At 69.7% G+C, this 56,198-nt stretch carries 56 protein-coding genes (1 of these 56 cut by a window edge); 16 read left to right on the top strand and 40 right to left on the bottom strand.

Annotation, left to right across the window (positions count from 1 at the left end):
- From lepB (ACZ5WE_RS27315) to proS, 11 genes are all read right to left on the bottom strand, one after another.
- A protein-coding gene (gene lepB, locus ACZ5WE_RS27315; RefSeq protein WP_467692923.1) for a signal peptidase I crosses the window boundary here: on the bottom strand, positions 1-494 show its 5' portion. The gene continues 274 nt to the left of window position 1, outside the view; 494 of the gene's 768 nt are visible here — the first part of the coding sequence; it begins with the start codon at positions 492-494; the stop codon falls past the left edge of the window.
- Positions 495-575: 81 nt separating this feature from the next.
- Positions 576-1,547, bottom strand: a complete 972-nt coding sequence (lepB, locus tag ACZ5WE_RS27310) for a signal peptidase I (protein WP_467692925.1) — start codon at positions 1,545-1,547, stop codon at positions 576-578.
- Positions 1,432-2,517 (bottom strand): signal peptidase I, encoded by a 1,086-nt coding sequence (lepB, locus tag ACZ5WE_RS27305; protein ID WP_467692927.1) that lies wholly within the window; start codon positions 2,515-2,517, stop codon positions 1,432-1,434. The genes lepB (ACZ5WE_RS27310) and lepB (ACZ5WE_RS27305) overlap by 116 nt, the downstream gene beginning before the upstream one ends.
- A complete protein-coding gene (gene lepB, locus ACZ5WE_RS27300) occupies positions 2,510-3,229 on the bottom strand; it encodes a signal peptidase I (RefSeq protein ID WP_467692929.1) in 720 nt (239 codons plus the stop codon). The genes lepB (ACZ5WE_RS27305) and lepB (ACZ5WE_RS27300) overlap by 8 nt, the downstream gene beginning before the upstream one ends.
- Before the next feature lie 45 nt (positions 3,230-3,274).
- Positions 3,275-3,625, bottom strand: coding sequence for a 50S ribosomal protein L19 (rplS, locus tag ACZ5WE_RS27295; RefSeq protein ID WP_160507458.1), 351 nt, complete (start codon positions 3,623-3,625; stop codon positions 3,275-3,277).
- Positions 3,626-3,757: 132 nt separating this feature from the next.
- Positions 3,758-4,579 carry a tRNA (guanosine(37)-N1)-methyltransferase TrmD gene (gene trmD, locus ACZ5WE_RS27290; protein WP_467692931.1) on the bottom strand — a complete coding sequence of 274 codons (822 nt, stop codon included), beginning with the start codon at positions 4,577-4,579 and terminating at the stop codon, positions 3,758-3,760.
- Positions 4,579-5,181: a ribosome maturation factor RimM gene (gene rimM / locus ACZ5WE_RS27285; protein WP_467692933.1), complete on the bottom strand. Its 603-nt coding sequence runs from the start codon at positions 5,179-5,181 to the stop codon at positions 4,579-4,581. The genes trmD and rimM overlap by 1 nt, the downstream gene beginning before the upstream one ends.
- A 114-nt stretch (positions 5,182-5,295) precedes the next feature.
- Positions 5,296-5,535 (bottom strand): RNA-binding protein, encoded by a 240-nt coding sequence (locus ACZ5WE_RS27280; protein WP_030361979.1) that lies wholly within the window; start codon positions 5,533-5,535, stop codon positions 5,296-5,298.
- A 2-nt stretch (positions 5,536-5,537) separates the two neighbouring features.
- Positions 5,538-5,975, bottom strand: coding sequence for a 30S ribosomal protein S16 (gene rpsP, locus ACZ5WE_RS27275; protein WP_363212531.1), 438 nt, complete (start codon positions 5,973-5,975; stop codon positions 5,538-5,540).
- A 208-nt stretch (positions 5,976-6,183) separates the two neighbouring features.
- Positions 6,184-6,780, bottom strand: coding sequence for a hypothetical protein (locus tag ACZ5WE_RS27270; protein WP_467692935.1), 597 nt, complete (start codon positions 6,778-6,780; stop codon positions 6,184-6,186).
- A 264-nt stretch (positions 6,781-7,044) separates the two neighbouring features.
- Positions 7,045-8,460: a proline--tRNA ligase gene (proS, locus tag ACZ5WE_RS27265; protein ID WP_467692937.1), complete on the bottom strand. Its 1,416-nt coding sequence runs from the start codon at positions 8,458-8,460 to the stop codon at positions 7,045-7,047.
- A gap of 227 nt (positions 8,461-8,687) precedes the next feature.
- On the opposite strand from proS, the gene ACZ5WE_RS27260 reads away from it, so the two are divergent.
- The gene (locus ACZ5WE_RS27260; RefSeq protein WP_467692939.1) at positions 8,688-9,551 is read left to right on the top strand and encodes a methyltransferase domain-containing protein; all 864 of its coding nucleotides are present in this window, start codon (positions 8,688-8,690) and stop codon (positions 9,549-9,551) included.
- 6 nt (positions 9,552-9,557) lie between these two features.
- Here ACZ5WE_RS27260 and ACZ5WE_RS27255 read toward each other — a convergent pair whose 3' ends face one another.
- Positions 9,558-10,490 carry a LysR family transcriptional regulator gene (locus ACZ5WE_RS27255; RefSeq protein ID WP_467692941.1) on the bottom strand — a complete coding sequence of 311 codons (933 nt, stop codon included), beginning with the start codon at positions 10,488-10,490 and terminating at the stop codon, positions 9,558-9,560.
- Between the two features lie 70 nt (positions 10,491-10,560).
- On the opposite strand from ACZ5WE_RS27255, the gene ACZ5WE_RS27250 reads away from it, so the two are divergent.
- The gene (locus ACZ5WE_RS27250; protein ID WP_467692943.1) at positions 10,561-11,187 is read left to right on the top strand and encodes a maleylpyruvate isomerase family mycothiol-dependent enzyme; all 627 of its coding nucleotides are present in this window, start codon (positions 10,561-10,563) and stop codon (positions 11,185-11,187) included.
- Here the strand turns inward: ACZ5WE_RS27250 and ftsH are convergent.
- The 6 genes from ftsH to nsdA all read right to left on the bottom strand — a co-directional run bounded on the left by ftsH (position 11,184) and on the right by nsdA (position 21,106).
- A complete protein-coding gene (ftsH, locus tag ACZ5WE_RS27245) occupies positions 11,184-13,121 on the bottom strand; it encodes an ATP-dependent zinc metalloprotease FtsH (RefSeq protein WP_467692945.1) in 1,938 nt (645 codons plus the stop codon). The two genes, ACZ5WE_RS27250 and ftsH, sit on opposite strands and share 4 nt — an antisense overlap.
- A gap of 106 nt (positions 13,122-13,227) precedes the next feature.
- Positions 13,228-14,781 carry a signal recognition particle protein gene (gene ffh / locus ACZ5WE_RS27240; protein WP_467692947.1) on the bottom strand — a complete coding sequence of 518 codons (1,554 nt, stop codon included), beginning with the start codon at positions 14,779-14,781 and terminating at the stop codon, positions 13,228-13,230.
- Positions 14,782-15,084: 303 nt separating this feature from the next.
- Positions 15,085-17,541: a [protein-PII] uridylyltransferase gene (locus ACZ5WE_RS27235; RefSeq protein ID WP_467692949.1), complete on the bottom strand. Its 2,457-nt coding sequence runs from the start codon at positions 17,539-17,541 to the stop codon at positions 15,085-15,087.
- Positions 17,542-17,625: 84 nt separating this feature from the next.
- A complete protein-coding gene (locus ACZ5WE_RS27230; protein ID WP_150493276.1) occupies positions 17,626-17,964 on the bottom strand; it encodes a P-II family nitrogen regulator in 339 nt (112 codons plus the stop codon).
- On the bottom strand, positions 17,961-19,325 hold the full coding sequence (locus tag ACZ5WE_RS27225) for an ammonium transporter (protein WP_467692951.1): 1,365 nt from the start codon (positions 19,323-19,325) through the stop codon (positions 17,961-17,963). The genes ACZ5WE_RS27230 and ACZ5WE_RS27225 overlap by 4 nt, the downstream gene beginning before the upstream one ends.
- A 305-nt stretch (positions 19,326-19,630) precedes the next feature.
- Positions 19,631-21,106, bottom strand: a complete 1,476-nt coding sequence (gene nsdA / locus ACZ5WE_RS27220; protein WP_467692953.1) for a transcriptional repressor NsdA — start codon at positions 21,104-21,106, stop codon at positions 19,631-19,633.
- A 421-nt stretch (positions 21,107-21,527) separates the two neighbouring features.
- Here nsdA and ACZ5WE_RS27215 point away from each other — a divergent pair, with 421 nt between their 5' ends.
- Complete coding sequence (locus tag ACZ5WE_RS27215) at positions 21,528-22,190, top strand: bifunctional DNA primase/polymerase (protein ID WP_467692955.1); 663 nt, start codon at positions 21,528-21,530, stop codon at positions 22,188-22,190.
- A gap of 163 nt (positions 22,191-22,353) precedes the next feature.
- On the opposite strand, the gene ftsY is transcribed toward ACZ5WE_RS27215, so the two are convergent.
- Entirely contained in the window at positions 22,354-23,562 is a 1,209-nt protein-coding gene (gene ftsY, locus ACZ5WE_RS27210) for a signal recognition particle-docking protein FtsY (protein WP_467692957.1), read from the bottom strand.
- A gap of 200 nt (positions 23,563-23,762) precedes the next feature.
- Between ftsY and ACZ5WE_RS27205 the strand changes: the two genes are divergently transcribed.
- The 4 genes from ACZ5WE_RS27205 (at position 23,763) to ACZ5WE_RS27190 (ending at position 26,755) form a co-directional block, all read left to right on the top strand.
- Positions 23,763-24,956, top strand: coding sequence for a tyrosine-type recombinase/integrase (locus ACZ5WE_RS27205; RefSeq protein WP_467692959.1), 1,194 nt, complete (start codon positions 23,763-23,765; stop codon positions 24,954-24,956).
- Positions 24,953-25,288 carry a helix-turn-helix domain-containing protein gene (locus ACZ5WE_RS27200; protein WP_467692961.1) on the top strand — a complete coding sequence of 112 codons (336 nt, stop codon included), beginning with the start codon at positions 24,953-24,955 and terminating at the stop codon, positions 25,286-25,288. The genes ACZ5WE_RS27205 and ACZ5WE_RS27200 overlap by 4 nt, the downstream gene beginning before the upstream one ends.
- A gap of 233 nt (positions 25,289-25,521) precedes the next feature.
- Positions 25,522-25,950, top strand: coding sequence for a hypothetical protein (locus ACZ5WE_RS27195; RefSeq protein ID WP_467692963.1), 429 nt, complete (start codon positions 25,522-25,524; stop codon positions 25,948-25,950).
- A 130-nt stretch (positions 25,951-26,080) separates the two neighbouring features.
- A complete protein-coding gene (locus ACZ5WE_RS27190; RefSeq protein ID WP_467692965.1) occupies positions 26,081-26,755 on the top strand; it encodes a hypothetical protein in 675 nt (224 codons plus the stop codon).
- Between the two features lie 38 nt (positions 26,756-26,793).
- On the opposite strand, the gene ACZ5WE_RS27185 is transcribed toward ACZ5WE_RS27190, so the two are convergent.
- Positions 26,794-27,576: a phosphotransferase enzyme family protein gene (locus ACZ5WE_RS27185; RefSeq protein WP_467692967.1), complete on the bottom strand. Its 783-nt coding sequence runs from the start codon at positions 27,574-27,576 to the stop codon at positions 26,794-26,796.
- 311 nt (positions 27,577-27,887) lie between these two features.
- On the opposite strand from ACZ5WE_RS27185, the gene ACZ5WE_RS27180 reads away from it, so the two are divergent.
- Both ACZ5WE_RS27180 and ACZ5WE_RS27175 read left to right on the top strand, forming a co-directional pair.
- Positions 27,888-29,333 carry a purine-cytosine permease family protein gene (locus ACZ5WE_RS27180; protein ID WP_467692969.1) on the top strand — a complete coding sequence of 482 codons (1,446 nt, stop codon included), beginning with the start codon at positions 27,888-27,890 and terminating at the stop codon, positions 29,331-29,333.
- Positions 29,334-29,441: 108 nt separating this feature from the next.
- The gene (locus tag ACZ5WE_RS27175) at positions 29,442-30,422 is read left to right on the top strand and encodes an LLM class flavin-dependent oxidoreductase (RefSeq protein ID WP_467692971.1); all 981 of its coding nucleotides are present in this window, start codon (positions 29,442-29,444) and stop codon (positions 30,420-30,422) included.
- Between the two features lie 44 nt (positions 30,423-30,466).
- Here the strand turns inward: ACZ5WE_RS27175 and ACZ5WE_RS27170 are convergent, their stop codons facing one another.
- From ACZ5WE_RS27170 to ACZ5WE_RS27155, 4 genes are all read right to left on the bottom strand, one after another.
- Positions 30,467-31,918, bottom strand: coding sequence for a sugar porter family MFS transporter (locus ACZ5WE_RS27170; protein WP_469157302.1), 1,452 nt, complete (start codon positions 31,916-31,918; stop codon positions 30,467-30,469).
- Positions 31,919-32,132: 214 nt separating this feature from the next.
- Positions 32,133-35,699: a chromosome segregation protein SMC gene (gene smc, locus ACZ5WE_RS27165; protein WP_467692975.1), complete on the bottom strand. Its 3,567-nt coding sequence runs from the start codon at positions 35,697-35,699 to the stop codon at positions 32,133-32,135.
- 303 nt (positions 35,700-36,002) lie between these two features.
- Positions 36,003-36,206, bottom strand: a complete 204-nt coding sequence (locus ACZ5WE_RS27160) for a hypothetical protein (protein ID WP_393406156.1) — start codon at positions 36,204-36,206, stop codon at positions 36,003-36,005.
- A gap of 383 nt (positions 36,207-36,589) precedes the next feature.
- Positions 36,590-36,871, bottom strand: a complete 282-nt coding sequence (locus ACZ5WE_RS27155; protein ID WP_467692977.1) for an acylphosphatase — start codon at positions 36,869-36,871, stop codon at positions 36,590-36,592.
- A 132-nt stretch (positions 36,872-37,003) separates the two neighbouring features.
- On the opposite strand from ACZ5WE_RS27155, the gene ACZ5WE_RS27150 reads away from it, so the two are divergent.
- Together ACZ5WE_RS27150 and ACZ5WE_RS27145 are read left to right on the top strand one after the other, a co-directional pair.
- On the top strand, positions 37,004-37,945 hold the full coding sequence (locus tag ACZ5WE_RS27150) for a CAP domain-containing protein (protein WP_467692979.1): 942 nt from the start codon (positions 37,004-37,006) through the stop codon (positions 37,943-37,945).
- A gap of 64 nt (positions 37,946-38,009) precedes the next feature.
- Entirely contained in the window at positions 38,010-38,432 is a 423-nt protein-coding gene (locus ACZ5WE_RS27145) for a winged helix-turn-helix transcriptional regulator (RefSeq protein WP_467692981.1), read from the top strand.
- Here the strand turns inward: ACZ5WE_RS27145 and mutM are convergent.
- The 9 genes from mutM to ACZ5WE_RS27100 form a co-directional block, all read right to left on the bottom strand.
- Positions 38,384-39,247: a bifunctional DNA-formamidopyrimidine glycosylase/DNA-(apurinic or apyrimidinic site) lyase gene (mutM, locus tag ACZ5WE_RS27140; RefSeq protein ID WP_467692982.1), complete on the bottom strand. Its 864-nt coding sequence runs from the start codon at positions 39,245-39,247 to the stop codon at positions 38,384-38,386. The genes ACZ5WE_RS27145 and mutM overlap by 49 nt on opposite strands.
- 112 nt (positions 39,248-39,359) lie before the next feature.
- Positions 39,360-40,214, bottom strand: coding sequence for a ribonuclease III (rnc, locus tag ACZ5WE_RS27135; RefSeq protein WP_467692984.1), 855 nt, complete (start codon positions 40,212-40,214; stop codon positions 39,360-39,362).
- Between the two features lie 7 nt (positions 40,215-40,221).
- Complete coding sequence (gene rpmF, locus ACZ5WE_RS27130) at positions 40,222-40,395, bottom strand: 50S ribosomal protein L32 (protein ID WP_003951102.1); 174 nt, start codon at positions 40,393-40,395, stop codon at positions 40,222-40,224.
- A 2-nt stretch (positions 40,396-40,397) separates the two neighbouring features.
- On the bottom strand, positions 40,398-41,042 hold the full coding sequence (locus tag ACZ5WE_RS27125) for a YceD family protein (RefSeq protein ID WP_467693217.1): 645 nt from the start codon (positions 41,040-41,042) through the stop codon (positions 40,398-40,400).
- 170 nt (positions 41,043-41,212) lie between these two features.
- Positions 41,213-42,283 (bottom strand): cell division initiation protein, encoded by a 1,071-nt coding sequence (locus tag ACZ5WE_RS27120; protein WP_467692986.1) that lies wholly within the window; start codon positions 42,281-42,283, stop codon positions 41,213-41,215.
- Positions 42,284-42,393: 110 nt separating this feature from the next.
- Positions 42,394-42,873 (bottom strand): pantetheine-phosphate adenylyltransferase, encoded by a 480-nt coding sequence (gene coaD / locus ACZ5WE_RS27115; RefSeq protein WP_453691623.1) that lies wholly within the window; start codon positions 42,871-42,873, stop codon positions 42,394-42,396.
- 26 nt (positions 42,874-42,899) lie between these two features.
- On the bottom strand, positions 42,900-43,493 hold the full coding sequence (gene rsmD / locus ACZ5WE_RS27110) for a 16S rRNA (guanine(966)-N(2))-methyltransferase RsmD (RefSeq protein WP_467692988.1): 594 nt from the start codon (positions 43,491-43,493) through the stop codon (positions 42,900-42,902).
- A gap of 108 nt (positions 43,494-43,601) precedes the next feature.
- Complete coding sequence (recG, locus tag ACZ5WE_RS27105) at positions 43,602-45,803, bottom strand: ATP-dependent DNA helicase RecG (protein ID WP_467692990.1); 2,202 nt, start codon at positions 45,801-45,803, stop codon at positions 43,602-43,604.
- An 84-nt stretch (positions 45,804-45,887) separates the two neighbouring features.
- Positions 45,888-47,591, bottom strand: a complete 1,704-nt coding sequence (locus tag ACZ5WE_RS27100) for a DAK2 domain-containing protein (protein WP_467692992.1) — start codon at positions 47,589-47,591, stop codon at positions 45,888-45,890.
- Between the two features lie 218 nt (positions 47,592-47,809).
- Between ACZ5WE_RS27100 and rpmB the strand changes: the two genes are divergently transcribed.
- Positions 47,810-47,995 (top strand): 50S ribosomal protein L28, encoded by a 186-nt coding sequence (gene rpmB, locus ACZ5WE_RS27095; protein WP_160507429.1) that lies wholly within the window; start codon positions 47,810-47,812, stop codon positions 47,993-47,995.
- 137 nt (positions 47,996-48,132) lie between these two features.
- On the opposite strand, the gene thiD is transcribed toward rpmB, so the two are convergent.
- Positions 48,133-48,930 carry a bifunctional hydroxymethylpyrimidine kinase/phosphomethylpyrimidine kinase gene (gene thiD, locus ACZ5WE_RS27090; RefSeq protein WP_467692994.1) on the bottom strand — a complete coding sequence of 266 codons (798 nt, stop codon included), beginning with the start codon at positions 48,928-48,930 and terminating at the stop codon, positions 48,133-48,135.
- A complete protein-coding gene (locus ACZ5WE_RS27085; RefSeq protein ID WP_467692996.1) occupies positions 48,927-49,895 on the bottom strand; it encodes a thiamine-phosphate kinase in 969 nt (322 codons plus the stop codon). Before ACZ5WE_RS27085 ends, thiD begins: the two co-directional genes overlap by 4 nt.
- Before the next feature lie 209 nt (positions 49,896-50,104).
- Here ACZ5WE_RS27085 and ACZ5WE_RS27080 point away from each other — a divergent pair, with 209 nt between their 5' ends.
- The gene (locus tag ACZ5WE_RS27080; protein ID WP_361720591.1) at positions 50,105-50,338 is read left to right on the top strand and encodes an Lrp/AsnC ligand binding domain-containing protein; all 234 of its coding nucleotides are present in this window, start codon (positions 50,105-50,107) and stop codon (positions 50,336-50,338) included.
- Between the two features lie 20 nt (positions 50,339-50,358).
- Positions 50,359-50,847, top strand: coding sequence for a DUF3515 domain-containing protein (locus ACZ5WE_RS27075; protein ID WP_467692998.1), 489 nt, complete (start codon positions 50,359-50,361; stop codon positions 50,845-50,847).
- A 12-nt stretch (positions 50,848-50,859) separates the two neighbouring features.
- On the opposite strand, the gene ACZ5WE_RS27070 is transcribed toward ACZ5WE_RS27075, so the two are convergent.
- Genes ACZ5WE_RS27070 through ACZ5WE_RS27060 form a run of 3 tightly spaced genes read right to left on the bottom strand, consistent with a single transcriptional unit; the run spans position 50,860 to position 53,881 of the window.
- Positions 50,860-52,035: a D-alanine--D-alanine ligase family protein gene (locus ACZ5WE_RS27070; RefSeq protein WP_467693000.1), complete on the bottom strand. Its 1,176-nt coding sequence runs from the start codon at positions 52,033-52,035 to the stop codon at positions 50,860-50,862.
- A gap of 47 nt (positions 52,036-52,082) precedes the next feature.
- Complete coding sequence (locus ACZ5WE_RS27065; protein WP_467693002.1) at positions 52,083-53,093, bottom strand: NAD(P)H-dependent glycerol-3-phosphate dehydrogenase; 1,011 nt, start codon at positions 53,091-53,093, stop codon at positions 52,083-52,085.
- A complete protein-coding gene (locus ACZ5WE_RS27060) occupies positions 53,090-53,881 on the bottom strand; it encodes a lysophospholipid acyltransferase family protein (RefSeq protein ID WP_467693004.1) in 792 nt (263 codons plus the stop codon). Before ACZ5WE_RS27060 ends, ACZ5WE_RS27065 begins: the two co-directional genes overlap by 4 nt.
- Before the next feature lie 159 nt (positions 53,882-54,040).
- On the opposite strand from ACZ5WE_RS27060, the gene cofC reads away from it, so the two are divergent.
- Positions 54,041-54,676, top strand: a complete 636-nt coding sequence (gene cofC / locus ACZ5WE_RS27055; protein WP_467693006.1) for a 2-phospho-L-lactate guanylyltransferase — start codon at positions 54,041-54,043, stop codon at positions 54,674-54,676.
- Between the two features lie 13 nt (positions 54,677-54,689).
- Positions 54,690-54,893 (top strand): hypothetical protein, encoded by a 204-nt coding sequence (locus tag ACZ5WE_RS27050; protein ID WP_190084725.1) that lies wholly within the window; start codon positions 54,690-54,692, stop codon positions 54,891-54,893.
- 100 nt (positions 54,894-54,993) lie between these two features.
- On the opposite strand, the gene ACZ5WE_RS27045 is transcribed toward ACZ5WE_RS27050, so the two are convergent.
- Complete coding sequence (locus tag ACZ5WE_RS27045) at positions 54,994-55,674, bottom strand: HU family DNA-binding protein (RefSeq protein ID WP_399396159.1); 681 nt, start codon at positions 55,672-55,674, stop codon at positions 54,994-54,996.
- A 173-nt stretch (positions 55,675-55,847) separates the two neighbouring features.
- On the bottom strand, positions 55,848-56,084 hold the full coding sequence (locus ACZ5WE_RS27040) for an SCO5555 family protein (protein ID WP_467693008.1): 237 nt from the start codon (positions 56,082-56,084) through the stop codon (positions 55,848-55,850).
- Positions 56,085-56,198 lie beyond the last annotated feature (114 nt).

Below are 56,198 nucleotides of genomic sequence, written 5' to 3'. Positions count from 1 at the left end.
CCGTGGTTGGAGTCGCCCAGGTGCACGCTGGAGTCCAGGGACCCACTGCGCTCGTCACCGAGCAGGAAGAGATTCCCCTCGGGGACCGTGGTGGCCGGGATTCCGGTGGCCGCGGCACCCTCGCCCGCCAGAAGATACGGTTCTGCGACGGGCTTGCCGTTGACCATCAGCTTGCCGTCCGTGCAGCAGGAGATCCGGTCGCCGCCGACGCCGACCACGCGCTTGACCATCGGCAGGTCGCCCCAGCTGGCCTGCCGGAAGACGACGACGTCACCACGGCGCACCTCGCCACCGTCCATCCGCTCGGCCAGGACCCGGTCGCCCGCGCCGATCGTCGGCGTCATCGACCCGGTGGGAACGGTGTACGGCTGGTACACGACGGCGCCCCAGACGAAGCCCCCCAGGAAGAGCACACAGCCAAGGGCCACGGCCAGTCCCGACAGCACGCTGCCGAGCCGTCCGCGGCCCTCGTCCGTACGTTGTGTCCTGCTCATCCCAGTTGCTCCCCCATATCGGAGACGACCCCGCGCCGCTACGAACAGGAGCGCGGAAGATCGGCGATCTGGGACGGCACCCTACCCGGCGGTACCTCCACCAGAAACCCTCGCGGCCTGCGCATCGGCCACCGTGAGCCGACGCCTGCGCCAGAGCACGACCGGCACCGCACCCGCGAGCCCGAGGGCCGCGGGCGCCGCGCTCATCGCGACGTTGATGCCCTGCTGGTCGAAGGTGTCCGGCTTGGGCAGCGTCGCCCAGCGGGTGGGCGGCCAGGCGATCACGATGGCGCGGCCCACGACGTTGTCCACGGGGACGGCGCCGCCGCCGGGCTGGTTCTGGTGGTAGCGGGAGTCCAGCGAGTTCTGCCGGTGGTCACCCATGACCCAGATTTTGCCCGGGGGAACAGTCTCCTTGAACTGGCCGCCCTGGTCGTCGACGCTGCACGGGGTATTGCCCTCGAAGACGTACGGCTCGTTCAGCGCCTTGCCGTTGACCTTCACCGGTCCCGTGCCCTTGCACTCCACCGTGTCGCCACCGACCGCGATGACCCGCTTGATCAGGTCCTTCTCGTCGGCGGACGGCATCAGGCCGACCCAGCCGAGGACCCGCTGGATCGCGTTCGGGTCGGGCGTCGGCTCACCGTCCAGCCAGTGACCGGGGTCCCTGAAGACGACGACCTCGCCGCGCTCGGGCTCCGAGCCGAACCACGGCGTCAGCTTGTCGACCAGGACACGGTCGCCCTTCTGGAGCGTGTTCTGCATCGAGTCCGAGGGAATCGAGAACGCCTGCACCAGGAAAGTCTTGATCACCAGCGCCAGGATCAGCGCGATGCCGATGAGGAGCGGCAGCTCCTTCCAGAAGGCTCGGGGCTTCTTCGCCCCCTTGGCCGGCTTCCCGTCCGTCTCACTGGGCGCGGGCTTGGCGCCCGCGGCGTCACTGCCGGGGTTCACGCCGTCCCCCGTGGCCTCGGCCTCCGGCTCGTCTGATCGCCCTGGCTGCTCCTCGGGCCCACCGTGTCCGGACCGTGCGCCGACCGCCACATCCCCCACATCCACTCCTCAGTCCGTGCCGCTGCCCGCTCCTGATGCGATGCAGGCCCACCACTCCCATAACGAGCGGGAGTTCCGCAGGGGTCGGGAGTCCGGTCAATCCGTATCGATCGCCGTGTGCCACCCTATGCGACGGTCCGAGGGCCGTGTCCGACCCCGCACGCGCGTCGGGCACCGACGCGTACGTCTCGGGCTCCTCCAGCTTGCGCCAGTGGTCGAAGGGCCAGGCGATGACGAGCGCACGCCCGACCACGCTCTCCTCGGAGACGGTGCCGCTGAACTTCTCGGTGCGGTGGAAGCGGGAGTCGGCCGAGTCGGAGCGGTGGTCGCCCATGACGAAGAGGCGCCCTTCGGGGACCTTCACCTCGAACGCGAACGACGAGGGCTCATCACCCGGGTTGATGTACGGCTCGGTGAGGGGGACTCCGTTGACCGTGAGCTTCTTGTTCTTGTCACAGCACTTCACGGTGTCGCCGCCGACGCCGACCACGCGCTTGATCAGATCGCGTTCATTGTCGGAGGGCAGGAGTCCGATGAAGGAGAGGCCCTCCTTGACCTGCTTGACGACTACGGGGTCGTCCTTCTTCTTGGTCTGTTCGTCCTCGAGCCAGTTGCCCGGGTCCTCGAAAACGACGACGTCGCCGCGCTCGGGCTTGGCGCCGAACCACGGGGTGAGCTTGTCGACAAGGACGCGGTCGCCGATCTTGATCGTCTGCTCCATCGAGCCCGAGGGGATCACGAAGGCCTGCACCAGGAAGGTCTTCAGGACCAGGGCTATCAGCAGCGCGACGCCTATGAGGAGGGGTATCTCCTTGATCGCCGAGCGCCGCCTGCGCCGCTTGACCTTCCGCGCGAGCTTGCGCCGCTCGGCCCTTCCGGGCAGTACGGGACCGGTGGTGGGCCGGGAGCCGGTGGGCAGCCGGGTGTCGGAGCGGTGACTGGCGGCGCGTGTCCGTCCGCGGTTACCCATGCGCGCCGCCTGGTGCCGGCACGCGCGCGTAGCTGTCGGGCCGCTCCAGGGAGGTCCAGTGCCCGATGGGCCAGGCGATCCAGTCGGCTCTGCCGATCACGGATTCGACGGGGATCATGCCGCCGCCGGGCTGCCCGAGGTGGTCGCGGGAGTCACGGGAGTCGCTGCGGTGGTCGCCGAGGAGGAACAGGCTGCCTTCGGGGACGACCGCGACGAAGCGTGCCTTCGAGGGAGCGTCCCCCGGGTACAGATACGGCTCGTCGACGGGCTCGCCGTTCACCTTGATCCTCCCCCGCTCGTCGCAGCAGACCACTCGGTCTCCCCCTACCCCTGCGACCCGCTTGATGTAGTCGGCATCTCCGAAGTAGCCGCTGCCGTCGAAGACGACCGCGTCACCTCGCTGCGGCTCGGAACCGAAACGGTACGCCAACTTGTTGACGAGTACGCGGTCTCCGACCCGGAACGCGGGCTCCATGGAGCCGCTCGGGATCTGGAACGGCTGCATCACGAAGGTGCTGACGAGCAGCAGGGACACCATGCAGATGAGCAGCGTCAGGGTGGCTCTGCCACCGGGCACCCAGGACACGAACGACACAAAAGCGGAGCGCGACCGGTCCTCCGCCCCCGCGGACTCTCCCTCGCGCTCGGCGCTCGGGGAATCGGTGGGTGGGGAGGAGCGGTCGCGCTCCGTGTGCTGTGCTTCGGTGTCCATCGGGGCCAGATGCTATCCGGCTCCGCTGTGGACCCGTGCGCGAGCTCAGTTGTCGCGCTTCTCCTTGATCTTCGCGGCCTTGCCGCGCAGCTCACGGAGGTAGTACAGCTTCGCGCGGCGCACGGCGCCGCGGGAGACGAGCTCGATCTTCTCGACGATCGGCGTGTGCACCGGGAAGGTGCGCTCGACGCCGACGGAGAAGGAGACCTTGCGGACCGTGAAGGTCTCGCGCACGCCGGCACCCTGGCGGCGGATGACTACGCCCTTGAACTGCTGCACACGGGAGCGGTTGCCCTCGATGACGCGCACGTGGACGTTGACGGTGTCACCCGGGCGGAAGGCCGGGATGTCGGTGCGCAGCGAAGCGCTGTCGACGGAGTCGAGCAGGTTAGCCATGATCGTCTGCTTTCTTCACTGATGCCACAGGTCATCAGCGGGAGATTCGTGATGAGGATTCGATAGCTGTTCGCGTCGGGCGGGCGTCGTTCCCCCTGTGGCAGGGGCGCACGCTGGACGTACAGCAGCGGCCTATTGTTCCACGGCCTCGGGGTCTCGCCCAAATCGGCCGTCGGGACCCGGACGCCACCCCAGGATCGAGAGCATCTCGCGGTCCCTCTTGTCGAAGGCGGCGGGGTCGCAACGCTCGATCAGGTCGGGCCTGTTGCGGACCGTGCGCCGCAGCGCCTCGTCCCTGCGCCAGCGCGCGATCTTGCCGTGGTGGCCGCTGATCAGCACGTCCGGGATGCCGTGACCGCGCCACTCGGGTGGCTTGGTGTAGACGGGACCTTCGAGGAGGTTCGCCATGGCGCCGGGCGCGAAGGAGTCGTCGCGGTGGGACTCGGCGTTGCCGAGGACTCCGGGCAGGAGCCGGGCCACGGCCTCGGTGACGACCAGGACAGCCGCCTCGCCGCCCGCGAGGACGTAGTCGCCGATCGACACTTCGTAGACCGGCATCCGGGTCGCGTACTCGTCCATGACGCGGCGGTCGATGCCCTCGTAACGCGCGGGTGTGAAGACCAGCCAGGGCCGCTCGGAGAGCTCGACGGCGAGCTCCTGGGTGAAGGGCCGCCCGCTGGGCGTGGGGACGACCAGGACGGGCCCGTGGGCCCCGGCCTCGAACCCATCGGCGAGCACGTCGTCGAGTGCGGCGCCCCAGGGGTCGGTCTTCATGACCATGCCGGGGCCGCCGCCGTAGGGGGTGTCGTCGACCGTGTTGTGCCGGTCGTACGTCCACTCCCTGAGGTCGTGCACGTTCACGTCGAGCTGTCCACGCGCGCGTGCCTTGCCGACGAGGGAGACGTTCAGGGGTTCCAGGTACTCGGGGAAGATCGTGACGACGTCGAGCCGCATCAGGCGTCGTCCCCCGATGGCCTCTCGTCCGAAGGCTCCTCGTCGTCCCTGGCCGAGGCGCTGTGTCCATCAGCGACTTCGTCGCGGGCCGCGCGGTCGTCGATCAGGCCGGGCGGCGGGTCGATGATCGCCCGCTGCTCCTCCAGGTCGATCTCGGTGACGATCGCCTCCACGAAGGGGATCATCACCTCGCTGCCGTCGGGCCGCTCCACGATGAACAGGTCCTGCGACGGCAGGTGCGAGATCTCGGTGATCCGGCCGACCTCGATGCCGTCCTTGGTGACGATGTCGAGGTCCATCAGCTGGTGGTCGTAGTACTCGTCCTCTTCCTCAGGAAGCTCCTGAGGGTCGATCTCCGCGATCAGGAGCGTGTTGCGCAGCGCCTCGGCGCCCGTGCGGTCGCGTACGCCCTCGAAGCGCAGCAGCAGACGGCCGCTGTGCACACGGCCGGTCTCGATGGTCAGCGGCCCCGTGGAGGCGGGGTCGGTGGCGAGGACGGCGCCGGGTCCGAGCCGCAGCTCCGGCTCGTCGGTACGCACCTCGACGGTGACCTCACCCTTGATGCCATGGGCGCGGCCGATCCGCGCGACTACCAGCTGCACTGCTCTCTCTCCTGTCGTGTGCCTACGGAAGGGGGCCCGTAAGCGCCTACAGACGACTACGGGCCGAGGAAGGCCCAGAAGCCCTCCCCGGCCCGTGCCGGTGCTACCTGTGGTTCAGTGAACCTGGTCCACGTCGACGAGGTCGACGCGGACACCGCGGCCGCCGATGGCGCCCACGACGGTCCGCAGAGCGCGCGCGGTCCGGCCGTTGCGGCCGATCACCTTGCCGAGGTCGTCCGGGTGGACCCGGACCTCGAGCACACGCCCCCGGCGCAGGTTGCGCGAGGCGACCTGCACGTCGTCGGGGTTGTCGACAATGCCCTTCACGAGGTGCTCGAGAGCCTCCTCGAGCATGCTCAGGCCTCGGTCGACTCGGTGGACTCGGCCTTGGCCTCGTCCGCCTTCTTGTCAGCCTTCTTGGCCTTCTGGGTGATGGCCTCACCCTTCGCCTCGTCGCCCTCGAGGCCCTTGGTGAAGGCCTCGAACGCGGCGCGCTTGTCCTTGGGCTCGGCGACGAGCAGCGGCGCGGGGGCCGGAAGGCCCTTGTGCGCCTGCCAGTCACCGGTGAGCTTCAGGATCGCCATGACCGGCTCGGTCGGCTGAGCGCCGACGGAGAGCCAGTACTGCGCGCGCTCCGAGTCGACCTCGATGCGCGAGGGGTTCTGCACCGGGTGGTACAGACCGATCTCCTCGATGGCCCGCCCATCACGGCGGGTACGGGAGTCGGCGACGACGATGCGGTAGTGAGGCGAACGGATCTTGCCCAGACGCTTCAGCTTGATCTTGACTGCCACTGGAGTGGTGTCTCCTGGTCTTGACGTGGTTGGGCACAACGAGATGCCACGTGGGGTTGCGGTACTCGGGGTGCCCGATGGACGCGTCAGCCGGAGGCGAGAGGGTTCCTATGCGGCTGTCGAGTACAGCTAGCCATTGTGCCATACGTCGCCGGGGCGTCCGTAACCAGTGCCGGCGCCCCGGCCCACGCAGCTCCAGCTCAGCCCGTCAGCCCGTCACGGCACCGACCGCTTCCGGGATGCGGAAGGGCTTGCCGCAGCCGCCGCAGACGATGGGCGCCTGGGCGAGCACCGAGGGGACCACGCGGACGTTGCGTCCGCAGTCGCAGACCGCCTTGACGCGGACGCCGCCCCCGGAGGAGCCGTGCCGGGCGGCGGGGCCCCGGAAGCTGCGTGCCGTGTCGGCGGCGGTCGCCGCGGTGTGCGCCTTGAGGGCGCGCTGGAGGCGCTCGATCGTCGGGCGGTAGCGCTTGCGTGCCTCGGGGTTGAGCGTGACCAGCGAGAAGCCGCTGCTGGGGTGCGGCTCCTCGGGGTGGTCGAGGCCCAGCTCCTCGGCGATCGCGAGGAATCTGCGGTTGTGATAGCGGCCCGCGCGTGAGGTGTCGCGTACGCCGCGTGACGCGGCGATGCCATGGACTGCCTCATGAAGCAGTCGCTCGAAGGAGAGTTCGGCGCCGCAGGCGGACGACGACTCTCCGATCAGGGATTCGGGCGCGGCAAGATCGGGCAGCTCGGGGTGGTGCCGCTGAATATCGGCCCACGCCTGTGCCAGCTCTGCGGCGAGAACAGGTGGTGTCGTGCTCACGTCGTGAACAACGAGCCGGGATGCCCAGGGGTTCCATTCCGGGGCATCCCAAATAATTTGCACGTACCCGTCAGTTGCCATTGATGCGTCCGGACGAGGGCGGGTGCGCTGATCTGCGCAGAAGCCTCGCGTCTCGTGCCAAGCCGGTACGTAGCGGCGCGTACGCCCCGGCGCGTAGAACAACCGCTCACACCACCGGGGCTCGTGTTGCCCGGCCTGGCGTACGGGCCGAGAACCTGCGCGCGGGTACCGGAGGCGCGCTCGTCAGTAAGCGCGAGCCACCACAGCGACGTTACCCGGGGTCTCATCGGCGTCCGGCACCGCCCCGTCCTCCGTGACCAGACACCGTACGGATACGGAGTGCTCGGCGAGGTCCGCCTCGCCCTCCGGGCCGAGCGTGGCCCAGGGGATGCGTGCCCAGCCGCCGTCCGCCGTGGCCTCCACGGCCTGGTCGACGGTGGTGACGTCCGAGGTGCGGGACTCCCTGCGCTCGCGGGCCTGGTCGAGGAGCAGCTTCTGGTCCTCTTCGAGGACGGCGGGCAGCAGCGCTGCCAGGGAGTCGAACGCGACCGGCTCCTTGCCTCCTCTGATGCGGCGGGCCAGCATCGCGGTGCCGTTCTCCAGGTCGCGCGGCCCGACCTCGACGCGGACCGGCACTCCCTTGAGCTCCCAGTCGACGGCGCGGCGACCGAAGGGGGTGTCCGTGCGGTCGTCGACCTGGACGCGCACGCCCGCGGCCCGGAGGCGGTCCCCGATCTCGCGGACCTTGGCGAGCACCGCGTCGTCGCCCTTGATCGCGAGGACGACGGCCTGGATCGGCGCGAGGCGCGGCGGGACCCGCAGGCCGCTGTCGTCGCCGTGCATCATCACCAGGGCGCCGATCATCCGCGTCGTGCTGCCCCAGGAGGTCTGCCAGACGAGCTCCTGCTTGCCTTCCTTGGAGAGGTACTGGGTGTGGAAGGCCTTGGCGAAGTTCTGGCCGAGTTCGTGGCTCGTGCCGAGTTGGAGGGCCTTGCCGTCGCCCATCATGCCTTCGAGGGTGAGGGTGTTGATGGCGCCCGCGAAGCGCTCCCGGGCGGTCTTGCGGCCCAGTACGAAGTCCATCGCGAGGACGTCCCGCATGAAGGCCCCGTAGACGTCCTGGTGGACGCGGGAGGCGAAGTCGCGTGCTTCCTCGTACGTCGCGTGGGCCGTGTGGCCCTCCTGCCAGAGGAACTCCGACGTCCGCAGGAAGAGGCGGGGCCGCAGCTCCCAACGGACCACGTTCGCCCACTGGTTGATCAGGAGCGGTAGGTCGCGGTAGCTCTGCACCCACTTGGAGAAGTACTCGTTGATGATCGTCTCGGAGGTGGGGCGGATGACGGCCGGCTCTTCGAGCTCCTTGCCCCCGCCGTGCGTGACGACGGCCAGTTCGGGGGCGAAGCCTTCGACGTGCTCGGCCTCCCTGGTCAGGTACGACTGCGGGATGAGGAGGGGGAAGTACGCGTTCTGGGTACCCGTCTCCTTGATGCGGGCGTCCATGTCCTGCTGCATGCGTTCCCACAGGCCGTAGCCGTACGGCCGGATCACCATGGTGCCGCGCACCGGGCCGTTGTCGGCCAGCTCGGCCTTGTTGATCAGGTCCTGGTACCAGCGCGGGAAGTCTTCCGCCCGGGGCGTGAGAACGGGTGCCTTAGCCATGGCGCGCATGGTACGGCGGGCCGCCGGAGAGCGTGAATTGAATTCCTCGCGGGTTCCTCCAGGGGGCGCACAACGGTGGCACGCAAGCATTGCCCCACAACCTCTGGACGCCGCGACGGATGCGGAGTTCTCTGGCATACGGGGGGAGTGCGAGCGCACTGCACGGGGGCGGACGAACCGTTTGAATACGACACTCCAGCAACTCTCGGCGGATTGGGGCGCTTTCGATGACACCAACACTCGCGCAGCCGCACCTCCCCCGCGCGGGCACGACCCCGCGCGGTGTGGACCGGTGCGCACGCGCGCGTGACTGGGCGGAGATCCAGGAACGGATGCTGGTCCCGCTCTATGAAGCGGTGTACGAACGACTCGACGTGGACAGCGGAACACGGCTTCTCGGTCTTGGCTGCGGCTCCGGGCTCGCCCTCCTGATGGCGGCGTCCCGGGGCGCGTCGGTCACCGGCGTCGACCCCTCGGCACCCGAACGGCTGGCGCTGGCGCGCGAGCGCCTGTTGCCCGACGCGGGCTCGGACGCACGGCCGCGCGGTGACACCCGGCTCGTGGAGGGCGGCCCCGACGAAGTCTCGGGGCCGGACGTGCCCGCCTTCGACATGGTGACCGCGTTCCAGCCGATCGGCTGTGTGGCGGGCGACTCCGAAGGCCTGTCCGGCCTCCTGGAGTCCACCGTCAGGCTGACCGGGCGCGGCACCCCCGTGGTCCTCGCCGGTTGGGGTCCTCCGGAGCGGTGCGCGACCTCTTCTGTACTGAAGGTGGCGACCAAGCTCGCCGAACCGCTCCGCAGTACGGGCAGTTGGCGCCCCGCGCTCCGTGACGACCTGGAGGAGGTCGCCCAGCGGGCGGGCCTCAAGCCGGACGGCTCGGGACGCGTCGCATGCCCCTTCGGGTACGCGGACACGGACAGCGCGGTCCGCGGTCTGCTCTCCACGGGGCTGTTCGACGCGGCGGTGGGCGCGACGGATCAGGTCCAGGTCGACAAGGAGCTGACGGAGGCCCTGCACCCGCACAAGCGGCGGGACGGGACCGTGTGGATGCCGAACGTGTTCCGGTACTTGATCGCGCGCACGCGGTAGCCCGGGCTAGCTTCGGCCCAGGGCTGTCCGCAGCCGGTCGAGGAGCACCCTCGCCGCCGGGCTCGCGGGCCCGTCCGTGCGCCAGGTCAGGGCGATCCTGCCTCTGGCAGGGGGATCGGTGATCTCCAGTGTCCGCAGCCCGTAGGCGGCCGCCGTACGGGGTTCGAGCGCTGGCAGGACGGCCACGCCGAGACCGCGGACGACGAGTTGCACGAGGACCTGCGGTGCCGCTGCCTCGAAGGCGATGCGGGGCCGGATGCCCGCCTGCGCGCAGGCACGGTCGAGCACGCCGCGTACGCCGGTGCCGCGCGGCAGGCTGATCAGCGGGCGGTCGCGGAGTTCGGCCAGCGGAATCGTCGTACGCCCCTGGGGTGAGAGAGCCGTAGGCCCCTGGGGCATGAGAAGGGCGTCGCCCGGGAGCACGACGGCCACCAGGGGCTCGTCGATGACCGTCTGGAGGGAGACTCCCGGCGGGGGCTCCTCGTCCATCAGGCCGAGGAGGGCGATGTCGAGTTCGCCGCCGCGCACGGCGGCCAGCATCCGGTCCGAGCTGTCCTCGGTGAGGGCGATCTCGACTCCGGGGTGGTCGTCGTGGAAGTCGGCGAGGACGGAGACCACGTCGAACTCGTGAGTGGCGGCGCCGGAGACCAGACCGAGCGCGATCTGACCACGGAGCAGTCCGGTGAACTCGTCCACGGTCTGCCCCACACCCTCGACTGCGGCGAGCGCGGCCCGCGCGAACGGCAGGACGGCCTCGCCCACCTCCGTCAGCGTCACCGAACGCCCCGAGCGGTCCAGGAGCTGCTGTCCGAGCTCCTTCTCCAGCTGCCGGACCTGGGCGCTCACGCCCGGCTGGGCGAGGTGCAGGCGGGCCGCGGCGCGGGTGAAGTTGGCCTCCTCCGCGACGGCGACGAAGTACTGAAGCTGCCGGAGTTCCATAACCAGGCATGCTAGCCGCGAGAAGATCCAGCTCTTGGACTTATCGCGAGGTCCTCGACACGCTTGCGGAGTGGACACAAGAACCGCGATCGCCGCCGAACGACATGACCTCGCCGCCCTCCTCGACGATCTGTCGCCCGCTCAGTGGGAGACGCCAACTCTGTGCGCGGGGTGGCGGGTTCGGGAGGTGGCGGCTCATATGTCGCTGGGCTTCCGGTACTCCCTCCCCAAGACGCTGGCCGAACTCGTCAAGGCCCGGGGGAGTCTTCACCGGATGACCGACCGGTGCGCCCGCAAGGACGCCGCCGCCCACTCCACGGGGCAGCTCGCCGCGTTCCTCAGGGACAACGCCGGCCACCCCTGGCAGCCGCCCATGGCCGGCATCGAGGGAGCGTTGGGCCACGACGTGGTGCACGGCCTGGACATCTCGGTGGCCCTGGGGCTCGAACGCAGGGTTCCCCTGGACCGCGTCAGCATCCTTCTTAAGAAGGTCACGCCCAAGAGCACCAAGTTCTTCGGAGCGGACGTCGCCGGCGTCGAACTGCGCGCCGACGACCTCGACTGGAGTTACGGCACGGGCACCCCGCTGACCGGCGCCGCGCAGGACCTTCTCCTCGTCCTGTACGGCAGGAAGCTCCCCCCGGGCCGCCTCCGAGGGGAGCCGCGGGGCCGCTTCCTCACCGAACCGGCCGGCTAGTCGACGTCCTTGGTGAGCCGCGTGATGCCGACGACCCGGTACGCCGCCTCCTCCTCCAGGGTCTCGTTCTCCAGGAGCGCCGCCGCCAGGGCGTCCAACTGGCCCCGGTGGTCCCTCAGCTGACGGCAGGCGCTCTCGTAGCACTCGTCGACGATCCGGCGCATCTCGTGGTCGATCACGTCGAGGGTGCCGGGGGCGGCCGAGAGCCCGTAGGCCTGCTGGGCGTCGTTCGGCAGCGCGGAGAGCCGGCCCACGCGCTCGCTCATGCCCCAGCGGCCGACCATGCCGCGGGCGATGTTGGTGACCTGTTCGAGGTCGCTCTCCGCGCCCGTGGTGATGACTTCGAAGACCACGTGCTCGGCCGCCATGCCGCCGAGGGCGCCGACGATCCGGCCGCGCAGATACTCCTCCGTGTACGCGTACTTGTCGGAGTCCGGCGTCGACAGTGTGACGCCGAGCGCGCGCCCCCGGGGCACGATGGTGATCTTCCGGACCGGGTCGGCGCCGGGCTGCAGCATGCCGAGGAGGGCGTGTCCGCTCTCGTGGTACGCCGTGCGCCGCCGCTCCTCGTCGGGCATCACCAGCGGCCGCTCGGCACCGAGCTGGACCTTCTCGAGCGCCTCGGAGAGATCGGACTGCGTCACTTCCTTCTGCCCCCGCTTGACGGCAAGGAGAGCGGCTTCGTTGGCGAGGTTGGCGAGTTCGGCGCCGGTCATCCCCGGTGTCGTACGGGCGACTTGGGCGAGGTCGATGTCGCTCGCCATCGGGATCTCACGGGTGTGGATCTTGAGGATGGCCTCGCGTCCGCCCCGGTCGGGCGGGCTGACGGTGACGACCCGGTCGAAGCGTCCGGGGCGGGTCAGGGCGGGGTCGAGGATGTCGGCGCGGTTGGTGGCCGCGAGGACAATGACGCCTTCGGAGCCCGAGAAACCATCCATCTCGGTGAGAATCTGGTTCAGGGTCTGCTCACGTTCGTCGTGCCCGCCCATCCCGCCGCCGCCACGCGCCCGCCCGATGGTGTCGATCTCGTCGATGAAGATGATGGACGGCGCGACTTTCCTGGCCTCGGCGAAGAGTTCACGTACGCGCGACGCTCCGACGCCCACGATCATCTCGATGAACTCCGAGGCGGACGCCGAGAAGAAGGGCACCCCGGCCTCGCCGGCGACGGCCCGTGCGAGCAGCGTCTTGCCGGTGCCGGGCAGGCCGGCGAGCAGCACGCCCCCCGGCATCTTGGCGCCCATGTCGCGGTAGGCGGCGGGGTTCTTCAGGAAGTCGACGACATCACTGAGCTCGCCCTCGACCTCGTCGATGCCCGCCACGTCCTCGAAGGTGGTGCGCTTGTCGCCGGGTTCGATCTCCACCGGCTTCGGCGGCGCCTTGCGGCCCAGCATGCCGCCCGCGCCGCCGCCCATGCCCGAGCTCATCCGCCGGGCGATGAAGATCCACAGGAAGACCAGGAGCAGCATCGGGGCGAGCGAGATGAGCAGATTGGAGAGGAAGCTGCGCTCCTGGACGACGGGCTCCGCGGTGACGGTGACGTCGTGCTTGGTGAGGTCGTCCCAGAGCTTGTCGTCCGCGAAGGCGGGCCGCTGGGTGGTGAACTTGGTGTACTTCCCCTTCTCGTCGCCCGGCTTCTCCTGCTCCTTCTTGAGCTGTCCCTGGATCGCGTCGCCCTTGGAGTAGATCTTCGTGACGTTCCCGGAGTCGACCTGCTTGCTGAACTCCGTGTACGAGATCGTCGGCTCGTCGCCCTCGTTGAGGAAGGAGAGGACGAGGTTGGCGATGAGATAGACGATGAGCGCGGTGAGGATGAGGCGACCCCATCCGCCCGGCATCTTCTTCTTCGGCGACGGCTTGGGCTCGGGCGGGGGAGCGCCCTCGGAGCGCCATGGCTGGTCGGGCGCCCGGCGCGGCGGCACAGGGTTGCTCATATCCGGACGTTACGACACAAACATGGGCAGGGCACCTGCGCCGAAAACGCCTGGGGCGCCCCTCTCGGCAGAGGGGCGCCCCAGGCGGCGTACGTAAAACAGGGCCTCAGCCCATGAACTTCTTGAACTCGTCCGGCAGCTCGAAGTCCTGCGCCTGCTGCCCCGCGGGGAGACCGAAGGCGCCGCCTTCCTGCGACGCCTGCTCGCGGCGGGCGGCGGCCTCCTGCTCCTCCTGCTTGCGCTTCATCGGGTTGCCCGACTTCCGCTTGCCCTTGGCCTGCTTCTGCTTCTTCTTCTGCTTGCCGGGGCCACCGCCCATGCCGGGCATCCCGGGCATACCCGGCATGCCGCCGCCCTGGGCCATCCGCGACATCATCTTGCGGGCCTCGAAGAAGCGCTCGACCAGGTTCTTGACGGCGCTGACCTCGACACCGGAACCCTTGGCGATACGAGAGCGACGCGAGCCGTTGATGATGGTCGGCTCGTGGCGCTCGCCCGGCGTCATCGACTTGATGATGGCGGCGGTGCGGTCGACGTCCCGCTCGTCCAGGTTGTTGATCTGGTCCTTGATCTGCCCCATGCCGGGCATCATCCCGAGCAGCTTGCTGATGCTGCCCATCTTGCGAACCTGCTCCATCTGGGCCAGGAAGTCGTCGAGCGTGAAGTCCTTGCCCTTGCTGCTCGCCAGCTTGGAGGCCATCTGCTCGGCCTCTTGCTGGGAGAAGGTCTGCTCGGCCTTCTCGATCAGCGTGAGCATGTCGCCCATGCCGAGGATGCGGGACGCCATGCGGTCCGGGTGGAACGCGTCGAAGTCGTCCAGCTTCTCGCCGTTCGAGGCGAACATGATCTGGCGGCCTGTGACCTGCGCGATCGAAAGCGCGGCACCACCGCGGGCGTCACCGTCGAGCTTCGACAGGACCACGCCGTCGAAGCCGACGCCGTCGCGGAAGGACTCCGCCGTGTTGACGGCGTCCTGACCGATCATGGCGTCGACGACGAAGAGGACCTCGTCCGGGCTGACGGCGTCGCGGATGTCCGCGGCCTGCTGCATCAGCTCCTGGTCGATGCCGAGGCGGCCCGCGGTGTCGACGATGACGACGTCGTACTGCTTGGTCTTGGCGAACTCGATCGAGTCCTTGGCGACCTTGACCGGGTCGCCGACGCCGTTGCCCGGCTCGGGGGCGTAGACACCGACGCCCGCGCGCTCGGCGACGACGGACAGCTGGTTCACGGCGTTGGGGCGCTGCAGGTCGCACGCCACCAGGAGCGGCGAGTGGCCCTGCCCCTTCAGCCAGAGTCCGAGCTTTCCGGCGAGGGTGGTCTTACCGGCACCCTGCAGACCGGCGAGCATGATGACGCTCGGCGGGTTCTTGGCGAACCGCAGGCGTCGCGTCTCGCCGCCGAGGATGCCGATGAGCTCCTCGTTGACGATCTTGATGACCTGCTGGGCGGGGTTCAGGGCCTGGGAGACCTCGGCCCCGGTCGCGCGCTCCTTGATCTGCTTGATGAAGGCCCGGACGACGGGAAGGGCGACGTCCGCCTCGAGCAGCGCGATGCGGATCTCGCGCGCCGTGGCGTCGATGTCCGCCTCGGACAGGCGGCCCTTGCCCCGGAGGTTCTTGAATGTCGCTGCGAGGCGGTCGGAGAGAGTGTCGAACACGGCGGTCGCGAATCCTCGGGTCGAAGGGGCCCCGCTCGCGCGGAGCCGAGCGTGGGGCGGGCGGATGGGTCGCCCTCCAGGGTATCCGCACCGTCACGGCGCTGTGCCCTGCCGGGTGGGCGGGGGTTGTCGGGGCGGCCTCGGGCCCGCCGAGGTCTGCCGGCGCACTGGGCGTACGACTGGCTCACCGGCGCCCCGAAGCGGGGTTCCGGCCTGCGCCCGGGTCGACGTCCGGCTCACCAGCACCCAGCAGCTTCGGGCTGTACCCACCCGTCCCGCCTTGCGGAACGCCTGCCCACAGCGCTACCCCCGCAACCCCTCCTCCACGGCCCTGGCGACCCCCGCGGCGCGCTCCCCCGACAGCGGCCCGGCGTCCGACTCCGACCCCGTCACGTAGAACGCGTCCACCGCGTTCGCCCCCAGCGTCGACACGTGTGCGCTGCGCACCTCCACCCCCGCCGACTCCAGCGCCCTGCCGATCCGGTGCAGCAGGCCCGGAGCGTCCTGGGCCCGCACCTCGATCACCGTCGCGAGGCGCGAACCCGCCGAAGCCACGGTCACCCGGGGCGGCGGCGCGACAGCCCCCCGCCGCCGGGGGTACGCGGCATCCCGCTCCGCCAGCCGCGCCGCGATGTCCAGTGAGCCGTCCAGGGCCCGCACCAGGTCAGCCCGCAGCCGCGCCGCCTGCGGCAGAGAGCCGTACTCCGCGGCGACCCGCCAGTTCAGAAGCAGGACCGAGTCCTCGATTCCGGACGGCAGAGCGACCCCCCGCAGCTCCGCCGTCCGCACCGCGAGCCGGTGCACGGCGAGCACCCCCGCGACGGCGGAGAGCACGCCGGGCTGGTCCGGCACCGCGATGACCAGTTCCACGCCCAGTGGCTCGGGATTCCCGGCAGCGTCTTCGGCTCCCTCCGTCTGCGCCCGCAGCGCGAGGACCGGCCCACCCGTACGGAACGCCTCCACCGCCAACCGCTCCTGCTCGGCGGTCGGAGCGACGTCCTCCACCGCCTCGGGCTCCTCCCCCGACAGCACCGCCCCCACCCGCTTCACCAGGTCGGCGACGAGCGAACCCCGCCAGGCGGACCAGGCCGCCGGGCCGGTGGCCAGCGCGTCCGCCTCCGTCAGCGCGTGCAACAGCGCCAGCGTCCCCTGCGATCCCACCGCGTCCGCGACGGCCCGCACCGTGGCCGGGTCGTCGAGGTCCCGCCGCGTGGCCGTCTCGATCAGCAGCAGGTGATGCCGTACCAGGGTCGCGAGGACCGCCACGTCCGCCCGGTCGAATCCGATCCGGGCTGCGACGTCCCTGGCGATGATCTCCCCGGCCTCGGAGTGATCTCCCGGCCAGCCCTTCCCGATGTCGTGCAGCAGTCCGGCCACCAGGAGCAGGTCGGGCCGTCCCACGCGCCGGGTCAGCTCCGAGGCCCGCACCGCCGTCTCCACCAGATGCCGGTCGACGGTCCAGGTGTGCACGGCGTTTCGCTGCGGCCGGCACCGTACCCGCTCCCAGTCCGGCAGCAGCCGGGTGATCATCCCCTCGGCCTCCAGCGCCTCCCACACCTCTACCGTGGGCCGCCCGGCTCCCAGGAGCGTCACCAGCTGCTCCCTGGCCTCCGCGGGCCAGGGTGTGGGCAGGGGCCGCACCGCAGCGGCCATCCTGCGGACCGCGTGCAGCGACAGAGGCAGCCCCGACTGGGCCGCGGCAGCGGCGGCCCGCAGCGGCAGCACGGGATCCCGCTCGGGCCGTGCCGCCCGGGCAAGGACGACCTCCCCGTCCTGCTCCACGACTCCCTCGGCCAGCGGCGACCGCTCGGCCGCCGCCCCCTTGCCGCCGCCCAGCATGGCCCGCAGCCGGGGCCGCACGGACCGGGACCGCAGCACCCTGCCCACCTCGCGCCACGTCACGTCGCTCGCGTACGAGACGGTGCGCGCGGCCTCGTACACCTGGCGGAGCAGCGTGTCGGCATCCAACAGGCCCAGTTCCGCAGCGACTTGGTCCTGCTCCTGCAACGCGAGTCGGTCCGTGGCCCTCCCCGTCGTCAGATGCAGCGCGTCCCGCACGTCGAGGAGCCGCCGCCGGGCATCGGAGAGCCCTTCGCGAGGCGCGTCCGCCAGCCAGGAGGCTGCGACGGCCCGCAGAGCGGTCGCGTCCCTCAGACCGCCCCGGGCCTCCTTCAGGTCCGGCTCCAGGAGATAGCTCAACTCCCCCTGCCGCTCGGCCCGTTCCTCGCACAGCTCGCGCAGCTCGGGCAGCCGCTTCGGCGCGAGGTTGCGCCAGTCGGCGAGCACCGTCGTACGCAGCCCCGCGGTCAGACCGAGATCCCCCACGACGTGCCGCGCGTCGAGCAGCCCCAGCTGCACCTTGAGGTCCTCGCCCGCCGTCTTGCGCGCCTCCGCGGGCGTCCGCACGGAGTGGTCGAGCGCGAGGCCGAGATCCCAGATGGGGTACCAGATACGGTCCGCGAGGGCCGCCACCTCGCCGGCGTCCGCGCTGCCGTCGTGCAGCAACACCAGATCGAGGTCGCTGCGCGGCGAGAGCTCCCCCCGGCCGTACCCGCCCACGGCCACCAGTGCGGCCCCCCGTGGCGCACCCGCGGCCGTGAAAAGGCCGGTCAGCCAGTCGTCAGTGAGGTCGGCGAGCGCCGAACGGCGCGGCGGCCCGGACCGCGCCTCCCCTTGCAGGAGGCGCAGCCGGGCCGCCGCATAGCCGCTGGGTCCGGAGTCTTCCGATTCCGATTCAGTCGTCACGTCCACACTCGTCACCCAGCAGCTCCTGTCGTCCCGCTCAGTTCCGCTCAGTTCAGCTCAGTTCTGTCAGCTCAGCCTGCCCAGCCCTGCCGACCGGGCTCACAGCGCATCCGGCCCGCGTTCGCCGGTCCGCACCCGCACCGCCGTGTCGACCGGGACGCTCCAGACCTTGCCGTCCCCGATCTTGCCGGTGCGGGCGGCCTTCACCACGACATCCACGAGCTGTTCGGCGTCGTCGTCCTCGACCAGGACCTCGATCCGGATCTTCGGCACGAGGTCGACGGTGTACTCCGCGCCGCGATAGACCTCGGTGTGGCCGCGCTGGCGGCCGTAGCCGCTGGCCTCGGTGACGGTCAGGCCCTGCACGCCGAAGGCCTGGAGGGCCTCCTTGATCTCGTCGAGCCGGTGCGGCTTGACGACCGCGGTGATGAGCTTCATGCGTCCACCCTCTTGTTCTTCTCGTTCGCAGCCTTGCCGGCCTCCTGGACCGGGCCGGGCACAGCGGCGGTACGGGGCGCCGCGCCACCGCCCGCGCCACTGAAGTCGTACGCGGTCTCGGCGTGCTGCACCTGGTCGATGCCCGCGACCTCCTCGTCCTCGCCGACCCGCATCCCGATGGTCTTGTCGACCAGGAAGGCGAGGATCGCGGAGGCGATCATGGAGTACGCGAGGACGGCGCCGACACCGGCGGCCTGCTTGCCCAGCTGTTCCAGCCCGCCGCCGTAGAAGAGGCCCTTGGCGTCGGACTGCACGCCACCGGTGGCGAAGAAGCCGACGAGCAGCGAGCCCGCGACACCGCCGACGAGGTGGACACCGACGACGTCGAGGGAGTCGTCGTAGCCGAACTTGAACTTCAGTCCGACGGCCATGGCGCACAGCAGACCGGCGATGGCACCGATGGCGATCGCGCCGAGCGGCGAGCAGGAGCCGCCGGACGGGGTGATCGCGACGAGACCGGCGACGGCGCCCGACGCGGCACCGAGCGTGGTGAACGCGCCGTGCCGGATCTTCTCGTAGGCGAGCCAGGCCAGCATGGCCGCGGCGGTGGCGACCTGCGTGTTCAGGAACATCATCGCGCCGACGCCGTCGTCGTTGCCCAGCCACGATCCGGCGTTGAAGCCGAACCAGCCGAACCACAGGAGCGCTGCGCCGAGCATGACGAGCGGCAGGCTGTGCGGCCGCATCGGGTCCTTCTTGAAGCCGACGCGCTTGCCGATGACCAGGATCACGCCGAGCGCGGCGGCGCCCGCGTTGATGTGCACGGCCGTACCACCGGCGAAGTCGATCACGCCCAGCTCGAAGGCCCAGCCGCCCGTGCCCCACACCCAGTGCGCGACCGGGAAGTAGACGACCGTGGCCCAGAGCGCGACGAACAGCGCCCAGGCGGTGAACTTCACGCGGTCGGCGAGCGCACCGCTGATCAGCGCGGGCGTGATGATCGCGAACATCAGCTGGAACACCGCGAAGACATAGACCGGGATGGTGTAGCCGTCCCACAGCTCGGTGAGCCCGATGCCGCTCAGTCCTACGTAGTCGGAGGACCAGCCGAAGAGGCTGCCGTGGTCGGTGCCGAACGCGATGGAGAAGCCGTACAGCACCCAGAGGATGGTGACGATCCCCAGACTGATGAAGCTCATCATCAGCATGTTCAGCGTGCTCTTGACGCGGACCATGCCTCCGTAGAAGAAGGCGAGTCCCGGCGTCATGAGCATCACCAGGGCGGAACAGATGAGCATGAACCCTGTGTTGGCGGCAGACAACTGCGGGGCGTCTGCGGCGATCGTGATGCCTGGGGGCATCGGCGTCTCCTCGTCGTCGTATGCGGCCCGTGCGGGCGGGGCTTGAGGGGGTGGGCCGACCGTTATGTGCCATGAGATTGGCCCAGCGCCGTTTCAGGGGGTGCCCCTCGATGTTTCGCCGCAGTGACGAACAGGTCGTGCGTGTTACGCGTCCATGAACTGCCGGGTCGGGCGGGGCGCGCTTTCCTACCCTGCGCACACGGCGCAGACCGGCCGCGGCGGCCATCCGGTTGACCTGGCGTGGGGGAGCCGAGTCGGGCGGTTCGGGATGGGCCGGCCGCGGCCGGAGTTCTGGTGGGGCGCCGTCAGACCGCCTCCGCGGTCTCCGGCATGTCGACGGCGAGCTGGTCGGTGAGCTGCACGACCTCGGCGATGTCACCGAAGTCCCGTACCGCGGTGTCCACGGTCTTGCGCAGGCGGGTGTTGACCCGCTCGGAGCGGACCTTCTTGGCGATGGTGAGGGCCTGGCCCGCGAGGACCGTGCTCTGCTCGGGCTCGCGCCGGAGCAGGTGGACCGTGGCCATCCCGATGAGGTTCAGTGCGTACGAACGCTGGTGCTCGGAGTCCTTGCCGAAGAGGTCGACGGCGCGCTCCATGACGGGCTCGGCGAGCGAGGCGTACGTGGGGCTGCGGCCCGCCACATAGGCCAGGTCGCGGAACGAGTGGGCGTTCTCGCCGTTCAGCTCGGCCTCGGAGAAGAAGCGGATCCAGTCGGGCTCGGGCTCGTCGAACTCGTCGGCGTCGGCGAAGGTGTCCTCGGCCATGCGCACGGCCCGCTTGCACTTGCCGGGCTGGCCCATGCTGGCGTAGGCACGGGCCTCCATCGCATACAGCATGGCCTGGGTGCGCGGGCTCGCGCAGTCCCGGCTTCCGTACTGCGCGAGGTGGATGAGTTCGAGGGCGTCGTCGGGCCGCCCGAGGTGGATCATCTGGCGGCTCATGCTGGAGAGGATGTACGAACCCAGCGGCTTCTCGCCGGCTTCCTTCGCGGCGTGCAGGGCGAGCACGAAGTACTTCTGGGCGGTGGGTTGCAGGCCTACGTCGTAGCTCATCCAGCCGGCCAGCTCGGCCAGCTCGCCCGCGACCTTGAAGAGGCGCTTGGACGTGGCCTCCGGCTGGGGCTCCTGCAACAGGTCCGTCACCTCGTGCAGTTGGCCGACGACCGCCTTGCGCCGCAGCCCGCCACCGCACTGCGCGTCCCACTGCCGGAACATCACGGTCGTGGACTCCAGGAGGTCGAGCTCCGGTTTGGAGAGCCGGCCGGGCCTGCGGGACGGGGTGGGCGGCTCCGGGTCGCCGACCGGGGTCGTCGGCCCCGGGACCAGCCAGCGCTGCATGGGCTCGATGAGGGAGGGCCCCGCGGAGAGCGCGAGCGAGGTGCCGAGGAAGCCGCGCCGGGCCAGCATCAGGTCGCTGCGCGAGAACTCACTGATGAGCGCGACGGTCTGGGGCCCGGTCCAGGGCAGGTCGACGCCCGAGACGGAGGGCGACTGGTGCGCGGCACGCAGCCCGAGGTCCTCGACCGCGACGACACAGCCGAACCGCTCGGAGAACAGCTCGGAGAGGATGCGCGGGATGGGCTCGCGGGGGTTCTCGCCGTCCAGCCAGCGCCGCACGCGGGAGGTGTCGGTGGAGATGTGGTGCGCACCCAACTGCCGTGCTCTGCGGTTCACTTGGCGGGCCAGCTCGCCCTTCGACCAGCCACTGCGCACGAACCAGGAATTGAGCAGTTCGTTGGGGCGCTTCTCAGCGTTCGCACCACTTCCGCCATTGCCGCCCACTGGAACGCCCCCATCCCTCAAGCCACTTGCACGCGGTCTCACGCCAAGCCCTACCAGAATGCCGCGCATTGCGGCTCTCCGTCCGGAGAACGTCACCCATCGAACAGGAAACCGACTTGCCTCCGGCATACCCACGAGTGCACAACACTCAGGGGCCGTGCACTGAAAGTAATCCTACGATCACCCCTCCGGCGAGGGCGATCGCGGAAACGCCACCATTCGCCACCCCTTCGAATGAACTCCCGGCCCGCTACAAGCGATTGACTTGACAGTGGACGACCGAAGGTGGGCGGAAGGGAGCACTTGGGGGCGCGCATGACAGCGCACACACCCCTGCGGCCATCGAGCGCCACACAGAAGCACAGGGTCACGATCCGATTCCGTCACGTAACCACACTGCGCTCGACCCGTTGGAGGGGGCATGGGCTTCACGATCGGCGGCATCCGGGGGACCGACAAGCCTCGCACCGGTTCACGGCGGCGTGGCCGCGCGTCGGACGGCACCGCGGTGGCGGAGTACACCGGCCTGTGGGGGTGGGCCGCGGTCCCCGGCGCCCGCGCCCTGGACGGCCGCTGCTCCTGCGGCGCGGCCGACTGCGCGGCCCCCGGCGCCCACCCCCTGGAGTTCGCTCCCGAGGTCCCCGCAGGTGCGACGCTCGACGAAGTGACCGAGGCCTGGGCGCAGTTCCCGGGCGCCGCCGTACTGCTGCCCGTGGGGCGTGCCTTCGACGTCATCGAGGTGGCGGAGGCGGCCGGACGCAGGGCACTGGTCCGCCTGGAGCGCATGGGCCTGCCGCTCGGCCCGGTGGCCGCCACCCCGGAGGGCCGCGCGCACTTCTTCGTCGCCCCCGGCGCCGCCGCGGAACTCCCCCAGCTGCTCTACCGCATGGGCTGGGACGACGCCGGCATCGACCTGCACGGCCTGGGTCCGGGCACGCACATCACGGCCCCGCCCTCCGACCGCGCGGGCCTCGGCCCGGTCCGCTGGCTCCGCCCGCCGGACCTGGACTCGGCGACGCATCCGCCGCAGGCAAGGCTCGTCCTCGGGACATTGGCGTACGTGGCGCATCGCTCGCCCGCCTAGCCACGCGACCCGCACACGGAAATGCCCCACCCCGGCTGCACCCCGGGGTGGGGCATTTCTTTCGTACGTGCGGCTCCGCAGCGCCCCGTAACGGGCGCGGGGAGCTGCGCGACCGGCCACAACGCGCCCGCGGGTGAAGTCCGAACGACCCACCGCCGAAGCGCTAGTCGCCGATGAGCGCGTCCACGAAGGCCTCGGGCTCGAACGGCGCCAGATCGTCCGCACCCTCGCCGAGCCCGACCAGCTTCACCGGCACGCCCAGCTCGCGCTGGACCGCGACGACGATGCCGCCCTTGGCCGTGCCGTCCAACTTCGTCAGGACGATGCCGGTGATGTCCACGACCTCGGCGAAGACCCGCGCCTGCACCAGGCCGTTCTGCCCGGTCGTGGCGTCCAGGACGAGCAGCACCTCGTCCAGCGGCGCGTGCTTCTCGACGACGCGCTTGACCTTGCCGAGCTCGTCCATCAGGCCGGTCTTGGTGTGCAGGCGCCCCGCGGTGTCGATCAGGACGACGTCGGCGCCCTCCGCGATGCCTTCCTTGACCGCGTCGAAGGCGATCGAGGCGGGGTCGCCGCCCTCGGGGCCGCGGACCGTGCGCGCCCCGACGCGCTCGCCCCAGGTCTGCAGCTGGTCGGCGGCGGCGGCGCGGAACGTGTCGGCGGCGCCGAGCACCACGGAGCGGCCGTCGGCGACGAGGACGCGGGCGAGCTTGCCGGTGGTGGTGGTCTTGCCGGTGCCGTTCACGCCGACGACCATCACGATGCCGGGCGTCTCCAGGCCCGACTCGGTCTTGACCGTGCGGTCGAAGTCCGGGCCGACCAGGGTGATGAGTTCCTCGCGCAGCAGGTTGCGCAGGTCGTCGGGGGTACGGGTGCCGAGCACGCGGACGCGTTCGCGCAGCCGCTCGACCAGCTCCTGGGTGGGGGCGACACCGACGTCGGCGGTGAGGAGCGTGTCCTCGATCTCCTCCCACGTGTCCTCGTCCAGGTGCTCGCGGGAGAGGAGCGTGAGCAGCCCCTTGCCGAGTGCGTTCTGCGAGCGCGAGAGCCGCGAGCGCAGACGGACCAGGCGACCTGCCGTGGGCTCCGGGGTCTCGACCTCCGGGGCGGCCGGCTCCTCGATGACGACGGGGGCCGACGCCGTCGGCTCGGCGAGCGGGAGTTCCACCTCCTCGATCGTGCGGCGCGGTTCGTCGCGCGGCGTCTCGGCCTCGTCGCCGACATGCGGCTCGGCCGGAGGGGCGGTGATGGTGGGCGTGGACGACGGAGCCTGCGGCGGCAGCTGCTTCTTCTTGCGGCTGCCGATCACGAGCCCGCCGAGCGCGCCGATCACGACCACGGCGATGACTACAGCAAGGATGACGATTTCCATAACTCACCCAGTATCAGCCATGAAAGGTGAGGAATCGCAGAAGGTGCGAACCCGTGACGGTGCGCGTATGAGCCATCACGACCCGGCTGAGTCCGCCTGGCATATCCGCCTCTGAGCTGCGCATCTTGTTCAACCAGAGGTGTTTGTGCACGTCAGCGCAGACCCACAGCTGCCCCTTCAGCCTCACTCCACCCAATGTGGTGGCCGTGCGTGTCCTTGCCCTGACCAGCCTCGTTCGCAGAACATGCGAATTCTTCGCGAGCTATGCGAGGCGGCCCATGGTGCCCATTGACGGATCGGCTCGCCTGCATCTGGCGGCCGGTGTACCCCTGCTGCACCCGGAAGATCAGGTCTTCCAGGCGATGCTGGACGGCTGGCGTAACCAGCAGCTGGCCCGCAATCTCAGCTTCGGCACGGTCGAGCAGCGGGAAGCCCTCATCCGGCGTTTCCGGTCTTTCACCGGTGCCGACCCGTGGCTTTGGACGGCCGCGCACGTAGACGAGTTCACCACCGAGGCTCGAGGGGTCCGGCGGAACAGCCGCTCGACGGTGCTCGGCTACCAGACCGGGATCAGGCTCTTCATGGGCTATCTCACCGATCCTGCTTATGGCTGGTCAACCGAGTGCGAGACAAGGTTCGGCACGCATCCCGTGCAGATCTGCCACGAGTGGAACACGGCCCGACACACCCAGGAATCCCAGGCCGGGCCCGGCAAGCGAGCCCTCACCCACAACGAACTGCAGGCTCTGTTCGACCACGCCGACGAGCGAGCAGTGGCCGCGCAATCCTCCGGCCGCAAGGGGTGGCTCACCGCCTTCCGCGATGCAACATTGCTGAAGGTCGCATACGGCTGGGGCTTGCGCCGCAACGAGGTCCGGCATCTCGAACTGTGCGATCTGGGCAGCAATCCCAAGGCGCCCGAGTTCGGCAGCTACGGCATCGTCCATGTCCGCTTCGGGAAAGCCATGCGCGGTTCACCGCCCAAACGGCGGGCCGTGCTGACGGTCCCGTTGTTCGACTGGGCGACGGACGCCCTCGGGCAGTGGGTCGAGGAGGTCCGCCCGTTGCTCGCAGAGGCCGACTCCCCCGCGCTCTGGCCCTCGGAACGGGGGAGGTTCCTGAGTCTCTCCTCCGTGACGTCCCTGTTCACGCGCTGCCGGCATGAACTGGGGCTAGCGGAAGGGCTGGACTTCCACTCGTTGCGGAGGTCGTACGTTTCCCATCTCATCGAGGCTGGCTACGACTCTCTGTTCGTACAGCAGCAGGTCGGCCACGAACACGCGTCGACCACCACGATCTACACGCATGTTTCCCCCGACTACCGGGCCCGCACCGTGCGGGCAGCCCTCGACCGCATCGGTCACCGAGTCACTGCGGGAGAGGTCGCCCCGTGAACCGTTCCGTGACGTACTCCTGGCGCCTTCGGGAGATCATGGCCGCCCGCGGCCTCAACAACATCTCCGACCTGATCCCGCTACTCAAGGACCGAGGCATCGACCTCTCGGCCTCACAGATCTACCGCTTGGTCGGTCAGCGTCCGGAACGCCTGTCGCTGGCCCTGCTCGGCGCCCTCTGCGACGCGCTGGAGTGCAGCGTCGAGGACCTGTGCCGATTCGAAGTCCGGACCGCTCAGCAACCCCGCCGAGCCGTCTCCGGCGGGCCCACGGTCGTCGACCTGAACAGCACCATCCGCCCGCGACGTGCACGAGTACGGCGGACTGACTGACATGCCCCGCTGCAAGAAACCCTGCGTACGCTGCGGTGTCACCAACGCCCGCTACGGCGTCGCCAAATGGCCCGAGGGGTTCGTCTGCGGCCGCTGCTATTACCGCGCCATGCAGTGCCGCGGCGCCTGCCCAGGCTGCGGCGTCGAACGACTGCTGCCCGGCCTCGACGCAGACCGTTCCCCCATCTGCCGCAATTGCGCGGGCATCCCCCGTGACTTCCACTGCACACGCTGTGGAGAAGAAGCCGACCGCGGCCGTCGAGGCCTCTGCCACCGCTGCTGCCTCCGGGACGACCTGGCGGCCCTACTCGATGACGGCACAGGGCAGATCGCGCCGCCGCTGCGACCACTCGGTCGATGCGTTGGTTACCCAGGATCGACCAGTCAGCGCCCGGTTATGGACCCGGTTCCCACACGTCAAGACGCTCTTGCACGGACTTGCGGACGGCAGCCTGCCCCTCAATCACGAGACCTTCGACAACTCCCCACGGCAGGCCGCGGAGCACACACGCGAGCTTCTCGTCACTACCGGCGTCCTGGCAGAACGCAACCGGGCCGAGGCGGAGTTTCTACGGTGGCTGGAGTGGAAGATGCCGCAGATCACCGACCCCGAGGATCAGCAGCTCGTTCGCCACCTGGCACCACCTGCGGCGTCTGCGTGAGCTCGACGCCCGAGGGGCGATCGCACCGACCACCGTGGCCCGAGCCCGCGCAGACGTCCGCGCCGGAGCCGACTTTCTGACCTGGCTGCGGAAGCGCGGCCAGACTCCCATGACCTGCACACAAGGCCACGTGGACGAATGGCTTGCCACCGGCACAGGCACTCGCCGCACTGCGGCGACCTTCGTGCACTGGGCTGTTCGCACCCGCGTGATGGCCCCGGTCGACTTCCCCTGGATCCGCTCGGCCCAGCTCGATTCCATCGGCCAGAGCGAACGACTGGACATCCTCCGACGCATCGCCGAGGACAGCTCCATCCGCCTCGAAACCCGAGTCCTCGGGCTACTCGTCCTGCTCTTCGCTCAGCCAGTGACACGGATCTCGCGCATGAGCATCGACGACATCGAGATCACCGACGAGGACGTCACCGTTCACCTCACCGGCGGGGAACCCGTCCCTGTCCCCCGCCCCTTTGACCAGCTCTTTCGCGACTATCTGCCGCAGCGACGCCACACAACCACTGCCCGCAACAACCGCACCCGCTGGCTCTTCCCCGGCACCATCCCGGGGCAGCCAATGGCACCCGCGACCCTCCACAAAGGCCTGTGGGACAGCGGCATCCCTATCCGTCGCGGGCGAAACTCGGCCCTGCGCGATCTCGTCCTGGAGATGCCGCCGGCACTGGTAGCCAAGGCCCTCGGCTACAGCCCCCTCGCCACCGAACTGCACGCCGCACAGGCAGGACGCCCATGGGCCGGATACGCATCCATTCGCCGCTACCACGGCAAACAGCTCCCGATCTTCTGAGACTGAGCTTGTTCCTCAAGGTGTCGCACGGAACAAGCTCAGTCAGCGAGTAGCGCGCGCAGCCACTGATCTTCACGTTGCTCGATGTATTCGGTGTCGCTTCGCCAGACATCGCCGTGGCCCTCGGTCCACAGCCTGACCCATGGCTGCACGCCGCGGGCGGCCTGGTCGTGCAGAAAGTCGTGCATGGAACGCGTTCGGCGGCCCAGCATCGGAATCAGACGACGGCGTTCAGCTTCATCGAGACCGTAGGCGTCGACGAAGCCGCGCATTCGCTCTGCCGCATCGGGGCGCTGCCAGTGCGGATCGGCGGACAGCGGAATGAAGCCGTGAATCGCGTACGCGACGTCCCACAGGCGAGAACCGGGACCTGCACCGTCCCAGTCGATGAAGGCCCACTGGGCATCGTCTCCGACCACAAGGTTCCACGGAGCCAGGTCATGATGGGCGATGATGTCGCTGCCCTCGGCGGGGATCAGCCCCTGCCAGCGCGCGTCAGGCGGCGGCGTGAAGTCCTGCACGGCATCGTGGAATTCCCGGATCAGCCGTGCGACGCGAGCCAGCTGCTCAGCGGGTTCCAACAGCGAGAACTGGTCGGGCCAGACCACTTGCCCCGACATGAAGGTCAGGATCTCGCGCCCCTCGTCGTCGATGCCCAGCGGGCGAGGCGCCGCGCGGAATCCCACCTCGTGCAGGTGAGTGAGCAGGGCATGGACCGCAGGGGTCCACGGTCCGGCGGAACGGCGGACTGTGTCGCCAATCCGGACGGCGCCCTCGTTGACATTGCCTCCAGCCAACGGCTGTTCCTCGGCGTGCGGCATCAGGCCAGTATGCCGAAGCGGCGTGCCGTGCTCACCGCAATATGGGTGAGTACCCAGAGGCGAGGGTTAAGGAACAAAACTGAGACCGCCGCCGGGCGAGAACTCACGACGCCTCAATATGCGACGTCATCAGTCGGGGCAACAGCGGCTCAGGATGTAGCTTCCTCCAAAGAACATAAGCTCATAGAGGGCACTACTCGGACTAAAGTACGATGGAGCTCTCCGCATCAACGCGCGTAGAGTCCAACGCGATCACCCCCACGGACGGATCGCGGCGTTGCGATCCGAGCGAGAGGCACGGACCCCACCCCATGAGCACCACCGCCGAAACCGAAGGCGCCCTGGAGACACGCGGCCTCGAGCCCGTCCCCGACTCCGAGCGCACGGGCCGGACCCGCGAGCTGTTCCCCACCTGGGTGGCGGCCAACATCAGCGTCCTGCTGCTCACCATGGGCGCGGGGCTCATCGTGACCAACGGCCTCAACTTCTGGCAGGCCCTGGTCGTCGCCCTCGTCTCACCCGTCCTGAGTTACGGCATGGTCGGTCTGATCTCCATCTCCGGCAAGCGCGGCGGCTCCCCCGGCATGACGCTCTCGCGCGCGGTCTTCGGCCAGCGCGGCAACCTCTTCCCGGGCTCGCTCATCTGGGTCGCCCGCTGGGGCTGGGAGACGATCAACGCGGTGACGGGCGCGTACGCGATCATCACCGTCCTGGACATCTGCTTCGGCGTGGAGTCCAGCACGTGGCTCACCGTCGTGACGCTGATCGCCTTCGTCGCCTGCACGTTCGTGATCAGCGGTCTGGGCCGCAAGGTCCTGCACATCTGCAACACGTGGGCGACGTACCTCTTCGGCGCGTTCAGCGTCCTCGTCCTGGTCTACCTGGTGGCCAACACCCCCTGGTCGGATGTCTTCTCGCAGTCCGCGGGCTCCACGTCGGCGATGGTCGCGGGCGTCGGCGTGATCGCCGCCGGCGGCATCAGCTGGGTCCCCACCGGCCCGGACTTCACGCGCTACCTCCCGCGCAAGGCCTCCAACAAGGCCCTGGTGGGCAACGCCATCGGCGGCGCCGGCATCGTCGTCGTACCGATGGTCCTGATGGGCGCGGTCATGGCGGTCAGCACGCCGAGCCTGTCGAAGGCCTCGGACCCGGTCTCCTTCCTCGGCCAGCTGCTTCCCACGTGGATCGCGGTGCCGTACCTGCTGATGGCCCTGATCGGCATGCTCCTGATCAACTCGATGTCGATGTACTCCGCGGGCTTCACCGCCATGACGCTCGGCATCAAGGTCCCGCGCACGTGGGCGGTGTCCATCAACGCCATCATCAGCCTGATCTTCGGTTACCTCCTGATGAACGTGGCCACCAGCTTCATCAGTTCGTTCATCTCCTTCCTGACCCTGCTCGCAGTCGCCTTCTCCGCCTGGATCGGCGTCTTCGGCATCGACATGCTGCGCAGGAAGACGTACGACGGTGAAGCACTGATGGACACCAAGCGCACCAGCGCCTACTGGTACAAGGCGGGCTTCGCCTGGCAGGCCATGACCGCGTGGGCGATCGCCCTGGTGGTGGGCCTGCTCTTCACGAAGGTCGACTGGTTCAGCGGTCCGCTCGCCACGTCCTGGATCGGCCGCAACGGCCTGGGCTGGCTGGCCACGATCCTCATCGCCGCCGTGCTGTACGCGGTGCTTCCGAGGACCCCGGCCGTCGAGGCACCCGAAGGCAGGGGCGAGGGCGAGAGCGAGCTGGTCTCGGCCTGACACCGCTCTGCGTCCGATCCTGATCAACTGCCCCCGGGCACTGTTCATCTGACACCGCGTCATCTAACGTCCCTCTTCGCCCGCCCACGGTGAAGGGGGACGTTTTCCATGCCCGTCACAGTCGTACGCTTCAACCTCGTCGATCCGGACGCGACACCCGCCTCGTTGAGCGAGCGCTACAAGGCCGCCCTGGAGATGGCCACGTACGCCGACGACCGGGGCATCTCCACCGTGCAGACCGAGGAACACCACGGCGTCACCAACAACTGGCTGCCCTCGCCCCTCACTTTCGCCGGCGCGGTCTTCGGCGCGACCCGGCGCATCGCGGTCACGGTCTCCGCGATCATCGGCCCGCTGCACGATCCGCTGCGGCTCGCCGAGGACATCGCCGTACTGGACCTGCTCAGCGGCGGCCGCCTGGTCACGGTGGCGGGGATCGGCTACCGGCCCGAGGAGTACGCGGCCTTCGGTGTCGACTGGAAGCGGCGCGGCAAGCTCCAGGACGAGCTCCTGGAGACCCTGTTGCAGGCGTGGACCGGCGAGCCCTTCGAGTTCCGGGGCCGCACCGCGCGCGTCACCCCGCGCCCGTTCACGCAGCCCCATCCGATGCTTCTGGTCGGCGGTTCCTCCGAGGCGGCGGCCCGCCGCGCGGCCCGGCTCGGGCTGCCGTTCTTCCCCAGCGCCCATCTGCCGGACCTGGAGGCGTACTACAACCAGCGCCTCGCGGAGTACGGCACCGAGGGCTGGACGATGATGCCCGCCGCCGAGACCCCGCTCCTGCACATAGCCGACGACCCGGACCGCACCTGGGCCGAGCACGGCGAGCACTTCCTGCACGAGGCGCGCACCTACGCCTCCTGGCAGTCCAGGGACATCCGCTCGGCGGTGAAGTCGGGCGCCACCACGGTCGAGGAGTTGCGCGCCGAGGGGGTCTACCGCGTCCTCACGCCCGACGAGTGCGTGGCGTACGTGCAGGGCGGCGCCGCCAACCTCGTACTGCATCCGCTCTCCGGCGGGATGCCGGTCGACGAGGGATGGCGCAGCCTGCACCACTTCTGCGAAAACGTACTGCCCCGGCTCAAGGAATAGGTCCTTGAACCGGGGCAGCTTCCTCAGAGGAGGGGCAGCGGGGATTAGCCCATCTCCTCCAGGGTCTTGCCCTTCGTCTCCTTGACGAACTTCATGACGAAGGGGATCGAGATCACGGCGAAGGCGCCGTAGATGATGTACGAGCCGGTCAGGCTCCACTCGGACATGCTCGGGAACGTCTTGGTGATCGCGAAGTTGGCGAGCCACTGGGCCGACGCGGCCACACCGAGGGCCGCGGCGCGGAGCCGGTTCGGGAAGATCTCACCGAGCAGCACCCAGACCACCACGCCCCAGGAGAGGGCGAAGAAGAGCACGAAGAAGTTGGCGGCGATGATCGCCGTCAGGCCCTGCGCGTCCGGCAGCGAGACGTTCTCGCCGGTGCCGGTGCGGTACGAGAACGCCCAGGCGCAGGTGAAGAGCGCGAGCGCCATACCGGCGGAGCCGATGATCGCCAGCGGCTTGCGGCCGATGCGGTCCACGAAGACCATCGCGATGACCGTGCCGACGATGTTCACGATCGACGTCTCGAACGAGTACAGGAACGAGCTGCTCGGGTCCTTGCCGATCGACTGCCACAGCTGGTTCGAGTAGTAGAAGATCACGTTGATGCCGACGAGCTGCTGGAACACCGAGAGTCCGATGCCGATCCAGACGATCGGCAGGAAGCCGACCTTGCCGAGCAGGTCCTTGAACGAGGACTTGTGCTCGCGGCGCATGCCCTCCTCGATCTCGCCGACGCGCGCGTCCAGGTCGATCTTGGTGCCCTCGACCTCGCCGAGCACCTTCTTCGCTTCCTCGTTGCGGCCCACGGAGATCAGGAAGCGCGGCGACTCGGGGATGGCGAAGGAGAGCAGGCCGTAGAGGACGGCGGGGATGACCATGACACCGAGCATCAGCTGCCAGGCCTCCAGGCCCATCAGCTTGCCCCGCTGGTCACCGTCCGCCATGTTCAGGATGCCCCAGTTGACCAGCTGGGAGACGGCGATGCCGATGACGATCGCGGCCTGCTGGAACGAGGCGAGGCGGCCTCGGTACGCGGGCGGGGCGACCTCGGCGATGTAGGCGGGGCCGATGACGGAGGCCATGCCGATGCCGATACCGCCGATGAAGCGCCACATCGTCAGGTCCCATGCCGCGAACGGCAGGGCGGAACCGACGGCGCTCGCCGCGAAGAGGACGGCGGCGATCTGCATGCAGCGGATGCGGCCGATGCGGTCGGCGATGCGCCCGGCGATCGCGGCACCGACGGCGCAGCCGAGCAGCGCCGTGGCGATGATCCAGCCGAGCATGTTCGCGTCGACGTCGAAGCGGTGCTGGATGGCGACGGTGGCGCCATTGATCACCGAGCTGTCATAGCCGAAGAGGAAGCCGCCCATCGCGGCGGCTGCCGTAATGAAGATGACATGGCCGAGATGGTCGGGGTGGGCCTCTCTGCCTTCGGGCTGCGGCGCCTTCGTTGTGCTGGTCACATGGACTCCTCGGGCCACCGGCAACATCGCCGGGGGTGGGGGTGAGCACTTCAAGTGGCGCACAACTTCACGCCGCCCACCACCTGAAGGTAAAAGCAACGTTGCAGAGACTATGCCTTCAAGTTTCGAAGTCAATACCTGGGTTCCTGTGAATTTCAGGAGCTGACGAGGTGAGGTTCGTTCAAGACTTGAAGTTATGGAGAGGTTATGAAGGGGAGGGGGATTGCGGGCCCGTGAAGAGCTAACGGAGCCGCTGGCTGATCACCTTCGAGACGCCGTCGCCCTGCATGGAGACGCCGTACAGGGCGTCGGCGACCTCCATCGTGCGCTTCTGGTGCGTGATCACGATGAGCTGCGAGGCCTCCTGCAGCTCCTCCATGATCCGGATGAGCCGCTGCAGGTTGGTGTCGTCGAGCGCGGCCTCGACCTCGTCCATCACGTAGAACGGACTCGGGCGTGCCTTGAAGATCGAAACGAGCAGCGCGACGGCGGTCAGCGAGCGCTCACCACCGGAGAGCAGCGAGAGCCGCTTGACCTTCTTGCCGGGCGGGCGTGCCTCGACGTCGACTCCGGTGGCGAGCATGTTGTCGGGATCGGTCAGGATGAGCCGCCCCTCGCCGCCCGGGAAGAGCCGCGAGAAGACGCCCTCGAACTCACGGGCGGTGTCGCGATAGGCCTCGGTGAAGACCTGCTCGACCCGCTCGTCGACCTCCTTCACCACTTGCAGGAGATCGGCCCGCGTCTTCTTCAGGTCCTCCAGCTGCTCGCTCAGGAACTTGTGACGCTCCTCCAGAGCGGCGAACTCCTCCAGGGCCAGCGGATTCACTTTCCCGAGCTGCTGGTACGCCCGTTCGGCTGACCTCAGCCGCTTCTCCTGCTCACCGCGGACGTACGGCACGGGCCTGTTGCGCGGGTGCTGCGGGTCCTCGGGCAGCTCCTCGTCCTCGGCCGCGGGGGAGGGCGGCACGAGCTGGTCGGGGCCGTAGTCGGACACGAGTCCTGCCGGTTCCACACCGAGTTCCTCCAGTGCCTTGGACTCCAGCTGCTCGATCCGCAGCCGCTTCTCGGCACCGAGTACCTCGCCGCGGTGGACTGAATCCGTCAACTTGTCGAGCTCCGCCTTGAGGTCGCGCCCCTGGCCCCGCTCGGCGGTCAGATCCCGCTCCCGCACCTCCTTGGCGCGCTCGGCGGCGGCACGCTCCTCCTGCGCCCGTACGAGGGAGACCTCGACGTGCGCGAGCAGTTGCCGCGCACCACGGGCGACGGCTTCGGCGACGGCGGCCTCGTGCCGCATCCGGGCCTTGCGCTGCTCGGCACGCGCGCGTGCCTCGCGTTCGGCGCGCGCGGCCCGGTCGAGCGAGTCGGCACGTCCCGCGAGCCCCTTCACCCGCTCCTCGTGCGTACGCACCTGGAGCCTGGCCTCCATTTCGGTCTGCCGGGCATTGGCCCCATCGGCGGCGAGCCGGTCGCGTACGGAGGTGTCGGGCTCCTCCTCGACCGGAGCCTCCTGAGCCACGGCGAGACGCTCGGCCAACTCCTCCGCGTCCTCGACGGCCCTCTCAAGGGCCTCCTGTGCCTTGGCCGCGGCGGCCGCACTGCGCTCCGCCTCACCAGCGGCGCCACGCGCCTGCCCGGCGAGTGCGCCAAGCTGCTGGGCCACGGCGGACTTCTCCCGGTCGGCGGCCCGCCTGCGCTCCCCCAACTCCTCGACGAGCGCGGCCACCTCCTTGCGCCGCTCACCCGCATCCTGCTGGGTGCGTGCCAACTCATCGCACTGCTCGGCGAGTTGTTCCAGCTCGGCCGCCGCCTCGTCGACGGATGCCTGTACTTCGAGAAGGCTCGGCGCCCCGGCGGAGCCGCCCTGCGCGAAGTGCGCCCCGAGCAGGTCTCCTTCGGTGGTGACGGCGGTGAGCTCCGGGTGCGCGTAGACGAAGTCCTCGGCGTCCTCCAGCGTGCCGACGGCGACCATCCCCCGCAGCAACCGCCGTACCGCGGGCATCAACTCAGCTGGCCCGCGCACCAGTTCGGCCACCAGGGGCGGCCCTTCGGAGCCCGCCGGCCGTACGTCACCGGGGGCGCCGTCCTCCGGTGACCCCGCCAGCAGCAATGCTGCCCGCCCCGCGTCCTGCTTGCGCAGCAGCCGGATGGCCTCCGCCGCCGATGCCGGTGTGGTCACCGCGATCGCGTCCGCCGCGGCGCCGAAGCCCGCCGCGACCGCGACCTCGTACCCCGGAGCGATCGAGAGCAGCTCGGCCGCAGGACCGAGCAGCCCCGTGAGGCGGTCCTTGGCGGCGAGCAGCGCCCCCGTCCCGTCCTTGCGGCGCAGGCCGAGCGCGAGCGCCTCGTGCCGGGCGGCGACCGCGGCCCGCTTGCGTTCGGCGGCGGTCGCCGCCTCCCTGGCCGAGGTCAGCGCCCCCTCGGCCTCCGCGAGGGAACGCTTCGCCTCGTCATGCCGCTCGCCGAGCTCCACGTCACCGGCGTCAAGGCCGTCGACCTCCGCCTTCAGCTGCTCGTACTCCTCCTGGGCGGCGACCGCGCGCTCCCCCGCCTCGTCACGCGCCAGGGCGAGCCGGTCGATCTCGGCCTGCGCGGAGCCCGCCCGCGAGCGCGCCGCGTTGACCTGGCCGGTCAGCCGCGCGAGCCCTTCGCGCCGGTCGGCGATGGCCCGCGCCACGTCCTTGAGGCGGCGCTCCTCGACCGCGAGCTCCCGCTCAAGATCGGCCCGGTGGCCGACCGTGTCCTCGAGCGCGTGCTCCGCGGCCTCGAGAGCGGCTTCGAGCTCCGCCTCCTGCTCGCGGATCCGCGCGGCCTCGCGCTCCATGTCCTCGGGGTCACGGCCACGCCGCTCCTCGGGCGGTGCGGCGGTCGCACTCTTCACGCGCGCGTCGGCGAGCGACACCGTGCCCCGCACCCGCTCGGCCAGCTGCGAAAGCTCGTACCACGTCTGCTGCGCCCGCTGGAGCCGCGGCGTGAGGCGGCGCACCTCGTCCTCAAGATCCCCCTCCCGCTGGAGCGCCTTCTTCAGCTCGGCCTCTGCGGTGTCCTTACGGCGCTTCAGCTCCGCCTCGTCGGCCACCTCGGTCCGCAGCGCGTCCCGCATCCGTACGAGGTCGTCGGCGAGGAGCCGCAGGCGGGCATCGCGCAGATCGGCCTGGATGACGGCGGCCCTGCGCGCCACGGCGGCCTGCCGGCCGAGCGGCTTGAGCTGGCGCCGCAGTTCGTCGGTCAGGTCCTGGACGCGCGCGAGGTTGGCCTGCATCGCGTCCAGCTTGCGCAGCGCCTTCTCTTTGCGCTTGCGGTGCTTGAGGACGCCCGCGGCCTCCTCGATGAAGGCGCGGCGCCCCATGGGGTCGGCGTGCAGGACGCCGTCGAGCTGGCCCTGGCCGACGATGACGTGCATCTCGCGCCCGATGCCGGAGTCGGAGAGCAGTTCCTGGATGTCGAGCAGCCGGCAGGTGTCCCCGTTGATCTGGTACTCGCTGCCGCCGTTGCGGAACATGATCCGCGTGATGGTGACTTCGGCGTACTCGATGGGCAGGGCGCCGTCGGAGTTGTCGATGGTGAGGGAGACCTCTGCGCGGCCGAGCGGCGGCCGCCCGGTGGTGCCGGCGAAGATGACGTCTTCCATCTTCCCGCCGCGCAGCGACTTGGCACCCTGCTCGCCCATGACCCAGGACAGCGCGTCCACGACATTGGACTTGCCGGAGCCGTTCGGTCCGACGACGCAGGTGATGCCCGGCTCGAACTTCAGCGTCGTGGCCGACGCGAAGGATTTGAAACCGCGCAGTGTCAGGGCCTTGAGGTGCACGCCGCCGGACTCTACCTCCCACCCGTCTCCCGCCACCGCCCTTCCAGCGGGGCGCTGCGCGCCGCACCTTCCTTTTCACCGTTTCACCCAGGAACATGCAGGGCACATCAGGTGTAACGGAAACGGGCCACGCGGCGGCAAGAAAGAAGGGACGCCGAAGCGTCCCTTGCAGATCTGGACAAGCGGCTGACATGGGCAGCCCGACCACGTGCGTTAACAGGCAACTCGCAGACCGAGGAACGCGTGACGCGATCAAGTGTTACGCGAGGTCGTGCGAGGTGAGCGCCTTACTGAAGGTGGTGGTCAGGTGAGCGCAGGCTCCGCCTGGGGTACGTCGATGCTCTCCAGGAGCGATTCGTGAGAAGCGGCAGCCGCGAGCGCGTCGTTCTCGGCCTGGATCTTCGTGAGCTCAGATTCCAGGTCCTGGACGCGCTGCTGGAGCCGTCGCATCTCGGCGAGAAGTCGCGGGTCGGAACCGCCGACGTAACCGAGAAGCGCCTTTGCCATGATGGATGGTCCTCCACAATGAGTGACCGACCGAAGCGGTGTGGGTCGTGAGGGAATCGCACCCGCGGTGCTTGGCACTCGTTGTTCTTGCTGGGTCTTGCTGGCCGTTCTCACATGCCAAACAGCTAAGGTGCGCGGGGCTTCCAGAGTCTCACCAAAAAGTTTGACGGTCAACACGATCACGCCCCGTATTGGCGGGCGACCCGGGGGCCTGCGGCCGTTAGAACGGCGGCGCTGCCTCTGCTGCGGGGCCCTGGGGGCGTGTCGATCATCCTTCACCTGGGAGCCTGCCACGGCGGGCCGTTCTTGGCAACCACCAGGCCTTTCCTGCCCCGGGCGGTTGCCAGAACCACGCCGGAGCGGGTCCGCCCGGCAACTCGCCGTCAGCGAATCGCGAAGGTGTCGTAGATGCCGCGCGGAGTGTCCCAGATCTCAGTGACGCCGTCGACGCGGCCGGGTGTGTCGCCCTCGCGCAGCCAGTCGAGCAGCCCCTGGGCGCCCGCGCGGGGGCCTTCGGCGACGACTTGCACGCGGCCGTCCTCCAGATTGAGAGCAAAACCACTCAGGCCGCCGATCTCCAGAGCCTTGGCCCGCGTGAACCAGCGGAAACCCACGCCTTGCACCCGGCCACGCACCCAGGCCGTGACTCTGACTTCTTCGTTCATGGGTGCACGCTAACCGGCCAATTGCTCTCGGAGCACTTCGTCCCCATGCGCCATCGCGTACAGTCCCGACTCGATGAGCCTCACTCGTATGGGTGAGTCACGTTGACCGCTGAGGACGAGGAAGGCCAGGAGATGGGACGCCACCGACGCTCCGGCGCAGGGGCAGCCGCCGCCGGCCGCGCCACTGGGGTCTCCGACACGTACGCGGGCGATCACGCCGGCGCCCCGGAGCCCCGCCCCGCCACCGTGTCGCACCGCCACCGTGGCCGCCGCGCCACGCCGGTGCGCACCGGCCTGCTCGGGGTGTCCGCAGCTGTGGCGATGGGCGCCGTGGCCTTCACCACCGGCCTGCTCCCGGGCGCCGAGAACTACTCCCTCGGCGGAGGCGACGACCCGAACAAGGTCCGTGCCGCCACCACTCCCAGCGAGGTCACGCCGCAGGGCGGCGACACCGGTACCGCCGAGCGCGAGTCGGCCCCGCCGAGCCGCGACTCCGAACGCCCCGACGCTCCGGCCCCCTCCCCCTCGCAGTCCACCGAGAAGCCCTCGGCCGAGCCGTCGAAGAAGCCGTCGTCCAAGGCGCCGCCCGCGCCCGAGACCGACGAGAAGCAGAAGACGACGCCCCCGAGCCCCTCGCGCACCCCCTCCGAGAAGCCGAAGGCCCCGCCGGCCGCCGAACCGAAGACGCCGTCCGCCGAGAGCGCGGCCGAGGCGGATGTGCTCACCCTGGTCAACCAGGAGCGGGCCAAGGTGGGCTGCTCCCCCCTGAACGGCGACGCCGCCCTGGCCTCGCTCGCCGGGGACTTCAGCGCGGACATGGCCGAGCGCGACTTCTTCGACCACACCGACCCGGACGGCGCGACTCCGTGGGACCGCGCCGAGAAGGCCGGGATATCGGATCTGGGCGGCGAGAACATCGCCCGGGGCCAGGCCAATGCCCAGTCCGTGATGGACGCCTGGATGAACAGCGCCGGCCACCGGGCCAACATCCTCAACTGCGACTACAAGACCCTGGGCGTCGGCGCGCACTTCGGGCCGGGCGGCCCCTGGTGGACGCAGGACTTCGGCTTCTAGAAGCGCACTAACCCCCGCACAGCGCCACCCGCGAGGTGGCGCTGTGCGGGAGTACGCTGGGGGTATGGATGCCACCACTCCGGCCGAAGACACCTCGGACATGGCGTATGACGTGTTCTCCAAGCTCTGCCCCTCGCGCGGCACCCTGGAGCACATCACCGGACGCTGGGGCGCACTCACCCTGGGCGCACTGCACGACGGCACGTTCCGTTTCAACGAACTGCGCCGCCGGGTCGACGGCGTGAGCGAGAAGATGCTGTCCCAGACGCTGCACGCCCTGGAGCGCGACGGCCTGGTCCACCGTGACGCGCAGCCCACCAATCCGCCGCGCGTGGATTATCAACTGACCCCCCTTGGCCGGGAGGTCACCGACCGCCTGATGGGCCTCATCCACTTCGTGGAGGGCAGGATGGACGGCGTGCTCGAAGCTCGCGAGCGCTACGACAAGGGGGCGGCCGGCGGCCGCTGGCAGCGCGGGCAGAAGTAGCTGGAGCGGTTCATCCAGGGACGTCGGCGCATCGGCGTACCGCAGCGGCGGCACGGCTCGTCCTCACGTCCATAGGCGTCGAGCGACCGCTCGAAGTACCCGGACTCACCGTTCACATTCACGTACAGGCTGTCGAAGCTCGTGCCGCCGACGGCGAGCGCGGCGTTCATCACGTCCCGTACGTGGCCCAGGAGTTGAGCCGTGCGCGGGCGCGTGAACGTGGCGGTGGGGCGCTCGTAGTGCAGCTTCGCCCGCCAAAGGGCCTCGTCCGCGTAGATGTTGCCGACTCCGCTGATCAACGACTGGTCGAGCAGGGCTCGTTTGATCGTCGTACGACGGCGGCGCAGCGCGGCGTGGAAAGCCGCGTCGTCGAACTTCTCGTCGAGCGGGTCGCGTGCGATGTGCGCGATGACGTCCGGCAGTCCGTCCGGGGTGTTCTCGTGCAGCGAGAGTCCGCCGAAGGTCCGCTGGTCGACGAAGCGCAGCTCGGTGCCGAGCGCGTCGGCGAACCGCACCCGAATCCTCAAGTGCTTCTCGTCAGGGGCCTCTTGGGGCTGCACGAGCAGCTGCCCGCTCATGCCTAGGTGGGCGAGGATCGAGGTGCTGCTGTCCTCGACGGGCAGCCAGAGATACTTGCCGCGCCGCATCGCCGTACCGACCCGGTGGCCCCTGAGGCGGAGCCCGAAATCGTCGCCGCCCGCGAGATGCCGCCGCACGGCGCGCGGATGCAGCACCTCGACATCGGCGACGGTGCGATGGGCCACCCAGCGCTCGAGTCCACGCCGAACGACTTCGACCTCGGGCAGCTCGGGCATTTCGACTACTCCGGGGCAATCGGGTGGGTGGGCGGGAAGAATGCCGTGAAGCGGCGAAAAGGCTGGTGCCGGCCACCCCAAGGGGCGACCGGCACCAACAGTAAAGCGCTTGTCAGGCAGACGGGGCTTCGGCGCCCCCGTCGACCTCCGCGGTAGCGGGAGCCGCCGCGGCGATCTCCGCCGCCTTGATCCGCTCATCCGCAGCGGAGCGAATTTCGCGCCACGCGGACTCCGCGGCCTGCTGCTCCGCTTCCTTCTTGCTGCGGCCGGTGCCGGTGCCGTACGAGACGCCTCCGACGCGGGCGGCAGCAGTAAAGGTCTTCTCGTGGTCCGGGCCGTCCTCCGTGACCAGATACTCGGGAACCCCGAGGCTCTCGGTCGCGGTGAGCTCCTGGAGGCTGGTTTTCCAGTCCAGGCCCGCGCCCAGGTTCGAGGACTTCTCGATCAGCGGGTCGAAGAGCCGGTGCACCAGCTCGCCCGCCGCGTCCAGACCCTGGTCCAGATAGACCGCGCCGATCACCGCTTCAAGGGTGTCGGCGAGGATGGATGCCTTGTCCCGGCCACCCGTGCCCTCTTCGCCCCGGCCGAGCCGGATGAAGAGACCGAGTTCGAGGCCTCGACTGACCTCCGCCAGCGCACGCGAATTGACCACCGCGGCCCGCAACTTGGCCAGCTGGCCTTCGGGCAGGTCGGGGTGGGTGCGATAGAGCGTGTCCGTGACGACGAGTCCCAGCACCGAGTCCCCGAGGAACTCGAGCCGTTCATTCGTCGGCAGACCGCCGTTCTCGTACGCGTACGAACGGTGGGTCAGTGCACGCACCAGAAGGGCGGACTCGAGTTTGTACCCGAGCCGCCCTTCCAAAAGCGTGTGGGACGAGGCCGTGTTTTCCGCCTGCTTCTTGGCGTTCGCAGCCTTTTCAGCGTTGGCGTCTTCCGCCATCTTGTGGCTAGACACGGTGCCTCTCACCAGCCGCTCAGACCTCGAGGACCTGGCGCTTGTTGTACGTGCCGCAGCTCGGGCACGCGATGTGCTGCTGCTTCGGCTCGTGGCAGCGCTCGCACGCAACCAGGGTGGGGACCGCAGCCTTCCACTGCGACCGGCGGTGGCGCGTGTTGCTGCGCGACATCTTCCGCTTCGGAACAGCCACGGCTACTTCTCCTGCTTCTCGTCGACGCCGGCTTCGGCGCCGCTCACGTCGTCCTTCTCGCCGTCCTGGATGGTCCCGGCGAGTCCCTGCAATGCCGCCCAACGAATGTCGACGGCGTCATGGTGGTGCTCCGGGTCGTCCGCGAGCCGTGCTCCGCACTGGGAACACAGGCCCGGACAGTCGTCCCGGCACACCGGCTGCATCGGCAGTGCGAGCACTACCGCGTCACGCAGCACAGGCTCGAGGTCGAACAAGCCGTCCTCGAGATAGAGCCTGTCCTCGTCGTCCTCGGCGTCGTCGGCCGGTTCCGCTGCGCGGCCCCGGTCGTCGGCGTCAGGGTACGAGAACATCTCCTGGAAGTCCGCTTCCACCTCAAGCTTCAGCGGCTCCAGACACCTTACGCACTCCCCCTCGGCCGACGCACGGGCGGTGCCTGTGACAAGCACCCCTTCCATGACCGACTCAAGACGGATCTCCAGCTCGACCGGGGCGCCTTGCGGCACTCCGATGACCCCGTCGATACCGAGGACATCCGGCGAACCGGGGGCCTCGATGGAACGGGTCAGCCGCTGCAGCGCACCGGGACGCCGACCCAGCTCGTGCGTGTCGAACACGAGTGGGTTGCGGTGGTCAAGGCGAGCACTCAGGGCTTTTCCTGCTTTCGAATCCTGGAAGTTCAAGGAGGGCCGCCCCCGTCGTGAGCTTGGCTCACTAGCCAGGCAGCCTGGATCGCGGACGTACGCGCGACCGAAGAGCCAGGATACTGGACCTTTCGCTCTCGACCCAATCCGGTCCCGGAAGGACCGCGGACCGGGAGCTAGCGGCCCTGTTCGTACTGGCGCAGCTGCTCCGCCGTGATCATGCCGGTGTCGAAGAGGCTGGCCTCGTCAAGGACACCGGGGGCCTGGTGATGCTGCTGCTGATGCGGCTCTCCGTACCCCTGCTGCTGGGTCTGGTCGTATCCCTGCTGCGGGTACCCGTACGGATCCTGCTGCTGGTAGCCGTACGGGTCCTGCTGGGCGTACTGCTGCTGGTAGGCGTACTGATCCTGCTGCTGGTAGGCGTACGGGTCCGGCTCCTGCTGGGGCGGGGCGTACGGCTGCTGTGCGGGGATCTGCGGGGGCGCCTGGGGAGGCTGCGGGGCCGCTGCCGGGACGGGAGCCGGCGGCGCCGTGGGGTCGGTGAGGCCCGCGAGGTACTCGGCGTCCGTGGTGTGCGCCTGGGACCCGAGGCCGTCGGCGAGGCCCGCGAGGTCGTCGGCGGGCGCACGGCCGTGCAGGGTCTGACGGCCGCGGCCGACCGCCTCCAGGGTCTTGGCCAGGACCGCCTCGAAGGCGCCGAGCTTGGCGTCGACGTACGCGTCCGCGTCCCGGCGCAGCGTCTCGGGGTCGTGGCTGCGCTGCGGGGCGTCCTCGTCCTCGTAACCCTGCTCGTCGAGGCCGGGTCCGGTGCCGAGGAGCTTCTCGCGGCCGCGGCCGACGGAGCCGAGGGTCTTGGTGAGGACGACCTCGAAGTTGGCCAGCTTGCTGTCCACGTAGTCGTCGGCCTCGACGCGGACCTCGTCGGCGGCCTGCCGGGCCTCGGCGAGGATGCGCTCGGCCTCGCCCTGCGAGTTGCGGGCGACCTCCGTGTCGGAGATCAGCGAACCGCGCTCGGCGTGCGCCGTCTCGATGATCCGGTCCGCCTCCTGGCGGGCCTGCTCGACCAGCTGCTCGCGGCCGCCGATGAGCTCCTGGGCCTGCGCGAGGGAGCCCGGCAGCGCCTGGCGCACCTCTTCGAGCATCGACAGCAGATCGGCGCGGTTGACCACGCACGAGGCCGACATCGGCATGGACCGGGCACTGCCGACCGCGTCGACGATCTCGTCGATCTTCTTCTGCACGTCCACCGTGTGCTCGCCACTCTCTACAGCTGGTTGGAGACGGACGGCACGACTGTAAGGCCAGTCGGCGGCCGTCCGACACCGGGTGACGGACTGTCAGTTCGTCCGGCCGTCCGTCACTTCTTGCCGATGCGCTCCGCCAGCGCCTCGTGGACCACCGGCGGCAGCAGATGGGCGACGTCGCCGCCCCAGGCGGCCACTTCCTTGACCAGCGAGGAGGACAGGAAGCTGTAGGTGGGGTTGGTGGGCACGAAGAGGGTCTCGACGCCCGAGAGGCCGTTGTTCATCTGGGCCATCTGCAGTTCGTAGTCGAAGTCGCTGACCGCTCGCAGGCCCTTGACGATGGCCGGGATGTCGCGCTGCTTGCAGAAGTCGACGAGCAGGCCGTGGAAGGACTCGACCTCGACGTTCCCGAAGTCGGCGGTGACCTCGCGGATCAGCTCGATCCGCTCGTCGACGGTGAACAGGCCCTTCTTCGACTGATTGATCATCACCGCGACGTGCACCACGTCGTAGAGCCTGGAGGCGCGGGCGATGATGTCGAGGTGTCCGTTGGTGATGGGGTCGAACGACCCCGGACAGACGGCGCGGCGCAACGTGAGTCCCTCGCTCTCCGGTCCGGTCATGGCGCGATCACTGAGTCGTCGCACGTAGAGGCGGCGCGACCGTACCAAAACGTGCCTTCGCCGTAGCGACGGGACCTCAGCGCTTCGAAGCCGTCGGGCCAGCCGAATTCTCCGCCTCTTGTACTGCGTTCAACGGTGACGAGCGCATCGTCCGTGAGCCAGCCCTCCGCGCGGAGTGTGAGCAGAATCTCGCGAAGATCGTCATCGGTGACGACATACGGAGGGTCGAGAAAGACCAGGTCGTAAGGGGTGGTCGGGGCGCCGCCCTGGACGATCTGGGTCGCTTTGCCCGCCCTGACCTCCGCGCCGGGCAGGCCGATCGCCTTGACGTTCTCCCTGATGGTGCGCACCGCGCGGGCGTCGGTCTCGACGAGCAGGGCGTGGCCCGCCCCCCGCGAGAGCGCTTCGAGGCCGATGGCTCCGGACCCGGCGTACAGGTCGAGGACGCGTGCCCGGTCCAGCGTGCCCTGCAGGGCCTGCCAGGTGGAGAACAGGCCCTCGCGTGCGCGGTCGGTCGTGGGCCGTGTGCCGTTCCCTGGCGGGACGGCGAGGCGACGTCCGCCGGCCACACCGGCGATCACGCGGGTCATCTGAGTCCTTGTCGGTGAACGAACGAGCGGGAAGATCCTGTCCCAGTCTCTCAGCCCCCGCGCCGCTCCTGCCTGTCAGCCCTTGTCGCCCCCCTGGTCATCCCCTGGTCATCCCTTGTCGAGGTACTGCTCGCGCTCGTCGTCCAGGAGGGCGTCCAGAGCCGTGCGCAGCTCCGGCAGGTGCTCCAGCTCCGGGTCGGCGGAGACCACCGCGACGGCCTCCTCACGGGCCTCGGCGATGATCTCCTCGTCCTCGATGACGGCGAGCATGCGCAGGCTGGAACGGACACCGGACTGCGCCTGGCCCAGTACGTCGCCCTCGCGGCGCTGCTCCAGGTCGATCCGGGAGAGCTCGAATCCGTCGAGCGTCGCGGCCACGGCTGCGAGGCGGGCGCGGGCGGGGCTCGCCTCGGGCATGTCGGTGACCAGAAGGCAGAGGCCGGGGGCCGAGCCGCGGCCGACGCGGCCGCGCAGCTGGTGCAGCTGCGATACGCCGAAGCGGTCCGCGTCCATGATCACCATGGCGGTGGCGTTCGGGACGTTCACGCCGACCTCGATGACCGTCGTCGCGACCAGGACCTGGGTCTCGCCCGCGGCGAAGCGGCGCATCACCGCGTCCTTGTCGTCCGGCTGCATGCGGCCGTGCAGGACCTCGACCTTGAGGCCGCTCAGCGGACCGCGGGCGAGTTGCTCGGCGACCTCGATGACGGCGAGCGGCGGCCGCTTCTCGGCGGTGGCCTCCTCCTCGGCCTTCTTCTTGGCCTTCTTCGGATCGTCCTCCTCGTCGCCGATCCGGGGGCAGACCACGTACGCCTGGTGGCCGTTCTCGACCTCCTCGCGCACGCGCTCCCACGCGCGTGCCAGGAAGTGCGGCTTGTCCTCGGCGGGCACGACGTGGCTGGCGATCGGCGAACGGCCGGCGGGGAGCTGGTCGAGGACCGAGGTCTCCAGGTCACCGAAGACCGTCATCGCGACCGTGCGCGGGATGGGCGTGGCCGTCATGACGAGGAGGTGCGGGGGCTGCTTGCCCTTGCCGCGCAGGGCGTCGCGCTGCTCGACTCCGAAGCGGTGCTGTTCGTCGACGACGACCAGGCCCAGGTCGTGGAACTGGACCTTGTCCTCGATCAGCGCGTGCGTACCGATGACGATCCCGGCTTCGCCGGTGACCAGGTCGAGCAGGGCCTGTCGGCGGCCTGCCACACCCATGGAGCCGGTGAGCAGCGTGACCTTGGTGCCCTGGTCCGAGCCGCCGAGCATGCCACCCTCGGCGAGCTCGCCCATCATCTCGGTGATCGAGCGGTGGTGCTGCTGGGCGAGCACTTCGGTGGGCGCGAGCATCGCGGCCTGCCCACCCGCGTCCACGACGGCGAGCATGGCGCGCAGGGCCACCATGGTCTTGCCCGATCCCACCTCTCCCTGGAGCAGGCGGTGCATCGGGTGTTCGGTGGCCAGGTCGTCGAAGATCTCCTTGGAGACCTTCTCCTGGCCCTCGGTGAGGGTGAAGGGCAGCTTCGCGTCGAAGGCGTCGAGCAGGCCGCCCTCGCGGGGGCGGCGGGCGATCGCGGGGAGCTGCGCGTCGGCGTACCTACGGCGGGCCAGGGCTACCTGGAGGACGAAGGCCTCGTCCCACTTCAGGCGGTCGCGGGCGGATGCGATGTCCGCCTTGGTGTGCGGGCGGTGGATCTTCAGGAGCGCTTCGGGGAGCGGGATCAGCCCACGGCCGTCGCGCAGGCTCGGCGGCAGCGGGTCGACGGCCTCCTGGGCGCTGGGCAGGACCGCGTCGACGGATTTGGCGATCTTCCAGGACTCCAGCTTGGCGGTGGCCGGATAGAGGGGGATGAGGGCGCCTGCCCAGGAGTCGACCGCATCGTCGGCGTTGTCGGAGTCGCCCTTGAGGAGTTCGTACGCCGGGTGTGCGAGCTGCATCTTGCGGTTGAAGACGGACGCCTTGCCCGCGAACATCGCGCGCGTGCCGGGCAGCAGGTCCTTGTGCGGCTTGTGGATGCCCCGGCCGAAGAAGACCAGCTGGAGCTGGCCGCTGCCGTCGGTGATCGTCACTTCGAGGCGCTGGCCCCTGCCGCCGTTGAACGTCAGGATGCGTGCCGTCGCGACCTGGGCGACCACCGTGACGTGCTCGTCCAGCGGCAGGTCGGCGAGGCGGGTGAGCTCGCCCCGCTCCGCGTACCGCCGCGGGTAGTGGTGCAGCAGGTCGCCGACGGTGTGCAGGTCCAGGTGCTCGGCCATCACCTTCGCGGTGGCGGGACCGACCACTTTCTTCAGGGGTTCTTCGAGCGCGGGCACGAGATCCATTGCACACCACGCCACTGACAATTCGGCGTACGTCCCTGAAATCCGCTGGTCAGGAATGCTGGTCAAGGGCGCCGAAGGCGGCTGTCACTCCACGCCGATCAGGAGCAGGGCCGACTGGCGTCCCCCGCGGTAGACCACCGTGTCGACCGCCAGATGCTGCTCGCGCACATGCTTCTCCAGGTCATCGCCGAGGCTGTCCGGCACGTCGTCGCCGAGCACCAGCGTGACCATCTCGCCGCCCGCGGCCAGCATCCGGTCGAGGACGGAGCGTGCGGCGCGCGTGGTGTCGTCGCCGATCAGCGCGACATCGCCGTCGATCAGGCCGAGGACGTCCCCTGCCTGGCAGATGCCCGCCATGGTCCACGACTGCCGCTCGGCGACGGCCAGTTCGGCGTACCGCGTCGCACCGGCCGCCGAGGTCATCGCGACGACGTCCTCGTCGAAGCGGCGGTCCGGCTCGTGCACGGCGAGCGCCGCGATGCCCTGGACCGCGGACCGGGTCGGGATCAGCGCGACCCGCACCCCTTCGGTGCGGGCCTGTTCCGCCGCGGCGGCGGCGGTGTGGCGCAGCTCCGCGTCGTTCGGCAGGAGCACCACCTCGCGCGCGTGGGCCCGCCGGATCGCGTCGACGAGCTCGCCGCTGGCGGGCGGCTCCCCGGGGCGGGTGGGCACGGTGGTCGCACCGGCGTCGGCGTAGAGACCGGCGAGCCCCTCCCCCGGTACGACGGCGACGATCCCGCGCTGCACCCGCTCGCGGGGCGGCGGGGTGACGCCCGCGGTGTGTGCGTCGCCCACTCCGAAGTGGGTGATGCGGATGCGGTGGGGCCGCCCGGCCTCGACGCCCGCCTCGACGGCGGCGCCCGCGTCGTCGACGTGCACGTGGACGTTCCACAGGCCGTCGCCGCCGACGACGACAAGGGAGTCGCCGAGCCCGTCCAGCCGTGTCCGCAGCCGTGCGACGGCGGTGTCATCGGCCTCCAGGAGGTAGATCACCTCGAAGGCGGGGGCCGTGGCGTCGGCCGGGGTGTCCTGGCACTCGACGGCGTCCGCCGCGTCGTACGAGGCCCCCACGCGCGCGTGGGGGCCCGAACCCGAAACCGTCTTCAGGAGCACCGTCTCGCCCGACAGCGCCCCCACGAGCGCCCCGAGCACCGCCACGAGCCCGCGCCCCCCGGCATCCACCACTCCCGCACGGCCGAGCACCGCGAGCTGCTCCGGCGTCGCGTCCAGCGCCAGGCACGCACCGTCGTACGCGGCCCGCGCCACCGCCCCGCAGTCCCCGCCGGCGCCGTCGCCGGAAGCCGCCGCGGTAGCCGCCTCGGCAGCGGCGGCGGCCACCGTCAGGACCGTGCCCTCGACGGGGTGCGCCACCGCTTGGTAGGCCGACTCGGCGGCCCGCCCCAGCGCGAGCGCCAGTGCCCGGCCGTCGGCGTGATCAGTGTCACGGTCGGCGCCGATGACCTGCGCCATCCCCCGCAGCAGCTGCGACAGGATCGTGCCCGAGTTCCCGCGAGCCCCGATCAGCGCGCCGTGCGCCATCGCCCGCACGGCCTCGGCCAGCGAGGGGCGGGCGGGCTCCAGGCCGGTGAAAACCGCGTCGACCGCCTGGGAGGCCGACTCCACAGTCAGATAGAGGTTCGTTCCGGTGTCCCCGTCCGCGACCGGATAGACGTTGATCGCGTCGATCTCCTCGCGGGCCCGCCCCAGGGCGTCCAGAGCGAGGCCGCACCAGGCGCGCACCGCGACGGCGTCGAGGTTCTGCGGCACCTGCTCGCCTCCTAAGGGCATCCGGAATGGACGCAGCGTAGACCGGAAAGGGCGAAAGGCCCGGGGCGGGGCCGGGGCGAGACATGGTAGTTTCGTTCTACCGAAGCAGTCGTTGTATGCTGCTCCGGTTGCCCGATACCCATCGGGACATTCCTCCTGGCAACGCCACCCACGATCATTGCACTGATCCCGGCATGCCGGGATTAACCGTAAGTGCATCTGAAGTCTTGGAGTGACCCGTGGCTGCCAACTGCGACGTCTGCGGCAAGGGGCCGAGCTTCGGCAACAACATCTCGCACTCTCACCGCCGTACGTCCCGTCGCTGGAACCCGAACATCCAGCGCGTTCGTGCCGTGGTCAGCGGGACGCCGAAGCGGCTCAACGCCTGCACCTCGTGCATCAAGGCCGGCAAGGTCTCGCGCTGACGCATGTAAGCGCGGCCACCTAGCTGGTTGCTGAAAGAGCCGGTCCCCCTCGGGGGACCGGCTCTTTCGTCTGTGCGTGCTCTTCCGTATGCGCGTGCTCTTCCGTATGCGCGTGACCGCCGGTGATCAGTAGTCGATCAGCGGTCCCTGAACCGCCACCCGTGATCCACGGGCCCGATCCCGCCACCGAGGGCGAACCCGGCCGCGATCGCCCCGGTCACGTACTCCTTCGCCGCCGCGACGGCCTCCGGCACCGGCAGGCCCTTGGCCAGGTGCGAGGCGATGGCGCTCGCGAGGGTGCAGCCCGTGCCGTGCGTGTGGCGGTTGTCGTGGCGGGGCGCGCGCAGCCAGTGCTCGTCCGAACCGTCGGTGAGCAGGTCCACCGCGTCACCCCGAAGGTGGCCGCCCTTGATGAGCGCCCACCGCGGGCCGAACGCGAGGAGGGCCGCCGCGGCCCGCCGCATTCCGTCCTCGGACTCGACCTGGACGCCCGTGAGCTGTGCGACCTCGTCGAGGTTCGGGGTCGCGACCGTGGCCACGGGGAGCAGCTTCGTACGGACCGAGTCGAGCGCCGAGGCGGCCAGGAGCGAGTCGCCGTGCTTGGAGACACCCACCGGGTCGACGACCGAGGGGGCGTCCGTGTCCGCGATCAACTCGGCCACCGTCTCGACCAGTTCGGCCGAGGCCAGCATGCCGGTCTTGACGGCCTGGACACCGATGTCGTCGACGACGCTGCGGTACTGCGCGCGCACCGCCTCCACCGGCAGCTCCCAAAAGCCTTGTACACCCAGGGAGTTCTGCGCGGTGACCGCCGTGACGGCGCTCATGCCGTGGGTGCCGAGCGCCAGCATCGTCTTCAAGTCGGCCTGGATTCCCGCGCCGCCGCCGGAGTCGGATCCTGCGACGGTCAGGACGCGGGGCGGTGCGGTACTCACTCGACGTCTCCGTTGTCGCCGAAGTGGTCCCAACCCTTGCTGGTCCAGGGCGCTCCGTCCACCGTCACCTGCGGCAGGGCCGAGGGGTTGAGGACCTCGCCGATGACCTTCCAGCGGGCGGGCAGCTTCACGTCCGGCGGGAACGTCGCCACGATCGCGTGGTCCTCGCCGCCGTTGAGCACCCACTGCAGCGGGTCGACGCCGACGGCCTGGCCGATGTCGTTCATCTGGGAGGGCACGTCGACGTCTCCGGAGCGGATGTCGATGCGCACCTTGCTCGAATCGGCGATGTGGCCGAGGTCGGCGATGAGGCCGTCGCTCACGTCCGTCATCGAGGTGGCGCCGAGGCCGGCGGCCGCGGGGCCCGCGTGGTACGGCGGTTCGGGCCTGCGGTGGGCCTCCACGAAGGCGCGGGGAGAACGGAAGCCGCGCGAGAGCACGGCGTGCCCGGCGGCGGACCAGCCCAACCAGCCGGTGACGGCGACGACATCGCCTGGCTGGGCACCGGCGCGGGTGACCGGCTCGTGGTTGCGCAGATCGCCGAGCGCGGTGATCGCGACGGTGATCGTGTCCCCCCGTACGACATCACCGCCCACGACGGCCGCTCCCGCGACCTGGCATTCGTCCCGCAGGCCGTCCATGAGCTCCGTGGGCCAGCTCGCGGGGAGTTCGGCGGGCACGACCAGGCCGAGGAGGAGCGCGGTCGGTACGGCTCCCATGGCGGCGATGTCCGCGAGGTTCTGCGCGGCGGCCTTGCGGCCCACGTCGTACGCGGTCGACCAGTCGCGGCGGAAGTGCCGCCCCTCGAGGAGGATGTCGGTGCTCGCCACGACCCGTCGGTCGGGAGCCGACACGACGGCGGCGTCATCGCCCGGCCCGAGCCGGACGGCCGGGGTGGAGGTGAGCCGGGAGGTGAGTTCCCTGATGAGCCCGAACTCCCCCAACTCGCCGACGGTTCCCTTCACCGGGACTCACCATGCCCTTTCACGCTGCTCGGCTTGCGGTCGCGAGCCGTCACTGTCATAGGTACGGTCGATATGACCGTCAACTTCTGTTGCCCGTCCACCGCGATGTGCGCGCCACAGGTCCCCCGGGTCTCCCCGCGAGAAGCGGCGACGCGGTACCGTGGCGTCCCTTCTCCCCACATGATCCTCGTGGCCGCCCTGGAGGTTCCGTGGTACAGGCGTACATCCTGATCCAGACAGAGGTCGGCAAGGCGTCGACCGTCGCCGAGCTGATCGGCAAGATCGCAGGAGTGATCCAGGCCGAGGACGTGACCGGTCCCTACGATGTCATCGTGCGCGCCCAGGCGGACACGGTCGACGAACTCGGCCGCATGGTGGTCGCCAAGGTCCAGCAAGTGGACGGCATCACCCGGACCCTGACCTGCCCCGTCGTGCACTTGTAGCCCCCGTCTACCCTTGGCCGGTGAAGTTTTCCCGTCGCCGGCGCCGCTGCCTGGTCTCCGCCCCCGCCCTCGCACTGCTGATCGCGTCCGCGGGCTGCTCCTCAGCAGACGAAGCGGTGAAGGCCGCGGTTCCCACCCCGGACAGCAAGGGCACCGAACTGTGCCGGAACCTGCACAAGCGGCTGCCGGAGAAGGTGGACGGTCTCGGGCGCGTTGATCCCGAGCCGAAGTCGGAGCTGACCGCCGGGTGGGGAGACCCGGCGATCATACTGCGCTGCGGCGTCGAGAGACCGGCCGAGATGAACAACCCCGAGGCGGACGGCGTGACGGTCGACGGCGTCAACTGGCTGCTCGACGAGCAGGACGACGGTTCTTTCCGCTTCACCTCCACGCTGCGCAAGGCGTACGTGGAGGTGACGCTGCCCAAGGAGCGCGCGGGGGACGGCGTGAGCCCGCTGACGGACTTCGCCGCCCCCATCAAGAGGACCATCCCCAAGGGGATCGCCTAGTGCCCCTGAGGGCTAGCGCAGCCCCGTGGAGCGGTTGAGGGCCGCTTGGACGAGGCGGTCCACCAGCTCGGGGTAGGAGACACCGCTGGCCTCCCACATCTGCGGGTACATCGAGATGGGCGTGAAGCCCGGCATCGTGTTGATCTCGTTGATCACGAAGCCGTCCTCGGTGAGGAAGAAGTCCGCGCGCACCAGGCCCTCACACGACGTGGCCTCGAAGGCGTCGACCGCGAGTCGCTGGATTTCGGCGGTCTCATCGGGCGTCAGCGGGGCCGGCACGATTCCGGGCGTCGAGTCGATGTACTTCGCCTCGAAGTCGTAGTAGTCGTGCGACTGCACCGGCGGGATCTCGGCGGGCACGCTCGCGCGCGGCCCGTCCTCGAACTCCAGGACCCCGCACTCGATCTCGCGGCCGCGCAGGAGCGACTCGACGAGGATCTTGGGGTCGTGGCGGCGGGCTTCGTCGATCGCCTCGTCGAGGCCTTCGAAGGAGTCGACCTTCGTGATGCCCATCGAGGAGCCGCCGCGCGCGGGCTTGATGAACAGCGGCCAGCCGTGCTCGCCGGCGAACTCCGCGATCTTCTTGCGGGCGGTCTGCTGGTCGTTGTCCCACTCGCGCGGGCGGATCACCAGGTACGGGCCGACGGGGAGACCGAAGGAGGTGAAGACCCGCTTCATGTACTCCTTGTCCTGGCCGACGGCCGAGGCGAGCACTCCGGCGCCCACGTAGGGCACTCCGGAGAGCTCCAGGAGTCCCTGGAGGGTGCCGTCCTCGCCGTAGGGACCGTGCAGCATCGGGAAGACGACGTCGACTTCGCCGAGGGCCTTGGGCACGGAGCCGGGCTCGCTGTAGACGACCTCGCGGTTGCCCGGGTCCAAGGGCATCACGACGCCGCCGTCGGCCGACTCCGCGAGCGCGTCGACGTTGGGCACCTGCCGGTCGGTGATCGCCATGCGCTCGGGATCGTCGGCGGTCAGGGCCCAGCGGCCGTCCGTCGTGATGCCGATGGGCAGGACGTCGTACTTGGTGCGGTCGATGGCACGCAGCACGGCGCCCGCCGTGACGACCGAGATGCCGTGCTCCGAGCTGCGGCCGCCGAACACGACGGCCACACGCGGCTTACGGAGCGGCTCAGAGCTCTGCTCGGGGCGCGGCTCGGGGCTCTGGGGGAGGTTCTCGCTGCTCATATCGGCTTGAGGGTACCCGGTGGCCCTCGGAGAGTCAGCGGCGACAGTCAGCGGCGCTCGGGCTTGGCGCTGCGCGACATCAGCTCCTTGAGGGCGACCACCGGCGGCGTGCCCTCGTGCACGATGCCCACGACCGTCTCGGTGATGGGCATGTCGACGCCGTGCCTGCGGGCCAGATCCAGCACCGACTCACAGGACTTGACGCCCTCGGCGGTCTGCTTGGTGACCGCGATGGTCTCCTCCAGCGTCATGCCCTTGCCGAGGTTCGTGCCGAAGGTGTGGTTGCGCGACAGCGGCGACGAGCAGGTGGCCACCAGGTCGCCCAGGCCCGCGAGTCCGGAGAACGTCAGCGGATCCGCGCCCATCGCCAGGCCCAGGCGGGTGGTCTCGGCGAGGCCGCGGGTGATGAGCGAGCCCTTGGCGTTGTCGCCGAGGCCCATGCCGTCCGCGATGCCGACGGCGAGACCGATGACGTTCTTGACGGCGCCGCCGAGTTCGCAGCCGACGACGTCCGTGTTCGTGTACGGGCGGAAGTACGGGGTGTGGCAGGCGGTCTGCAGGCGTTGCGCGATCGATTCGTCGCGGCAGGCGACCACGGCGGCAGCGGGCTGCCTGGCGGCGATCTCGCGGGCGAGGTTGGGTCCTGTGACGACGGCGATACGGTCGGCGGCGACCTTCGTGACGTCCTCGATGACCTCGCTCATCCGCATGGCGGAGCCCAGTTCGACGCCCTTCATGAGGGAGACGAGCACGGTGTCGGGGGCGAGCAGCGGCGCCCACTCGGCGAGGTTCGCGCGCAGCGTCTGCGAGGGCACGGCGAGCACGGTGAAGTCGGCGCCTGCCGCGGCCTCTGCCGGGTCGGTGGTCGCTTCGAGGTTCCCCGGGAGCTCGACACCGGGGAGGTAGTCCGGGTTGCTGTGCGATGAGTTGACCGCGTCGGCGAGTTCGGCGCGACGCCCCCACAGGGTGACGTCGCACCCGGCGTCGGCGAGCACCATGCCGAAGGCGGTACCCCAAGAGCCCGTTCCGAAGACGGCGGCCTTCACCGGGTTCGTCACTTGCTGTCCTCCGTGGTGCTCTCGGGAGTGTTCTGGGGGACGCCGCGACCGCTCCGGTCCGCCGCCTTGCGGCGTTGCGCGAGCCGCGCCTTGCGCGGGTCGTACGGGGAGCCTGGGGCCTTCTCCTGCCGGATCTCCTCCAGGAGTTCGGTGACCGCGGCCATGATGGTCTCGGTCACCTCCCGCAGGATCTCGGGGGTGGGCTCCTTGTCGTAGAAGCGCGAGAGGTCAACCGGACTGCCCGCGAGCACCTGGAGCTTCTTGCGCGGGAAGAGGCTGAGCTTCTTGCTGTACGGGGGAAGCGCGAGGTTGGCGCCCCACTGCGCGACAGGGACGACCGGGCACTTGGTCCGCAGGGCGACCCGCGCGGCACCGGACTTGGCCGTCATCGGCCACATCTCGGGGTCCCTGGTGAGGGTGCCTTCGGGGTAGAACGCCACGCACTCGCCGCGCTCGATCGCGTCGACCGCGGCACGGAAGGCGTCGAGCGCGTTCGTGGTCTCGCGGTAGACCGGGATCTGGCCGGTGCCCTTCATGACCTTGCCGACGAACCCGTCCTTGAAAAGGCCGTCCTTTGCCAGGAAACGAGGCACTCGTCCGGTGTTGTACTGAAAATGCGCGTACGAGAGCGGGTCGATATACGAGTTGTGATTCACCGCCGTGATGAATCCACCGTCGGCCGGAATGTGTTCCATTCCTCGCCAGTCCCGCTTGAAGAAAACCACCAGAGGCGGTTTGGCGATGACCGCCGCCAGGCGGTACCAGAAGCCGATTCTGCGGCGGGACACTCGGACACCTTCCTCCATGAACCTGGTCGGCCGCACAAAGTGTCGCCCCAGGCTGCCTGTCTGTCGAGAACACCGTACGCCCGCCCCCGCGGCCCGGCCCCGGTAGTGCCCCGCCAGCAGGTCACAATGGGCGCGACGCGAAGGACGGAGCCGCCACCCGTGCAGTGGACCCTGGTGATACCCCTGAAACCGCTGGAGCGCGCCAAGAGCAGGCTCACCGCCACCACCGGCGACACCCTGCGTCCCGGCCTCGCCCTCGCCTTCGCGCAGGACACCGTGGCCGCCGCGCTGGCCTGCCCGGCGATACGGGATGTGGTGGTCGTCACGGACGACGGCCTCGCCGGACGCGAGCTCGCGGCTCTGGGGGCCGGGATCATCCGCGACGAGCCCGCGGGGGGCCTCAACGCGGCGCTGGCGCACGGAGCGGCCGCCGTGCGCGCGGGGCGGCCCGAAACGGCACTCGCGGCGCTGAATGCCGATCTCCCCGCGCTGCGTCCTCTGGAATTGGCCCGGGTACTCGACAGCGCGGCCCGATTTTCCCGTTCTTTCCTCGCGGATGCCGCCGGAATAGGTACGACACTGCTCTGCGCGGCTCCCGGCACGGAATTGCGCCCGGCATTCGGCACGGCGTCCCGTTCCCGGCACGCGGCCTCCGGGGCGGTGGAACTTCCGCTCGACGGCGTCGATTCCGTACGCCAGGACGTGGACACCGGCGACGACCTGCGGGCCGCGCTCGCGCTGGGCGTCGGGCCGCGCACGGCGACGGCTGCCGCGAGGCTCCTGATCGCCGACTGAGTACGCTTCCCCCATGCAGGCGACCGCGTACACGTACGACTCCGAGACCCGCAGCGGCAGCGTGCTGCTCGACGACGGCACTCCGGTGCCCTTCGACCCCCCGGCGTTCGACGCGGGCGGCCTGCGGCTCCTGCGGCCCGGCCAGCGGGTGCGGATCGAGGTCGAGGGAGAGGGCGAGCAGCGGCGCATCACCCTGGTGACGCTGCAGACGTTCTGAGCACCAGGGCTCTGTCTCAGGCCCCGTACGGCCCCCACACACGCCGCGGGCCGGGCTCCCGGTTGGGAGCCCGGCCCGGCGCGTGAGTGCCCTCGTGCCCTTACTTCTTGCGGGCGGTGGCCTTCTTGGCGGTGGTCTTGCGCGCCGTCGACTTCTTGGCGGGAGCGGTCTTCTTCGCGGTGGCCTTCTTGGTGGCCGGCGCGGTCTTCTTGGCGGTGGCCTTCTTGGCGGGGCTGGCCTTCTTGGCCGTCGCCTTCTTGGCCGTGGCCGCCTTCTTGGCCGTCGCCGACGTCTTCTTGGCGGTGGTCTTCTTGGCGGTCGCCTTCTTCGCCGTCGCCGTCGTCTTCTTGGCGGTGGCCTTCTTGGCGGTGGCGGCCTTCTTCGCCGTCGCCTTCTTGGCCGTGGCCTTCTTGGCCGCTGCCTTCTTGACGGTCGCCGAAGCACCGCCGCCCGAAAGGCTGCCCTTGGGCGCCTTCTTGACCGCGACGTCGTTCTTCGGGAGCTTCTTCGAGCCGCTCACCAGGTCCTTGAAGCCCTGTCCGGCGCGGAAGCGCGGCACCGAGGTCTTCTTGACCCGAACGCGCTCCCCGGTCTGCGGGTTGCGGGCGTAACGGGCCGGGCGGTCGACCTTCTCGAACGAGCCGAACCCGGTGACCGAAACACGGTCTCCGCTGACCACGGCACGGACAACTGCGTCCAGAACCGCGTCCACGGCGTCGGCGGCCTGCTGGCGGCCGCCCACCTTGTCGGCAATCGCTTCTACGAGCTGCGCCTTGTTCACGTCTTCCCCTTCGGAGACCTCGCCCGAGCGTATTCGCCAGGCTTTTTCGCACGTTAGGCAGATATATACCGCAAATCAAACACGAAACGGGCTAATCACCCTTGTGCCGCAACGAACTCGACTGTCCATGAGTTCCTCGAAGGTTCCTCGAAGGGTCGTTTGAGCCTTGTGGCTCAGGTGTCTTCGGGGAATCGGCCCTCGTCAGCTTCCTCGAGGTCCGCCATCAATCGCTCCAGACGCCTTGCCGCATCGGCGAGATCGTGTTTGGCCGCGGCCGTAATGACCAGCAGCTTCCGGGTCAGCGCCATCCGTACGCCCTCCGGGACTTGCAGTGCACGCACCTTTGAGTGCGCTTCCTTCAGTTGGTCCGCAACAAGCCCGTAGAGCTCGAGTTGGCTGTCACGTTCCATGCACCGATTGTGCCATCTGGGGCGAGTTGTCGCCTCCGCAGGGGGTAACTACCCACATCCGGCGCCCTCCTGAGGGTACCCGCTCCGACCGAGTACAAGGGGATTTCAAGCCTC

The organism is Streptomyces sp. NPDC033180, assembly GCF_055577645.1.
Note: the sequence above shows the minus strand (reverse complement) of the source record. Positions and strands in the feature narration are given on the sequence as shown.

Coding starts and splice junctions, on each gene's coding strand:
- ACZ5WE_RS27150 (WP_467692979.1), top strand. CDS start 37,004: ATGGGACGCCACCGACGCTCCGGCGCAGGGGCAGCCGCCGCCGGCCGC.
- ftsH (WP_467692945.1), bottom strand. CDS start 13,121: ATGAGCAACCCTGTGCCGCCGCGCCGGGCGCCCGACCAGCCATGGCGC.
- trmD (WP_467692931.1), bottom strand. CDS start 4,579: ATGCGGCTCGACGTCGTCACGATCTTCCCCGAGTACCTGGAACCCCTG.
- ACZ5WE_RS27160 (WP_393406156.1), bottom strand. CDS start 36,206: ATGGCAAAGGCGCTTCTCGGTTACGTCGGCGGTTCCGACCCGCGACTT.
- lepB (WP_467692929.1), bottom strand. CDS start 3,229: ATGGACACCGAAGCACAGCACACGGAGCGCGACCGCTCCTCCCCACCC.
- ftsY (WP_467692957.1), bottom strand. CDS start 23,562: ATGGAAATCGTCATCCTTGCTGTAGTCATCGCCGTGGTCGTGATCGGC.
- ACZ5WE_RS27155 (WP_467692977.1), bottom strand. CDS start 36,871: ATGAACGAAGAAGTCAGAGTCACGGCCTGGGTGCGTGGCCGGGTGCAA.
- ACZ5WE_RS27185 (WP_467692967.1), bottom strand. CDS start 27,576: ATGCCGCACGCCGAGGAACAGCCGTTGGCTGGAGGCAATGTCAACGAG.
- ACZ5WE_RS27175 (WP_467692971.1), top strand. CDS start 29,442: ATGCCCGTCACAGTCGTACGCTTCAACCTCGTCGATCCGGACGCGACA.
- ACZ5WE_RS27100 (WP_467692992.1), bottom strand. CDS start 47,591: ATGCCCTTAGGAGGCGAGCAGGTGCCGCAGAACCTCGACGCCGTCGCG.
- ACZ5WE_RS27170 (WP_469157302.1), bottom strand. CDS start 31,918: ATGTTGCCGGTGGCCCGAGGAGTCCATGTGACCAGCACAACGAAGGCG.
- recG (WP_467692990.1), bottom strand. CDS start 45,803: ATGGATCTCGTGCCCGCGCTCGAAGAACCCCTGAAGAAAGTGGTCGGT.
- ACZ5WE_RS27280 (WP_030361979.1), bottom strand. CDS start 5,535: ATGCTCGAGGAGGCTCTCGAGCACCTCGTGAAGGGCATTGTCGACAAC.
- ACZ5WE_RS27180 (WP_467692969.1), top strand. CDS start 27,888: ATGAGCACCACCGCCGAAACCGAAGGCGCCCTGGAGACACGCGGCCTC.
- lepB (WP_467692927.1), bottom strand. CDS start 2,517: ATGGGTAACCGCGGACGGACACGCGCCGCCAGTCACCGCTCCGACACC.
- ACZ5WE_RS27070 (WP_467693000.1), bottom strand. CDS start 52,035: ATGAGCAGCGAGAACCTCCCCCAGAGCCCCGAGCCGCGCCCCGAGCAG.
- ACZ5WE_RS27230 (WP_150493276.1), bottom strand. CDS start 17,964: ATGAAGCTCATCACCGCGGTCGTCAAGCCGCACCGGCTCGACGAGATC.
- proS (WP_467692937.1), bottom strand. CDS start 8,460: ATGGCTAAGGCACCCGTTCTCACGCCCCGGGCGGAAGACTTCCCGCGC.
- ACZ5WE_RS27040 (WP_467693008.1), bottom strand. CDS start 56,084: ATGGAACGTGACAGCCAACTCGAGCTCTACGGGCTTGTTGCGGACCAA.
- ACZ5WE_RS27050 (WP_190084725.1), top strand. CDS start 54,690: ATGCAGGCGACCGCGTACACGTACGACTCCGAGACCCGCAGCGGCAGC.
- ACZ5WE_RS27145 (WP_467692981.1), top strand. CDS start 38,010: ATGGATGCCACCACTCCGGCCGAAGACACCTCGGACATGGCGTATGAC.
- ACZ5WE_RS27215 (WP_467692955.1), top strand. CDS start 21,528: ATGGGCTTCACGATCGGCGGCATCCGGGGGACCGACAAGCCTCGCACC.
- ACZ5WE_RS27255 (WP_467692941.1), bottom strand. CDS start 10,490: ATGGAACTCCGGCAGCTTCAGTACTTCGTCGCCGTCGCGGAGGAGGCC.
- rsmD (WP_467692988.1), bottom strand. CDS start 43,493: ATGACCCGCGTGATCGCCGGTGTGGCCGGCGGACGTCGCCTCGCCGTC.
- ACZ5WE_RS27260 (WP_467692939.1), top strand. CDS start 8,688: ATGACACCAACACTCGCGCAGCCGCACCTCCCCCGCGCGGGCACGACC.
- mutM (WP_467692982.1), bottom strand. CDS start 39,247: ATGCCCGAGCTGCCCGAGGTCGAAGTCGTTCGGCGTGGACTCGAGCGC.
- ACZ5WE_RS27225 (WP_467692951.1), bottom strand. CDS start 19,325: ATGCCCCCAGGCATCACGATCGCCGCAGACGCCCCGCAGTTGTCTGCC.
- rplS (WP_160507458.1), bottom strand. CDS start 3,625: ATGGCTAACCTGCTCGACTCCGTCGACAGCGCTTCGCTGCGCACCGAC.